The sequence below is a fragment of the Stieleria mannarensis genome, assembly GCF_014154935.1.
GTDB classification, from domain to species: domain Bacteria; phylum Planctomycetota; class Planctomycetia; order Pirellulales; family Pirellulaceae; genus Stieleria; species Stieleria mannarensis.
This window is the reverse complement of record NZ_JACEHH010000009.1, coordinates 57,672-115,342: the sequence shown is the minus strand read 5'-3', so window position 1 is coordinate 115,342 and position 57,671 is coordinate 57,672. Positions and strand designations below refer to the sequence as shown.

General features: G+C 60.8%; 41 protein-coding genes (2 of these 41 cut by a window edge). 22 read left to right on the top strand and 19 right to left on the bottom strand.

The window, feature by feature from the left end:
- On the top strand, window positions 1-1,230 hold the 3' portion of the coding sequence (locus H1B37_RS08405) for an Nramp family divalent metal transporter (RefSeq protein WP_182866191.1). The gene continues 18 nt to the left of window position 1, outside the view; only the last 1,230 of its 1,248 coding nucleotides appear in the window; the start codon falls outside the window, past its left edge; its stop codon occupies window positions 1,228-1,230.
- 80 nt (window positions 1,231-1,310) lie between these two features.
- Here the strand turns inward: H1B37_RS08405 and H1B37_RS08400 are convergent, their stop codons facing one another.
- Window positions 1,311-2,285, bottom strand: coding sequence for a PDZ domain-containing protein (locus H1B37_RS08400; RefSeq protein ID WP_182866190.1), 975 nt, complete (start codon window positions 2,283-2,285; stop codon window positions 1,311-1,313).
- A gap of 200 nt (window positions 2,286-2,485) precedes the next feature.
- Window positions 2,486-3,907, bottom strand: coding sequence for a sulfatase-like hydrolase/transferase (locus H1B37_RS08395; protein ID WP_182866189.1), 1,422 nt, complete (start codon window positions 3,905-3,907; stop codon window positions 2,486-2,488).
- A 537-nt stretch (window positions 3,908-4,444) separates the two neighbouring features.
- Between H1B37_RS08395 and H1B37_RS08390 the strand changes: the two genes are divergently transcribed.
- The 3 genes from H1B37_RS08390 (at window position 4,445) to H1B37_RS08380 (ending at window position 9,728) form a co-directional block, all read left to right on the top strand.
- Window positions 4,445-7,189, top strand: coding sequence for an FtsK/SpoIIIE family DNA translocase (locus tag H1B37_RS08390; protein WP_182866188.1), 2,745 nt, complete (start codon window positions 4,445-4,447; stop codon window positions 7,187-7,189).
- A gap of 293 nt (window positions 7,190-7,482) precedes the next feature.
- Window positions 7,483-9,030 carry a YifB family Mg chelatase-like AAA ATPase gene (locus tag H1B37_RS08385; RefSeq protein WP_182866187.1) on the top strand — a complete coding sequence of 516 codons (1,548 nt, stop codon included), beginning with the start codon at window positions 7,483-7,485 and terminating at the stop codon, window positions 9,028-9,030.
- Between the two features lie 242 nt (window positions 9,031-9,272).
- On the top strand, window positions 9,273-9,728 hold the full coding sequence (locus tag H1B37_RS08380) for a nucleotidyltransferase (RefSeq protein ID WP_182866186.1): 456 nt from the start codon (window positions 9,273-9,275) through the stop codon (window positions 9,726-9,728).
- A gap of 128 nt (window positions 9,729-9,856) precedes the next feature.
- Here the strand turns inward: H1B37_RS08380 and H1B37_RS08375 are convergent, their stop codons facing one another.
- From H1B37_RS08375 to H1B37_RS08360, 4 genes are all read right to left on the bottom strand, one after another.
- Window positions 9,857-10,531 (bottom strand): hypothetical protein, encoded by a 675-nt coding sequence (locus H1B37_RS08375; protein WP_182866185.1) that lies wholly within the window; start codon window positions 10,529-10,531, stop codon window positions 9,857-9,859.
- Window positions 10,532-10,629: 98 nt separating this feature from the next.
- Window positions 10,630-11,985, bottom strand: a complete 1,356-nt coding sequence (locus H1B37_RS08370) for a hypothetical protein (protein ID WP_220498104.1) — start codon at window positions 11,983-11,985, stop codon at window positions 10,630-10,632.
- 79 nt (window positions 11,986-12,064) lie between these two features.
- On the bottom strand, window positions 12,065-13,321 hold the full coding sequence (locus H1B37_RS08365; protein ID WP_182866184.1) for an MFS transporter: 1,257 nt from the start codon (window positions 13,319-13,321) through the stop codon (window positions 12,065-12,067).
- A 10-nt stretch (window positions 13,322-13,331) separates the two neighbouring features.
- Window positions 13,332-14,087, bottom strand: coding sequence for a creatininase family protein (locus H1B37_RS08360; RefSeq protein WP_182866183.1), 756 nt, complete (start codon window positions 14,085-14,087; stop codon window positions 13,332-13,334).
- 196 nt (window positions 14,088-14,283) lie between these two features.
- Here H1B37_RS08360 and H1B37_RS08355 point away from each other — a divergent pair, with 196 nt between their 5' ends.
- Together H1B37_RS08355 and H1B37_RS08350 are read left to right on the top strand one after the other, a co-directional pair.
- Window positions 14,284-17,025 carry a hypothetical protein gene (locus H1B37_RS08355; protein WP_182866182.1) on the top strand — a complete coding sequence of 914 codons (2,742 nt, stop codon included), beginning with the start codon at window positions 14,284-14,286 and terminating at the stop codon, window positions 17,023-17,025.
- A gap of 405 nt (window positions 17,026-17,430) precedes the next feature.
- Window positions 17,431-18,954 (top strand): sensor domain-containing diguanylate cyclase, encoded by a 1,524-nt coding sequence (locus tag H1B37_RS08350; protein WP_182866181.1) that lies wholly within the window; start codon window positions 17,431-17,433, stop codon window positions 18,952-18,954.
- 171 nt (window positions 18,955-19,125) lie between these two features.
- Here H1B37_RS08350 and H1B37_RS08345 read toward each other — a convergent pair whose 3' ends face one another.
- From H1B37_RS08345 to H1B37_RS08330, 4 genes are all read right to left on the bottom strand, one after another.
- Entirely contained in the window at window positions 19,126-23,121 is a 3,996-nt protein-coding gene (locus H1B37_RS08345) for a hydantoinase B/oxoprolinase family protein (protein WP_182866180.1), read from the bottom strand.
- A gap of 72 nt (window positions 23,122-23,193) precedes the next feature.
- A complete protein-coding gene (trkA, locus tag H1B37_RS08340; protein WP_182866179.1) occupies window positions 23,194-24,537 on the bottom strand; it encodes a Trk system potassium transporter TrkA in 1,344 nt (447 codons plus the stop codon).
- Complete coding sequence (locus H1B37_RS08335; protein ID WP_147870234.1) at window positions 24,537-24,728, bottom strand: hypothetical protein; 192 nt, start codon at window positions 24,726-24,728, stop codon at window positions 24,537-24,539. Before H1B37_RS08335 ends, trkA begins: the two co-directional genes overlap by 1 nt.
- Entirely contained in the window at window positions 24,725-25,360 is a 636-nt protein-coding gene (locus H1B37_RS08330; RefSeq protein ID WP_182866178.1) for a DUF6677 family protein, read from the bottom strand. The genes H1B37_RS08335 and H1B37_RS08330 overlap by 4 nt, the downstream gene beginning before the upstream one ends.
- Window positions 25,361-25,622: 262 nt before the next feature.
- On the opposite strand from H1B37_RS08330, the gene H1B37_RS08325 reads away from it, so the two are divergent.
- Both H1B37_RS08325 and H1B37_RS08320 read left to right on the top strand, forming a co-directional pair.
- Window positions 25,623-26,321 (top strand): hypothetical protein, encoded by a 699-nt coding sequence (locus H1B37_RS08325; RefSeq protein WP_182866177.1) that lies wholly within the window; start codon window positions 25,623-25,625, stop codon window positions 26,319-26,321.
- A gap of 846 nt (window positions 26,322-27,167) precedes the next feature.
- Window positions 27,168-27,368 (top strand): hypothetical protein, encoded by a 201-nt coding sequence (locus tag H1B37_RS08320; protein WP_182866176.1) that lies wholly within the window; start codon window positions 27,168-27,170, stop codon window positions 27,366-27,368.
- A gap of 360 nt (window positions 27,369-27,728) precedes the next feature.
- Here the strand turns inward: H1B37_RS08320 and H1B37_RS08315 are convergent, their stop codons facing one another.
- Genes H1B37_RS08315 through H1B37_RS08305 form a run of 3 tightly spaced genes read right to left on the bottom strand, consistent with a single transcriptional unit; the run spans window position 27,729 to window position 33,527 of the window.
- Entirely contained in the window at window positions 27,729-29,168 is a 1,440-nt protein-coding gene (locus H1B37_RS08315) for a DUF1501 domain-containing protein (RefSeq protein ID WP_182866175.1), read from the bottom strand.
- Window positions 29,165-32,212, bottom strand: a complete 3,048-nt coding sequence (locus H1B37_RS08310; protein WP_182866174.1) for a PSD1 and planctomycete cytochrome C domain-containing protein — start codon at window positions 32,210-32,212, stop codon at window positions 29,165-29,167. The genes H1B37_RS08315 and H1B37_RS08310 overlap by 4 nt, the downstream gene beginning before the upstream one ends.
- A 55-nt stretch (window positions 32,213-32,267) precedes the next feature.
- Window positions 32,268-33,527, bottom strand: a complete 1,260-nt coding sequence (locus H1B37_RS08305; protein ID WP_286177529.1) for a putative bifunctional lysylphosphatidylglycerol flippase/synthetase — start codon at window positions 33,525-33,527, stop codon at window positions 32,268-32,270.
- Between the two features lie 35 nt (window positions 33,528-33,562).
- On the opposite strand from H1B37_RS08305, the gene lpdA reads away from it, so the two are divergent.
- Window positions 33,563-34,954 carry a dihydrolipoyl dehydrogenase gene (lpdA, locus tag H1B37_RS08300; RefSeq protein ID WP_182866173.1) on the top strand — a complete coding sequence of 464 codons (1,392 nt, stop codon included), beginning with the start codon at window positions 33,563-33,565 and terminating at the stop codon, window positions 34,952-34,954.
- A 121-nt stretch (window positions 34,955-35,075) separates the two neighbouring features.
- Here the strand turns inward: lpdA and H1B37_RS08295 are convergent, their stop codons facing one another.
- Complete coding sequence (locus H1B37_RS08295) at window positions 35,076-35,816, bottom strand: PIG-L family deacetylase (protein WP_182866172.1); 741 nt, start codon at window positions 35,814-35,816, stop codon at window positions 35,076-35,078.
- 3 nt (window positions 35,817-35,819) lie between these two features.
- Window positions 35,820-36,998, bottom strand: a complete 1,179-nt coding sequence (locus H1B37_RS08290; protein ID WP_182866171.1) for an ATP-grasp domain-containing protein — start codon at window positions 36,996-36,998, stop codon at window positions 35,820-35,822.
- A gap of 145 nt (window positions 36,999-37,143) precedes the next feature.
- On the opposite strand from H1B37_RS08290, the gene fae reads away from it, so the two are divergent.
- The 3 genes from fae to rdgB all read left to right on the top strand — a co-directional run bounded on the left by fae (window position 37,144) and on the right by rdgB (window position 39,542).
- On the top strand, window positions 37,144-37,644 hold the full coding sequence (gene fae, locus H1B37_RS08285; protein ID WP_147870241.1) for a formaldehyde-activating enzyme: 501 nt from the start codon (window positions 37,144-37,146) through the stop codon (window positions 37,642-37,644).
- 396 nt (window positions 37,645-38,040) lie between these two features.
- Complete coding sequence (locus H1B37_RS08280; protein ID WP_182866170.1) at window positions 38,041-38,928, top strand: NADP-dependent methylenetetrahydromethanopterin/methylenetetrahydrofolate dehydrogenase; 888 nt, start codon at window positions 38,041-38,043, stop codon at window positions 38,926-38,928.
- 8 nt (window positions 38,929-38,936) lie between these two features.
- Window positions 38,937-39,542, top strand: coding sequence for an RdgB/HAM1 family non-canonical purine NTP pyrophosphatase (rdgB, locus tag H1B37_RS08275; protein ID WP_182866169.1), 606 nt, complete (start codon window positions 38,937-38,939; stop codon window positions 39,540-39,542).
- Between the two features lie 149 nt (window positions 39,543-39,691).
- Here rdgB and H1B37_RS08270 read toward each other — a convergent pair whose 3' ends face one another.
- The gene (locus H1B37_RS08270; protein WP_286177528.1) at window positions 39,692-41,791 is read right to left on the bottom strand and encodes a sigma-54-dependent Fis family transcriptional regulator; all 2,100 of its coding nucleotides are present in this window, start codon (window positions 41,789-41,791) and stop codon (window positions 39,692-39,694) included.
- A 134-nt stretch (window positions 41,792-41,925) separates the two neighbouring features.
- On the opposite strand from H1B37_RS08270, the gene H1B37_RS08265 reads away from it, so the two are divergent.
- The 10 genes from H1B37_RS08265 (at window position 41,926) to H1B37_RS08220 (ending at window position 52,204) form a co-directional block, all read left to right on the top strand.
- The gene (locus H1B37_RS08265; protein WP_182866168.1) at window positions 41,926-42,741 is read left to right on the top strand and encodes an enoyl-ACP reductase FabI; all 816 of its coding nucleotides are present in this window, start codon (window positions 41,926-41,928) and stop codon (window positions 42,739-42,741) included.
- 50 nt (window positions 42,742-42,791) lie between these two features.
- On the top strand, window positions 42,792-43,385 hold the full coding sequence (locus H1B37_RS08260; protein WP_182866167.1) for a thioredoxin family protein: 594 nt from the start codon (window positions 42,792-42,794) through the stop codon (window positions 43,383-43,385).
- Window positions 43,386-44,306 carry a prenyltransferase/squalene oxidase repeat-containing protein gene (locus tag H1B37_RS08255; RefSeq protein WP_182866166.1) on the top strand — a complete coding sequence of 307 codons (921 nt, stop codon included), beginning with the start codon at window positions 43,386-43,388 and terminating at the stop codon, window positions 44,304-44,306.
- A 121-nt stretch (window positions 44,307-44,427) separates the two neighbouring features.
- On the top strand, window positions 44,428-45,102 hold the full coding sequence (locus H1B37_RS08250) for an ABC transporter ATP-binding protein (protein ID WP_182866165.1): 675 nt from the start codon (window positions 44,428-44,430) through the stop codon (window positions 45,100-45,102).
- Window positions 45,103-45,130: 28 nt separating this feature from the next.
- Window positions 45,131-46,459, top strand: coding sequence for a pyridoxal phosphate-dependent aminotransferase (locus tag H1B37_RS08245; RefSeq protein WP_220498103.1), 1,329 nt, complete (start codon window positions 45,131-45,133; stop codon window positions 46,457-46,459).
- Window positions 46,456-47,277 (top strand): nitrilase-related carbon-nitrogen hydrolase, encoded by an 822-nt coding sequence (locus tag H1B37_RS08240; protein WP_220498102.1) that lies wholly within the window; start codon window positions 46,456-46,458, stop codon window positions 47,275-47,277. Before H1B37_RS08245 ends, H1B37_RS08240 begins: the two co-directional genes overlap by 4 nt.
- Before the next feature lie 140 nt (window positions 47,278-47,417).
- Window positions 47,418-48,161, top strand: a complete 744-nt coding sequence (locus H1B37_RS08235) for a protein-L-isoaspartate(D-aspartate) O-methyltransferase (RefSeq protein ID WP_286177527.1) — start codon at window positions 47,418-47,420, stop codon at window positions 48,159-48,161.
- 48 nt (window positions 48,162-48,209) lie between these two features.
- Complete coding sequence (locus tag H1B37_RS08230) at window positions 48,210-49,322, top strand: cytochrome-c peroxidase (RefSeq protein WP_182866164.1); 1,113 nt, start codon at window positions 48,210-48,212, stop codon at window positions 49,320-49,322.
- Between the two features lie 166 nt (window positions 49,323-49,488).
- Window positions 49,489-51,837 (top strand): PAS domain-containing protein, encoded by a 2,349-nt coding sequence (locus H1B37_RS08225; RefSeq protein WP_182866163.1) that lies wholly within the window; start codon window positions 49,489-49,491, stop codon window positions 51,835-51,837.
- Between the two features lies 1 nt (window position 51,838).
- The gene (locus tag H1B37_RS08220) at window positions 51,839-52,204 is read left to right on the top strand and encodes a response regulator transcription factor (protein ID WP_182866162.1); all 366 of its coding nucleotides are present in this window, start codon (window positions 51,839-51,841) and stop codon (window positions 52,202-52,204) included.
- A 240-nt stretch (window positions 52,205-52,444) separates the two neighbouring features.
- On the opposite strand, the gene H1B37_RS08215 is transcribed toward H1B37_RS08220, so the two are convergent.
- From H1B37_RS08215 to H1B37_RS08205, 3 genes are all read right to left on the bottom strand, one after another.
- Window positions 52,445-54,745, bottom strand: a complete 2,301-nt coding sequence (locus H1B37_RS08215) for a peptidase (protein WP_182866161.1) — start codon at window positions 54,743-54,745, stop codon at window positions 52,445-52,447.
- A 91-nt stretch (window positions 54,746-54,836) separates the two neighbouring features.
- Window positions 54,837-56,249 (bottom strand): DUF1501 domain-containing protein, encoded by a 1,413-nt coding sequence (locus H1B37_RS08210; protein WP_182866160.1) that lies wholly within the window; start codon window positions 56,247-56,249, stop codon window positions 54,837-54,839.
- A 38-nt stretch (window positions 56,250-56,287) separates the two neighbouring features.
- Window positions 56,288-57,671: the 3' portion of a DUF1553 domain-containing protein gene (locus tag H1B37_RS08205; RefSeq protein WP_182866159.1), read on the bottom strand. 536 nt of this gene lie beyond the right edge of the window; the window shows 1,384 of its 1,920 coding nt (coding positions 537-1,920); its start codon lies off the right edge, out of view; the stop codon is at window positions 56,288-56,290.

Sequence of the window (57,671 nt, the reverse complement as noted above, 5' to 3'; positions counted from 1 at the left end):
GCGCAGCCGGGTTGTCGATCGCGTTTTCGGTTCGGTCCGGGGTTGCTGGTCACGGCCGCGTTCATCGGGCCGGGAACGGTGGTTACGGCTAGCAAGGCGGGCGCCCAATTCGGGTGTGACTTGCTGTGGACGATCCTGTTCGCGAGTTTCGGGACGATCGTTTTGCAATCGCTTGCCGCGCGGCTGGGAATCCTCAGCGGTTCGGGGTTGGGGGAGTCGATTCGTGAGTCGTTGTCCGGTTCGTGGTTGTTGCGTGGGGCGATTGCCCTGGTGGTCGCTGCGATCGGGATCGGCAATGCGGCCTATCAAACGGGTAATCTGACGGGGGCAGCCGCGGGGGCGACGTCGGTGTTACAGGGCGGGGCTGTGTCCTGGTTGGTCGTCTTGATCGTGTTGACCTCGGCCGTGATCTGGCTGGGCCGCTACAAACTCTTGCATCGAATCCTCGTCGCCTGGGTGGTGTTGCTGAGCCTGTCGTTTTTGATCGCCGGGCTGTTTTCGATGCCGACGTGGAACGAGCTGGTTGACGGTTTGTTGGTTCCACGAGTCGACGGTGAGAATCTGACGCTGGTGATCGCGTTGATCGGAACGACCATTGTGCCTTACAACTTGTTTCTGCACGCCAGCGGTGCGGCGGTGACGTGGCAGGGTGACGACAAGCGACATGCGATCGCCCAGTCTGACTTGGACACTCTTTTTTCCGTCGCGCTGGGTGGATTGGTGACTGCTGCGATCCTGATCACGGCGAGCACGGCGTTTCATTCGGCCGGGAAACCTTGGACATCGATCGATCAAATCGCCGAGCAACTTCGACCGGCGTTGGGGCCCGCCGGCGGCATCGCATTTGCATTGGGCTTGTTTGCCGCCGGTTTGACCAGCGCGGTGACGGCGCCGCTCGCAACCGCCTATGCGATCAGCGGTGCGCTCGGTTGGCAGGCGGATCCGACCCGTCGGCGATTCCGGGCGATCGCTTTGGGGGTGGTTTTGGTTGGTGGAATTCTCGCGATCGGGTTTGGCAAGAGTCCGGCGCTGACGATTCAGTTTGCCCAGGTGGCCAACGGATTGTTGTTACCGATCGTCGCTTGTTTTTTGCTGATCGCCGTCGTGTCGCGTGGTCGAGCGATGGGCGAAGGGCTCGGACGGACGCGTCTGGTGTTGGCGGTGATCGTGGTGATGGGGGTTGCGGGGCTGGGGGTCTGGCGAATGACAATCGCGTTCGTTGGTGTTTAGCCTTGAGGCGACTTCCGGTCGCTGCTTGGCAGCGACCGGCGGGGCGGCCAAAACCTGGACACCGGCGTTTCTGCACTTCATCAGGGATAGACGACCGTGTCGCTCTGGCCGTCGGGGCGGATGATCTTGATCACCAAGCGGCGAACCTTGCCGTCTTCGATCTGGCGATCCAATTCTCTCAAGTCGCCGCCGTTGCGGATCGCGCGTCCGTTGACCTCCAGGATTCGGACGCCGCGTTGTTTCAATCCCAGCTTGGCGCCCAGTCCGTCGTCTTCTCCCCCGCCCACGGTGACTTGGCCGCGGAAGTCCAAAAACACCTTCAGTTTGAGCGGCTGGAGGATCGTGCCTCGCGGCGCCGACGCTTTCCGCAACGTTTCTTGATTGATCGTGATCGTTCCACTGCGGCCTCGGCGCAGCACGGACACGACGATGTCGCGGCGTTCGGAAACGATATACGCGCTGCTGAATTCTACCAGCGTGTTGACGGTGGTGCCGTTGACGGCGGTGATCACGTCGCCGAGTTGGAATCGCAGACCGGCGCCCAGCCCTCTGGGAAGCAGTTTCTGGACGGTCAACCCGTCGAAGGCCTCCGACGGCTGCAGCTGTATCTGTAAGTTCGGACCGCGCTGGCCGGGCACCAATTCGATCGGTTTGTTGGGGCGGTCGGGATCGAAGGGGCCGTCGGGGCGACCTGGGCGCCCGGGCAAGCCCGGGCGATGGGAGACGACGGGGCCATCCGGGAGAATTCCATCGGGTGGAAGTTGCAGCGAAATCGGCCGGCCGTTTCGGAGCACGACGATCGTCGACGAGCCACCAGCCAGTTCCAACGCCTTTTGATTGGCAGCGGCATCCGCCGGGGCGACGCCATTGATGCTGGTCACCACATCACCGGATTGGATCCCGAGACGGTTGGCCAAACCTCCGCGGTTGACTGTGTGCACCGCAAATGCGGTGGATCCGTCGGATTGACGAATCAGATTTCCCTGGATGCCCAGGCCCTGGCCTTGGACGGACGCCAGCGGTCCAACGGAAAGGGACGCAAGAATGATCGTCATCAGGATCAAAACCCGAGAACGCGACGGCGTCGAGGGAAACGATCGCATTGGGGGTACCCGCCGGGAGATAGGGGACGGATGTTGGTTCAACGTCTATTCTAGCGCCGCGCCGCGAGAGTAAAGAGGATGTGACCGGCAAACTCTGGCCAAGTCCCACCGGGTCGCAGAAGCCGCGGAGGCTTTCGGGGGCCGTCGACCGATCAAAGATCCACGTCAGCCATCTGCGCATCAAACGCCTGCCAACGGTTGATCAGCTCACGCAGTTTTTCCGTTTGTGAGCTTGCCAGGTCGCGTTCTTCCGATGGATCGATCTTCAGGTGATACAGCTCGATCGGCCGGCCTTTTTTCGGACGAACGATCTTCCAGTCGCCGCTCCGCAGGGCCTGCTTTCCGCCGGGCATCCGCCAGAACACGTGTTGATGGCTGGTCGCGATCGGGTTGTCGATCCAGCGAAATAGACTGATGCCGTCGGCTTGATCGTCGGCGGGCAAACCGGCCAGGTCCAGCGCCGTCGCCGCGATATCCAGACTGATCACCGGCCGCGGTTCGGAGACGCCTGCCGGCAATCGCCCCGGAAAACTCCAGACCATCGGGACGCGGATGCCGCCTTCGTACAGCGATCCCTTTCCGCCTCGCAGCGGCGCGTTACTGCTGGTCAACTCGGCCGTCGGGCCACCGTTGTCGCTCAGGAAAACGACCAGGGTTTTTCGCCGCAGTCGATGCTGGTCGATCGCTTCGGTGATCGCGCCAACGCCACGATCGAGTGCGATCAACATGCCGGCAAAGATGCGCCGTTGGACGTCGGTGATGCGCCGCAGTGTTTGACAATCCTCCAACTTTGCCTGCATCGGACTGTGGACCGCGTTGTAGCACACCATCAAGCAAAACGGATCCGCGTGGTGCTGGTCGATGAACGTCACCGCTTCCTCGGTGATCGCGTCGGTCAGGTAACGCGTCTCTTCGATGATTTCTGTGCCGCGGAGGATCGGATTGTCCTGGTCATAGAGCGGCTCGCTCATCCGGGCGTAGTTGCCACGAATCAGGTTTCCGCTGCGGACGCGTTTGCCTGCCTCCAGCGTCGTGTCTCGCACCATCGTCAGCACGTTTTTGTGCGGGACGCCCTCGGCGAGTGATCCGGGGACGTAGAAATGCCCCTCGTGTAAAAAGCCGTAGAAGGAATCGAACCCGCGCCGCAACGGATGCAACGGCTCGGTCGCCCCCAGGTGCCACTTCCCGACCAATCCGGTCCGGTATCCGGCGGCACCCAACTTCTTGACGAAGGTGGTTTCCGACAGCGGCAGTCCCATGCCCGGGATCAGATTCCGTTTTCCGGTCGGGTTGACGTCGTATCCGAACCGCGATTGATAGCGGCCGGTCATGATTCCGGCGCGCGAGGGGCTGCAGTAAGACGACGTCACGTAACCACTGGTGCAACGGATGCCGTCATCGGCCAAGGCGTCGATGTGGGGCGTGGGGATTTGCCGATTGCCCATCATGCCGGTCTCGCCGTAGCCCAAGTCGTCGGCAACGATCACGACCAGATTCGGCCGATCATCTGCCAGGCACAGAGACGACCGGCACAAGGCGGCAACGCAATACAGTGCCAGCAGGACAATTCGCATGATCTACCTCGTTGGCCGATTGGCCGTTTACCGCCCGGCGACCAAAATTTGACCGACAAATAGCCACACGAATGTAAATAGAATACCGAAGGAGGTGTGCAGAAGTTCGATGGACACTTGACGTACTCGGATAGGAATCGGCTCTCGAAATGGGGCCTGCCTGACTCCTTGGCTGCTTCTGATTCGGCGTTTCAAGACGCGTGGAAGGCTTCCATTGGTCAAGCCTCCACCGATCATCCCGGCCATCGTGGCCAGTCGCTAGACCATTGTTACTTCTGACACCGTCGCGTCAGCAAAAATCTCCCACGGTTGGCTGCAAAGCAGGGCTTTTCGTGGATCGCATGCCAACTGGCGAAAGGTTGAGGGTTGGCCAGACCTGAAGGTTTTGGCAAACCTTGCGGCGGGGGTTGGCTTTTTCGCTCGATCGGGTCTTTGCAGTTCCAGCCGTGGCATTCATGTCGGTTGAGTTTGAGGGACGATTTTAGACGACAAGCCTTGTTGGATGACTGAATCTGGCCCACCCCCATCGGACACTGCATGTCGGCCGAACTGACCAACGAATCTTCCGCCACACCGGACTTTGCTCGCGATGTCGGTGCGATCTTGTTGATTGCGCTGACCATCCTGCTGACGATTTCGTTGGTGACACGCAATCCGGCCGACCCGTTGGAAGAACCGTTTTGGCCGATCAGTACGTTGCACCTGCCCGATGTCTTGGTGTATCCGCCGGCCGAACAGATCACCAACGCCTGCGGCTACTGGGGGGCGCTGGTGGCGTCGGCGATGATGACGTCGATGGGATTGGCGTCGGGAATCGTCGTCGCGGCGCTGGGCGGGACGGCGATCGCGTTGCTGCGTCGCGGCCGACTCAATGCGCCGGTGCTTCGATCGCTGGGCGGGACGATCATCCTGATCGGCGTTGCCACGGCGGCGGCGATGCTGCCGATTGAGAACGAAGGCATCACCGTCTTTGGTGCCGGCGGGGTGCTCGGGGCGATGTCATCGACCTGGCTGTTGGAGCATTTTAACGCCAGTGGTGCGTGGATTCTGACGTTAACAACGCTCGCGATCGGTGTGCTTTTGACGACCGACTACGCGATCTTGTATGCCAGTCGACGGATCTTTGCCGGCAGCGCACAGGTCTCGCGTCGCGGGGTGCAACAGGCAGCCAAAGTGTTGCCGCCTGCTTTGCGGCGGCGTCGAGAACCGTTCGAGGAGCACGCGGCTCCATTTGCGGAAGCATCAGACGGTGAGGCGATCGCGACGTCGGAGGAAATCGAACCGGGCGAAGGGGCCACCGACGAGAATGCTCTGAACGAACAAGCCGACGAATCGGAAGCTCCCCGCACCGAACCACGGATCAAAGTCCGCGCCGGCAAACGCCGCAACAGTTCTACCGCGGATGACGCCGCGGACTCTGACACGACCGTCGCGGTTGCGAATCCGAATGAAGCAGAAGACGACGACGAAGAAGAGTACGAGGACGAGGAAACCGCCGACGACAGCGGCTCAATTCGCGAACTTGAGATCGATGACGAAACCGTCTCGCTCCGCGGTGATGAGGCACACGATGTGCCGGGCCCCAAGATTCGACTGCCGAAGAAGAACAAAAACGAAGACGAATTGGACCAGCTTTACGAAGACATGGTCGAAGCCGCTCCGGCCGGGAGTGAAGACTATCAATTGCCCCGTGTCGATTTGCTCGAAGCCAGCGACGACATCGACTATGACGAGCAACTGAGCGAAGTGCGTCGCAAGGCGAAGATCCTTGAGGCCACGTTCGCCGACTTCGGTTTTAACATTCGTGTCGTGGAGATCGAAACCGGTCCCGTCATCGCGCAGTACGAAATCGAGCTCGAAGCCGGGTTGAGACTCAGCAAGATCACCAGCTTGGCGGAAGACCTGGCCATCGGATTGCGCGTGCCCAGCGTCCGGATCGTTGCGCCGATTCCCGGCAAGAACACCGTGGGGATCGAAGTGCCCAACGAAAAGCGTCAAGCCGTTCGGTTGCGCGACGTGATGGAAGAGTCCGACATGCGTTCGTTGAAGATGAACATCCCCGTCTTCTTGGGCAAAGACGTTTCGGGGAATCCGATGGTCGTCGATTTGGCCAAGATGCCCCACCTGTTGATCGCCGGGCGAACCGGGACCGGGAAAAGTGTTTGTCTCAACGCGATCATCACATCGATTCTGATGACTTGTCGGCCGGACGAAGTGCGGATGCTGATGATCGACCCCAAGATGGTCGAACTGAGCGGGTATGGAAAGCTGCCGCACTTGATGCACCCCGTGATCACCGACATGCGCAAAGCCGAGGCAATTCTGGCGTGGGCGGTCGAGAAGATGGAAGAGCGGTACTCGTTGTTGGCCAATGCCGGAGTCCGCCATATCAACAGCTTCAACGATCTGGGGCGTGACGAGGTGTTGCGTCGGTTGGAAATCGACCCCGAGGACGATGATGGCTCGGTCCCAGACAAGCTTCCGTTCATCGTCATCGTCGCCGATGAGATGGCGGACTTGATGATGACCGCTGGAAAGGATGTCGAACAACACATCATTCGCTTGGCGCAAAAGAGTCGGGCCGTCGGAATCCACTTGATCCTGGCGACACAAAAACCGACCGTCGACGTGATCACGGGTTTGATCAAGAGCAACCTGCCGGCTCGATTGAGTTTCCAAGTTGCCAGCAAAACTGACAGTCGTGTCGTGTTGGATGAGAACGGAGCCGACAAATTGCTCGGCAATGGCGACATGTTGTTCTTGTGGCCGGGGACCAGCACGCTGATTCGCGGCCAAGGGACATACTTGAGCGACGAAGAGATCGACATGATTTGCGAGCACTGCAGCATGGGCGAGCAAAACTTTGTCGGTGAACTGATGAACTTGAAAGTCGCCAGCGACGACGACGGCGACGGGCCCTCGCTCAACGAAGACCGGCCCGACATTTACGACAGTGCGGTTGAAGTGATCATTCGCGAAGGCCGTGGATCCTGTTCATTGCTCCAACGCCATCTCGGAATCGGCTACGGCCGTGCGGCCAAGCTGATCGACTTCATGGCCGAGGATGGCATCGTCGGACAGTACAACGGCAGCAAAGCCCGCGACGTTTTGCTGACGCTGGAACAATGGCATGAAATGCAGGGGCTCGATCCTCCCGAGCCGGACGATGATCCAGAAGAAGCGTCACCGAAGCAAAGCGGCCCAGCGAACGAAGAAGAATACGAGGAAGACGCCGACGAGGAAGAGTACGAAGAATACGAAGAATACGACGACGAGTCATGACCGCCGCTGCTCCTCCCCGATTTCGTGCCACCCATCGACCATCGACCGAGCCGATCGCTGGGCAAGACGCTCGCTAGCAAATCAGCCGACGGCTCCGGGAATTGGTGGGTGGCACCAAATCGGGAATTGGTGGGTGGCACCAAATGGGCGGGGAATTGGTGGGTGGCACCAAATGGGCGGGGAATTGGTGGGTGGCACCAAATGGGCGCGGGGGCCTCCCACCCGTTGCGTGGCCCCCCGCTGATCGTCGATACTTCGGGCAACTGGATGGGTTACTCGGGGGGCGGGATGCAATGCTGGCACGACTGAAGACGTTTACGTTGTTGGGCATCGAGGCGATGCCGGTGGATGTGGAGGTCGACATCTCGCCGGCGGCGATGCCCAAAACGATTCTGGTCGGGCTGCCCGATGCGGCGGTGAAGGAATCCACGCATCGCGTCGAACGCGCGATCGTCAACAGCGGCTTCACGCGACCACACGACCGCGTCGTGATCAATCTTGCCCCTGGAGATCTGCCCAAACAGGCCGCCTCGTTCGACTTGCCCGTCGCCCTCGGAGTCCTGGCCGGCAGCGGGCAATTGATTCCGGATCGTCTGGAGGAGTACGCGATCATCGGCGAGTTGGCACTCGAAGGGCACACCCGTCCGGTCAAGGGAGGTCTGTCGATCGCGATCGAGGCGGCCAAGAACGACGGATTACGGGGGATCGTGTTGCCGGCGGAAAACGCCAGTGAAGCGGCAGTGGTGGAGGGCTTGGAGGTGATCCCGGTGGAAAGCCTGGGCCAAGCGGTCGCCTTCTTCGCCGGCGAAGTCGACATCGATCCGGCACCAAGTCGTCTGGAGCAACTGTTCGAAGCCTTCAGCCAGTACGACGTCGATTTCGGCGATGTCCGAGGCCAAGAGGCGGCCAAACGCGCGATCACCCTGGCCGCGGCAGGCCGGCACAACCTGATCATGATCGGGCCGCCGGGTTCGGGAAAGACGATGCTGGCCAAGCGGGTGCCGACGGTCTTGCCGCAGTTGAGTGCCCCCGAATCGATCGAGACGACGCGGATCTACAGCGCGCTTGGCCAATTGCCCGCCGGGCAGCCTTTGCTGGCCCGGCGTCCCTTCCGTTCGCCGCACCACACGATCAGCGATGCCGGGCTGGTCGGCGGCGGCAGCCCTCCATCGCCCGGCGAAATCAGCAAGGCCCACAACGGCATCTTATTTCTGGACGAATTGCCCGAGTTCAACCGCAAGACGCTGGAGGTGATGCGCCAACCGCTCGAGGACGGCATCGTGACGATCTCCCGCGCCCTGCGGTCGACCACGTTCCCGTCGGATTTCATGTTGATCGCCGCCGCCAACCCGTGCCCCTGTGGCTACCGCAGCGACCCGCGTCGCGCTTGCAATTGCACCCCGCCGCAAGTCGAGAAGTACATGAGTCGCATCTCTGGGCCACTGATGGACCGCATTGACATCCACATCGAAGTCCCCGCGGTGCCGTTTGAAGAATTGTCGTCGTCCTCGGCCGCCGGCACATCGAGCCAGGCAATGCGCGACGATGTTGAGCGTGCCCGCGGTGTCCAGGCCGAACGCTTTCGCGAAGGGCCGTCCGGCGTGCGTTACAACGCCCAAATGACCAGCCGCCAAGTCCGCGAGCATTGCAAGCTGGACACCGCCTGCCAAAAGATGCTGCGTCATAGCGTCGAGGAGAACGGGCTGTCGGCCCGCGCCCACGACAAGATCCTGCGTGTCTGCCGCACGATCGCTGACATCGCCGGTGACGCGTCGATCAACGAACTCCATCTCGCCGAGGCGATCAACTATCGCAACCTGGATCGCGATCTGTGGACTTAAATCGCGTTGGGGGGAAAGGTTGGCAGAATGAATCGGGGCAGAATAATGGAGCCACGTGGGGAATCGACGTGGCAATGCATTGTTCAACTCTTTCTTAACGCCTGAGGTCCATTGAATGATTGACCGTACACTTCGAGTCTACGACAGTCATGACGCATTGGAAAAGGCCGTCAGGAAAGACGACAACGAGATGACTGTCCAGCAGCGATTTGAGACGTTCATGACGCTAATGGAACCGTACTATGCAGCTGCCGGAAGACTTCAAAGAGTTTATCGAGTTGATGAATTTCCACGGCGTACGGTACGTGATGATTGGGGGCTACGCCTACAACCTGTACCGCAACCCGAGGGCAACAGGTGATATCGATTTCTTTGTCGCCTGTGATGATGAAAATGAACGCCGCGTCCGCGCCGTTTTGGATCAATTCGGTTTCGGAGAGACACTCGGTGAGGGAAAACTCTTGCAATTAGGTAAGGTCATCATGCTCGGCCGATCGCCGTTTCGAATCGATTTGTTGACCGAGATCAGTGGCGTTTCATTTGAAGAGGTCGAAGCGACCGCGATTGCGACACAAGTTTCCGGCGTGACGATTCCAGTGATCGCGGCGGAACTCTTGCTGAAAAACAAAGCCGCCTCAGACCGTATCAAAGACCAAGCGGATGCCGAAGAGCTGAGGGCCTGGCTGAATCGCGATTGAGCGACCGGCGAGGAGCGGCGAGTAGGTTGGCAGAATGATTCGGGGCAGAATGATGGAGTGCAACGGACTGCAACCAACACGCCACCATCATTCTGCCATCCCATCATCCTGCCCATTCGATTCCGATCTCATTGCGAATCGACCCAACCTCGCATCGTGAACTTGGAAACCAACAATGCATTTTGCGCGTTGCCGGCTGAAGATTTTGTCGGTGCTTGCAAGAGCTTTGGTAGCGCGACGGTTTCAAAGAACGAGAGATCGGGACGTTTGCCGAGTTCGTCCAGCACAAACATCTGCTTTCGATCGGTCGTCAGTGTGACTGCAAAGTTGCGTGACAGGCGAGCGTGCCAAACCGGGGCGAGGCGCGGCAAGTCGAAACAGGCAAGGTGGCCGTTGTCGCCGAGCAGAAGGAGCAGGTCGCCGTCGATCGGGATAGCCTTGATCGGATGGGCGTTGCTGGTTTTGCCGAACGCCTTCTTGTCGTCCTTGAAGGGCACCCAGATGCCCGAACGCGTGACCTTGCTGCCCGTCAAATTCCAGAGTTGAAGCTGGTCACCGGTTTCAAACCCGTCGCGGTCACCGCCGGTCCCTTGCATCAACACCGTCTTGCCGTCATTCAGGACCGCCAGCGGGCACATGTTGCACTCAACCGGCTCGGAGTTGATCGCTTTGCCCGACGGCAGATCCACCAATGAGATTCGGCTAAGCGGCTTCGGTGTGCTGAATGTCCACGTGTAACCGGCCACGCAGCGCGCCGCCAACGGGTTGATCTCAAAAAATGGGAGCCGACTGTGGTGAATCATCCACCGTCAGCATGTTTTGACCAGCCCATTTTTTGACCACCTTCTGGCGAAGGAAGCGACGTTCGACCATGGCTCCTGCGCGAGGCAATCCGGACGCGCTACTCGCTCCAAAACGTCGACGCTTTGGGGGCGGTGTAGGCAATGTCCAGGTGCGGGGTGTCAATCGGTTTTTCGCCCGCGTGCAGGCTGTCGACGCCTGCGATGACCATTCCCGAGGTGAGTAAAGTCCGCTCGACCGGATAGGGCGCTTTGCCGTCCAGGATCATCGTCTCAATATGCCGGACCAAGGGGTTGAAGAAGTCGGCGGTGGTCGATCCGTGACCGGGCATGGGCAAGTACATCTGGCAGGACACCAAGCGACCATCGGCAAGCATGCCGGCGTAGTTGAAGTCGCGAATCCCCGTCAGCAGCATGGTCGTCTTCAGCCCATCGAGGTGTTCGATCAAGTAGCCGGTCGTCTGTGGCATGGTTTGACGCATCCACTGGATCGACGGCACATCGGTCGGAAACCCGGTTTCCACAGGCAGATTGTGGCTGCGTGAGAGTGCGGCGGCGATCAGTTTTCGGGTCACTCGGCAATCATCCGATTCCAACCGTTTCCACAGGTTATCGTCTCGCAGGGCGTGAATCCGTTTGACGCCGCGTTCACCACCGGCGCGTCGTTCGGACATGCACTGGGCGGTTTCCAACGCGTGAATGTCGTAGCTGTCGATCCCGCCATAGGCCACGCACACGCTTTCTTGCAGCGGGGCGTCATAGGGCATGTCGATCGCGGGCATCCGGCGTGTCACCGGCAGCGACGATCCGGCCAAGAAGGGGAACCCCAACCGCCGGGCATCGTCGACCATCTCCACACACTCGTTCCAGTCGGTCGACAGGTGTTTGTCGTTGAACACCGGCACGCTACGTCCGCTGCGTTCAAAGACGTTGACGATTCGCTTGAACCAATCGTAGCGTGGATAGAGATGCTGTCCTTTTTCGTTGCGGGGGTAATCGCCGTGTTCTCCGATGACCACGACGCCTTCAACAGCGAGCGTTTCCCCGCCCAGCGTCAGCGCTTCTTCGATCGTCGAAAAGAGCTTCAATCCGTGACGTTTGACACGCCCGCGGGCAAGGTCATCGTCGGGAAACTGGTCGATGAAGACCGAAGCGACATCGACGCGTGGTCGTTGCCAGCGGCCGTTCCAGCTGTAACCGAGCGTGTGGCGATCGAGGAAGTGTTGGGCATGGGAATGACGTCGAACGACGGTGCCCAGAAAGGCGATCTTGGGACGCTTGCCGGGGGCGGCGACCGATTCATCCGCAGCTTCATCCGCAGCGGCCCGGTGCGGTCGTGCCAATCCGCCGGCGCAGTGGAACGCGCCCCATCCAAACAACGCCTGTCGACCCGATCGGGTCAAGAAACGACGACGATCAAGTTGCACTGGTTTGGACTGCACTGGTTTGGACTGCATTGGTTTGGACTGCACTGGTTTGGACTGCACTGGTTTGGACTGCACTGGTTTGGACTGCACTGGTTTGGACTGCACTGGCTTAGGCTTCACTGGGTGAGGTCTCATCGGGTTGGTCTCTCCAAAAAATCCAAAGAATGATGGCCGCCAGGGCGGGCAAGCAGGCCGCGGCGGCGAGCCCGAGGTCGTAGGCCCCAGTCACGTCGACGAGTCGGCCGAACAGTTTCTGCGTCGGTGGGACCAAGAACCACGCCGTCACCCCGGCGATCCCGGTGATCTTGCCTTGGTGTTTGCCGGAGATATCTTGTGTGAACGCGTGGTACAGCGGGAACATTCCCAGAGCGCCCGCGCCGCCAAACAGCAGCACGGCCAGCAGGATCCAGCCTTTGGGCAACCAGGGCAACGACAACATCGTCAGGCAGAGCGCGGCACAGACGGTGAACATGGTTTGTCGTGCACGGGTCGCCGATAGTCCTTTGGAGCACAACCACAGGACGACAGCACCGACACCGAGACAGCCGACATCGGTGGCGGCGAACCAGGTGGAATTGAACAACAGCGTTTGCGTTTCGCTGTAGCCGCGGCCTTCTTCGAGAAACAAGTGCAGCCAGGCGCGAAACAGTTGCCACGTCGTGTTGATCAGACAGACGATGATCAGCACCACGATCATTCGGCGTTGCAGCAGCACGCGCCAGGGCGTTGCCTGCTTGCGTTGCAACGTGTCGCCCGCCAGATCGGCCGACCGTGCGATCGAAAACCAGGCGATCACCCAAAAGACTCCGATTCCGCCGACGATCGCAAATGCCGGTCGCCAGCTGCCGATGTCATCGGTCAACAACGCCAACATGATCAACGGCGCCAGCACGGCTCCGATCGACGTCCCGCTTTGCAGCAAGCCGTTGCCCATCGTCCGGCCGCGGGCCCGCGTCAGGCTGCGGACGACGCGGACGCCACAGGGCCAATGCCCCGCTTCGAACATTCCCAACAACAACCGCAGCCATAGCAGGTCTTGATAACCGGTGGCCAGCGCCGTCGCGGCGGTCACCGTCGACCATGAAATCACGACCACGGGGTACAGCCAGCGGACGGGCACGATGTCGGCCAGGATGCCGAAGACGATCGACCCGAGCACAAAGCCGTAGCCAAAGACGGCTTCGATATCCCCGTATTGTTCATTGACCAGATCAAACTCGCCTTTGATGCGGGCCGATGCACTGGCCAGTGTTTGGCGATCGAGGTAATTGAGTGCGGAGGCGAGTAACAGGAGACCACAGATCAGCCCGATTCGGGTTCGGCTGACCGTTGGTGTTGTTTCGTCGTTGGGGGCAGCGTCTTGCATGCGATTGATTTCATCCCTCCCAGGATTGCCCGTCCCATTTCGTGACACGTTCAAGTAGAGCGACGACACCGTCGGCAAAGACTTGCAGTAGTTGTTCGCCTTTTTCAGCCGACGCGGCCGCGGCGTCACCGACATGTCCGGGGCGGGAGCGGTCGCTCATCGTCCAACCCCGCGACGCCGGCAAGAACGGATTGCCAAATTCGACTGCGTCAACTGCGGTGTGTTCGTGGACCAGTTCCGGCGTCAACGCCAAGATCATCGACGTTTCCCACTCACAGGCGTGCCCCATTTCATGTTGCCGCAACCCAGACAACCGGTCCGTCGGGTCGGCCAGGTGCCAATAGGTTGCCGCCAACAGCAACAGGTCCTTGCGGTCGCGATAACGCTGCCGCAATTCGAACACGACCTGTCGCGCCGGGACATCGTTGCCGCCGTGTCCGTTCAAGATCAGGATCCGGCGGAACCCGTGACGGATGAAGTTGTCCATCAGCCCGGTCAGCAGGTCCAGATAGACGCGGGGGTCGGCCGAGAGTGTGCCGGGAAAATCCATGTGGTGATGCGAATTGCCCAACCACATCAACGGGGCCAGCAGCGTGTCGCCGCCGAAGGATGCGTGGGCGCGGCGGACGATTTCGCCCAGCAGCATGCTGTCGGTAAAGACGGGCATGTGGCGGCCGTGTTGTTCCAGGGCGGCGACGGGAATGATGACCGGCGTGTCGCGGTCGAGCGCATCGACCTGGGGCCAAGAGAGGTTGGCGAGTTCCATGGGAGGGATTCAAAAGGAGGGGGGCGTTGTCGGTGTTTCGCGTGCGAAGCTCCGGCGGCGGCACCAGATTCTAACCGGCATCGCTGAGCGCCGGGTTCGCGATGGTGGAAAAGGCGGCTTGCAGATAGAATCTCCCTCCGACGGCGGACCGACGCCCCGAGTGCGAACCAGGCGATGCTCCCGTGAAGGTGACCCATTGAATACGCCCCCTAACGAAAACGACGGCTTTCAAGGCTTGGGGTGGGTCAGGGCGTTGCGTGAGGGACTGCAACAAAGTGATCAGCGGATCCGGCTGGCCGGATTGGCCGACGGCTGGGCCTTGGTCAATCATCGCGGCCGCGTGATTCGCGAAGCGATGAAGTGTTTTTATGAACGCATGATCGCCGAGGCACCGCCGCGGGGATCGATCGTGGTTTATGGTCTGGGAGGCACCGGTCGACGGGAAATCTGTCCGGGATCCGATGTCGACATCGGGATCATTGTCGAAAACATCGAAGAGAATCAGCACTTCCTGCGGCACCTTTCCAGTCGGCTGCGATCGTTCGCCCGCCGTGTTCCGGGACTGCGAAGCGTGGTCAAAGCGAACGCCTTTCCCGATCTGAAAGACCGCGAGCATTTTGACCTGAAGTCGTTGGTCGCGCTGCTGGATAGCGATTTGTTGGTCGGCGATTCGGAATTGGATCACCGGATTCGGCGGGTGTGTCGCGGGCGGGCGGCCGAATTGGGGCTGGATTTCATTTTCGCCATCAACCAGGACTTCCGCCGGTTCGATCAGTTGTATCCCCAGTCGCCCGGCGACATCGGCGGGTTTCACGTCAAGAACGGAAAGGGGGGATTGCGCGGCTTTCAAATGGCGATGTGGTTGTATGCCTTTGAACGCTGGATTCCTTCGCTGCAGGTGTACCAGCAAGTTCGCAGCACGCGTCGCTTTGATCGCGAAGGTGCGCCGTCGGCCAATGTGTTGGAAGCCGTCGGCGTGCTGTTTTCGACGCGTTGTTGGATCGAACAGCGGCGCGCCGCTCAGGCGGCCGACTACGGCGGCGGCGAAAAACTTCCCCCATCGCTGTTCATGGACGTTGCCGACATGGAGGCGTTTTTGCATCGCTTCGGCGCCGGCGGTTTGACGCAACTCCGCAACGCCCGCGACGTGATCGATTCGTATCGTCATGAAACGATGGACCGACTGCTCGAACGCGGCGTCGTCGTTCCCGACACCGACGGCTTGGTCGTCTGGGGATCGGACGGGTTGCGGGTTTCTGCCGACGCGTTGTTCAAAGACGCCACCGAGATGTTCTTCAGTCTGTATCACGCCCAACAGCGGTTCCTGTTGCCCATCGATCGCGCCGTCAAACGGGCCGCCCGCAAGAACATTTCCGAATCGTTGCGCCCCGATCCCGCCTTGATCAAGCTGATGGTGTCGCCGGGGCCGGTGTACCCGGCGATCAAAGATTGGTTCGAATTCGGAGTCCTGGAAAAACTGGTGCCGGGCTTCGGCGAACTCTTTCACCAGCTCTATCAACCGGGGCACCGTGCGGCGACGCTGACGCGTGCGGCGCGAGCGGTCCAGCGGATCCAGGGCTTGGAGTACCTGGATACGTTGAAACGGTCCGAAATCACATCCAGTGACGAAGCGTATTTTTTGCGGCAATACCAAGACATCGGGGATTCCGGCCGCGGGGCACTGCGGTTGGCGCTACTGACCGATGAGATTCCGCAAACGCTGTACCCGACCAGCCCTCCTTCCTCTCCCTCCGGCTACGACGCCCAGGCCTACGGCGACAGTGTTCGGCGTTACGTCAGCGAGCACTTGAGCGATGTCCCCGGACTTTCCGGACCCACGCTGCGGACCATTGAGTTTCTGTTGCTTAAAAAACGCGAACTGCTCAAGTGGGCGGAAGCGGGAAGCCGGCCTCAGGTGCTAGAGAGTTGGCGACGCGAAATCGATCAACTGCATTCTCGCGATTCGGCCGACACGATCCGAGCACTCGCGCTGTTTGCTTATGCGGCGTTCGATTATCACAATCCCGAGGGCGTCCCGCGGATTCGGCTGGAGCCTGAGCAATGGCAAAAGATTCAGAATCTGACGCAGAATCTGCTGCACGGCGAATTGGGCGTCGGCGGTCGACCATTTGAAAACCACTACTTTGATCCGACGGGCCAGCGGATCGGGGCGTTGTTGCCGCACCGGTTGTTGGCCAGCCCACACGTCGACAACACGCTTCGCCAGACGTACGAAGGCACCGAAACACTCGATCCCCAACGCGCCCACCGCATCATCTTTGCCTTGACCGCGGTCGTTCAAACCGGACGCCCGAAAGTCGAGATGAAACGTGACGGCGACTTCTATCGATTGACGCTTTATTCATGGGATTTCCCGGGCCTGTTTTGGCGGGTCGCCGGAGCGCTCTACGAAATGGGATGCGCCATCCGTTCGACCGATCTGTATGAAGTCCCCGACCCTAGTGGCCGGGCGACTGACGGAGAGTCCTTGATCGCCGGCGAGCGGCATCTGATTGTCGACGTGTTGACCTTTGATGCCACCGATGCGTCCAACGAGGCTTGGGAAGACGAGGTCCGACGGCGGATTCAGAGGCGGCTGGAGAATCCGGGTGAACCGTTGGTCGACCAAACCGCAGAGATTTTGAAACCGGTCCTGGAAACGCTCTGTCCGTCGTTGACCGATCTGGGGGACGGACGCATCAAGTTTTCTTGCAATTCACCGCAATCCAACCAGGGCACCCGCTACGCGATTAGCCGATTGCTTTCCGAACGCGCCGGAGCCAGCATCGAATCGATCGTCCGTGATGGAACGCGCGATTGGCCTGTCCCCCGAATGAATTTCTACGTGCGCGTCGGCTGCGGTGTCGAAGCGATCGCCGAGGCGCTGCGCGAGGATCTGGGCGATGTCGCGATCGAAACCGAGGAGATCGTCTCTTAGTCCGTCGCACCTTGGTATTCGGGGCGCGGAACTCGCCAAGAGTTTCGCACTCGCGCGGCGAGGCCGCAGGGGGGCGAAAGCCTTGGCGGCTTCCGCAACGACACCAACCGGCAGATTGGGCTGCGGGAAAGGACCAGAGGGTCGCGGGGTGGGGGTCGGCCGACCGGAGCGTCCCCTCTTCAGGGGTGCGGTCGGACAGGATGAGTGGCCAGCCGAGACCGCGGGGTTGCCGGATTTCCCTCATTCGCCTCGACCCGGCGACTCCCCCCTCTCGATTGCGCCCCACAGTTTCTCGACACCCTCGGTGGTGCGGTCAACCGCAAAACCCAAGGCGGCCGGTGGAATCGAATGCATTGCGACGAGCCAGATCCTCGACCGTTTGCGATCCAAAGAATTAGAAGCACGATGAATCCAGACATAGCGAAGATCGTAAACGGCGAGAACATGCCGTCGCCGCCCACCATCGCTGCGAAACTTCTTGATCTGGTCAACCAGCCCGATGCGAGGATTGCCGACATCACGAAAGTGATCAGCGCCGATCCGAAACTGTCGGCCAAGTTGATCGATTATTGCAATTCGCCGATCGTCGCCTCGGCGCGAACCGTCGGCAGCCTCCAACAAGCCATCCCGCTGCTCGGGATGAGAACACTTCGATTGTTGTCGTTGTCCTTCTCGGTGATGGATACCCAAGGGCACGTGGGGTTTCCCTATCAAGAATTCTGGCGCCGCTCGCTGGCGACCGCCATTGCCGCCAAACTGATCGCCAAGTGTGCCCATCAGAACGCGGATGAATCGTTCTTGCTGGGATTGGTCTTCAACATCGGCGCCATGGGCATCGGCAGCGCCTATCCCGATGAATTGGCCGACCGCTTCGAGCCCGAAGAATTGCTGGACAAACTGAGCACCGACGTCGAGCGTGAGATTTGCGGTGCCGGCCGATATGAAGTGGGCGCATGTTTGCTGGAAAAATGGAACTTTCCGCCAGCGATGATCCAGGTGCTGGAAAACTACGATCCCGATTCCGCCGACATGCCGTCCAAACTGTTCTCTGTCAGCCAACGGGTCGGCAAGTTGCTGCTATCGGCCGAACCGGCCGAGCGAGAGATCTTTGGCGTTCGAAAGTCCGCCAACGAGTTGTTGGGCGTCGACGATGATCAGTTTGACACGTTGTTCGATGCGATGATCAATGAATGGAAGGGCTACGAGTCACTGTTCAAATTCGAATCGATCGCTTTCGATTCGATCAAGGATCTGGAAGCGCGGGCCAAAGAATCGATGGTCCGAATTTCGCTGAGCATGGAACGCACGATTCGCGAGATGTCCGAGCAGCAGCACGAACTGCGTCAAATGGCGTTATTGGACTCTCTGACGCAACTGAAAAACCGTTCCGCGTTTGACGCCGAAGTCTTTCAGCTGTCCAACCAATTTCGTCGCGAATGCCAGTCGTTCGGGCTGATCATCGCCGACATCGATCACTTCAAGATTTTTAATGACACCTACGGGCACGCGGCCGGGGACAGCGTCCTGCGCGAAGTCGCCGCCTGTTTGAAACGGAACTGCCGACAGTACGATCGCGTGTATCGGTTCGGTGGCGAAGAATTCGTCGTGCTGGTCGGTAACTGTGACTACGATGCGACGCTGAAAGTCGCCGAACGATTGAGGAACGCGGTCGAGACGTTGCAGGTCGATTTCGGCGGCAACAGCTTGTGTGTGACGACCAGCTTGGGCGTTTGCTGGGTCGACCGCGGACGCCACGACAGCTTCAACGCACTGTTCGAAAAAGCAGACGAAAGTCTGTACGAAGCGAAACGCAAAGGACGCAACAACTGCGTCGCGATCACCGCATCCTCGGCGCTCGGGCCGGTGATCAACGCGGCGGGAAGCCACCCCACCGGTCAGGCCGCCGCCGCTGCGGGTTCGCCCCAGTAGCTGGTTTCATACTGGGCCCTCGCTTGGCACTTGTTGACAACGGCGTTTCATCATTCTGCCTCGAATCATTCTGCCATCCCTCTCCTGCGCTCCTTCGGCGTGTCAGGTGGAGAGGTAGGAAGATTTTGGAGGTAGGAAAACTGGTGAGACGGAAAGGAACACACGGTGTCGTCATCGCGCATCAATGCGGTGTGACGGTTTCGGCTCACCCCAACCGCCTCCGCCCGGGGTTTCGATCCGCAGACGATCGCCGGGGCCGACTTCGATCGTCGTTGCCGCGGGCAGATCGACCGCAGGCTGGCCGGCCGGGATCAAGCGATTGCGACCGGGCAACCCGGCCCCGCCACCAAACACACCGTAGGGCGCGGTCGTCCGGCGACTGGTGATCAACGAAACCGTCAAGGGACGCAGGAATTCAAACTCGCGAACCAGCCCATCGCCGCCGCGGTGCTTGCCGACGCCTCCGCTGCCGCGACGGATCGAAAACTCCACCAATCGGATCGGCAGTCGCGATTCCAAGACCTCCGGATCGGTGATCCGGGTGTTGGTCATGTGCGTGTGCACGCCATCGGCACCGGGGCCGAAGACCGTCGCGCCGCTGCCACCGCCGATCGTTTCGTAATAACCAAACGACGCATCGCCGATCAGGACGTTGTTCATCGTCCCCTGACTGGCCGCAACGGATCGAAACACCGGCCTGTCCTGGTCGGTCGAACCGATCGCGCCGAGCAGCACGTCGACGATCCGTTGGCTGGTTTCCACGTTTCCTGCGACCACGGCGGGGCACTCGGCCGGGTCGGCCGAGTGCGGCGGCGACAACAATCCCGACGGCAATTGTAAATCGATCGGGCGCAAGGCACCGTCACACAGCGGAAGATTCGAATCGCAAAAGCAACGCATCACATACAGCACGGCCGAAGTGACGATCGACGGTGTCGCGTTGTAGCCGTTGGGATGCACAGCGCTGGTGCCGTCGAAATCGATGACCAACCGATCGCCTTGGCGAACCAGCCGGACCGCGATCACGGTCCCGTCATCCAACCTGTCTTTGAAGTGCATGTCCGATGTTGGCAAGCTGCCGATCCAGCGGACGACCGAGTCCGCGGCGACGTCCAACAAACGATCCATCATTTTTTGGACATGCGGCAGCGACAGTTCCGCGGTCATCTGTTTCAGTGCCCGCGCCCCCTCCTGCCCCGCCGCGATCTGGGCGTGAAGGTCCGCCAGGTTCTCAGCGACATTGCGCGAGGGAAACGGTCCGGTCGAAAGCAGTTGGCCGAGTTCGTCTTCATGGGAGACACCGTTTCGAACGAGTGCGAATCCGCGAATCAAAACCCCTTCTTCGGCCAGCGAGTGTGCCAGCGGTGGCATCGACCCGGGAGTCTTGCCGCCGATTTCGGCGTGGTGGGCGCGGCTGGCGACAAAGAACGACGGCGGGGAATCATGCTCCGTTTCACAAAAGACCGGCGTCACGACGGTGACGTCGGGCAAATGCGACCCGCCGGCATAGGGATCGTTGGAAACGTAGCAATCACCGGGCGACATCTCGGGAAAGGCCTTGGCGATCGCGCGAACGGTGTGTCCCATCGCACCCAAATGCACGGGCACGTGGGGCGCGTTGGCGATCAGGGTTCCGTCGCCGCAGAATACGGCACAACTGAAATCGAGTCGCTCTTTGACGTTCACGCTGACCGCCGTGCGGCGCAACACCTCGCCCATCGCGTCGGCAATGCTCTGCAACCGGCGGGCGACGATTTCCATCTGCACCGCTTCGTCGCCCTTTTCACCCGCGGCGGAGGGAATGATTTCACAGTCGGCGGCCGTCTCGGCAGGCGAGAGCGTGATCGTTCCGTCGTCGCACACGACACCCTGCCAGTTCGGTTCGACGATCAAGGTCGACTGGTCACTGACGACAATGCTGCCCGGTTCGATTGCATCACCGGCGGACAGTTGATCGCGATCGAGCAGTTTGAACGGGCGCCAGCGACCGCGATGAAACACCTCGGTCGTCTCCGGGTCATCGGACCGGTCGACCAGCCGAGCCCCCTCCAGCCGAGCCCCCTCCAGCCGAGCCCCCTCCAGCCAAGCCCCCTCCAGCCAAGCCCCCTCCAGCCAAGGCCCGTCCGCCGGGGAGACATCGCCGGTCGCTTCACAGCGCAACGAGACCAGTTCGATGCCATGGCCGTCCCGGCGGTAGCCGAAGCGGTTTTGGTGTTCGTGATGAAACCGCTCGGCCAAGGCTTTCAAGAATGTCTCGGGCGAATCATCAACGACCAGCGGGATCGATGAATCGGTGCCGACGTAGCGGCAGTCACATTCCAGGTGCGTTGTCACCGCCCCGTGTTGATCATGACGGAGCAAGTCGATCGTCTGGCGGGTCAACTGGTCGGCCGACGCTTGGAACTCATCTGCGGGGACATCGTCAAGCCGGCGATAGATGCCAACCGTTTCGATGCGTCCGCTCGACGCGACGCCCATGCCCACGGCGCTCAGCACGCTGGCTCGGGGATGATCCACGATCTGTCGGATTCCCAACGCATCGGCGACGCGACAGATCAGTTGGGCTGCCGCACCGCCGAAGCCGACCAGGGCGTGATCGCGGACGTCGACTCCGCGAGCGGTGGTGATCGCGCGGACCGCTTCGGCCATGTGGGTCACCGCGATATCCAAGAAGCCTTCGGCCAGCGATTCGATGCTCTCCGGCGGTGACGGCATCCGCTTTGCGACGTGGTCGATTCGTTGGCGAGAGGCCGCCGGAACCAGCGGGAAGGGAAACCGGTCGACCCGCAGTCGACCCAACAGCAGGTTGGCGTCGGTCACCGTCAGCGGCCCGCCGCGGCCGTAGCATGCCGGTCCGGGAGCGGCACCGGCGCTGGTCGGTCCGACGACCAAGCGTCCGCCGACGAAATCACAGATCGATCCGCCGCCGGCGGCCACCGTGTGAATGTCCATCATCGGCGTCATCACCCGCAGCTCGGCGATGCGAGTCTCGTAGCGCCGCCCCACCTGTCCGTCGAAACGGCTGACGTCGGTGCTGGTCCCGCCCATGTCCAAACCGATCGCCAACCCGCAGCGATGCTGCCGGGCGACGTGACGCAGCCCGACCACGCCGCCGGCCGGCCCCGAAAGCACACTGTCTCGGCCGCGGAACTCGTCGTGGCCGACCAGGTTGCCGCCGCTGGTCATCAACTGCAATTGGCACGATGGGCCACCGAACTGGCGTCGCACCCGGCCCACATAGGCCGACAGGATCGGATTCAAATAGGCGTCCAGCGTGGTGGTTTCGGCCCGCGAGACCAGCTTGATCAGCGGCGCCACTTCGCTGCTGCGGCTGATTTCGGCAAACCCGACGCGTCTGGCGATCTGCTCCACCGCGATCTCGTGGGCGGGATTCAGGTGCGCGTGCATCAGACAGATCGACAAGGTTTCGATGCCGGCATCGAGCAGGGTTTGCAGGCCGAATTCGATTTCGGCTTCATCGATCGCGACCTGTTCTTGGCCCTCGGCATCCATCCGGGCTCGGATCTCGAGCGTGCTTTCGGCCAGCGGAGGTGATTTGGCCAGCGCCAGGTCGAACAGTTCCGGACGGTCTTGTTCGCCGATCCGCAGCACATCGCCGAAGCCGTGGGTGACCACCAATCCGGCCGTCGCCCCGGACCGAGTCAACAAGGCGTTGGTGCCGCGTGTGGTTCCGATCCGCGCGGTCATCGGCGGCATCGGTGCGTCGATCGGAATGCCGGTCAACAGATGCGTCGCCAGCACCGGGGCTTCACGCCGGCAATCGATCTCCACGATGGCACCGGCGGTGAGTTGCCCGGCGACGTCGGCATCGATGTCAACCAGTGAGATCGTGGACCTGTCTGTGTCGTAGCCGGCGATTTGGCCGACGTAGTGATTGATGCCTTCGACCAGCCATTCAAGTTTGGCCGAGCGAAAGAAATGGTCGGGCAATCGACGGCCGGACAGTCCGCCCAGAAGTTCGTCGGGGATCTGGATCCGGAGCGTCGCGCGATCCGGCGCGTCGACAACGCGGCATCGGATCAGCCCGGTCGAAAGCACTTTGATGCAACCGGAATGAGAGGTTCCCGAGGGGTCGGTCCACACGGCCAAACAATCCGTAAACGTTCCACCGACATCGGCGCAAACCGAAAGCGTGTCGAGCGACATAAAAACGGAGTCCACTAGAAGGTAGCTACGATTGACCGCCGATCAGCAGTTGAACGATCAGCAGTTGCAAGATCAGCGGTTGAAAAGCGCCAGGCAGTCGGTGATGTGTTGCTGGTCGACCAGTGCGACGACGATGTCACCGGGTTGCAATTGATCGCTGGCGGTCGGCATGCGGATATAGCTGTCGCGTTGGATCGCGGTGATCAGACAGCGCCCGGCCAGCGGCAGATCCGCCAGGGTGCCTTCGGTCACACGAGCCCCCTCGACGATTTCCAGTTCGTAAACCGCAATCTTGCCGTTGGGCAGTCGGCTCTGGCTGATCACGGCGCCTTGGTTGAGGAACCCGAGGATTTGACGGGCGCCGACATCGCGTTCGCTGACGACGTGATCGATCCCCAGCTTGCCGACCACGTTGGCGTAATCGGGACGTCCGACCACCGCCATCACGCGGCGCGATCCCAGTTCGCGGGCCTCGACACAGGCCATGATGTTGCTTTCGTCACTGCCGGTGCAGGCGACGAAGTAATCCGCCGACCCACCGCCTTCGTCTTCCAGCACACTGCGTCGATTGGCGTTGGCATGCACGACGGTGCAGTTGGGAAGCAATTTTGCCAGTTGTTCGCAGCGGTCCTCGTCGAATTCCAGCAACGTGATGCGGTAATCGCTGCTGGGCAGCGCCCGGGCGATGTGGAATCCGATTTCACCGCCGCCGGCGATCAACACGCTGCGGCGTTTGCTGCGTTTGGTCGAGGTCGCGAACAACGCCCGGCTCTTATTCACGTCTGACGGCATCCCGATCAAACTGACCCGGTCTCCGACATGCAATTCATCTTCGCCGCTGGCCAACCACAGGTCGCCTTCGCGTTCGATCGATCCGATTCGAACCGAGCCGGGCATTTTCAAGTCGCGCAGTCGCTGGTCGGTCGCTTGCGATTTCGCTTCGACTTCGGTTTCATAGACTTCCAAATGCCCGCGGGCGAAGTGTTCCAACGGGATCGCATCGGGATTGCGGATCGCCCGGGCCAATTCAAAGGCGCTCAGCTGTTCCAGGCTCAGCAGCGCGTCGATTCCGAAATGGCTTTGGTAATCGAACGTGCTCGCGTCGCGGAACGCCGGGGCGTAGACGCGGGCCAGCGAGCGACGGGCGCCCAGGGCCTTGGCCATGCTGGCGGCAACCACGTTGGCTTCGTCGTCCCCGGTCACGGCCAGGCAGATGTCCGCGCTGCAAACGTCGGCTTGAAACAGAATCGTACTTTGCGACGCACTGCCCTGGATCGCGCGGACGTCCAGCTCGCTGTTGATCTGACGGACACGTTCTGGATCGATGTCAATGACGGTCACGTCATGCCGGCGACGACACAGCATGTCGGCGATCCAGTGTCCGACCGTTCCCGCACCCAACGTCAATACGCGCACTAAACCATCCAGTTAATCAGCAAGAGGATGACGAAAATGATCGCCATGAAACCGGTGATCCAACGTGCGGTGTAAAAGGCATGCTTGAGGATCGTTTGCGTGTCTTCGTGGCGTGTCGCCCCGAAGACCAAGGAGATCGAGATGATCAACGGGATATAGTACATCAGGTAGGTCGGGGAAATCGAAATCATTGGTTGACCTCCGGGTTCGTTTCGCCCGTGGCCGCCGACTCGGACGCATTGTTGTCGTCGTCGTTGTCGTCCGAATCGTCGTCTTTCTTTTTCCGTCCGCTGATCGGCACCGCCAGCGGACCGGCGTAGGCGTCGTAAATCACCAGGATGTTCAGCAGCCCCGCGATCATGGTGTACCAGGTGCCCATTTCATACCCCGCGCCGTAGGTCGCATACCAGGCGGATACCTCGTCCGTGTTGTCTTCGATGACGGGCCGGTGGGGCGGCGCCATGAAACCGCCCCAACGCGGTTCGTATGACTTTGAAGTGATCCCCTTGTTCGTATGCTTCCGCATGTGGTTGCCTTGGATCAGCGCCGGCAACGCGGCCGCCCCCACACCGGCTTGCAAAATGTAGTGCCAGCGACGGTCGCCGGGTTGCCAGGACGCATAGACCACGTGCCCACCGCCGAGCGCGAATCCCAACATCCAGGTCGTCAGGATGCACACCAAGTACAAACTGCCCTTGGTGTGCCGGCCCTGGTAAAAGTGCCCCGCACCGGGAAGCAGCCAAGCGAGCAGAGCCGCGAGTGATCGGTTCTTCAAGTCGATGCGTTGGGAGTCGACTTGGATCACAGTTTCGCTATTGGCCATGGATTGTTTGCGTTTGCGTGGGAAGGGAGGTTCGCCGGGTGCTGCATTTTGCGTGAAAGTCTTTCCCAGCGATAGCCGAGCCGATCATGACTCAATTCGAGCTTGACGCGTTGGAACGACGGGTGGTAACGGAGGTTTCTCTCGGTGCTCCGCAGGACGGTCCGCAAAACAGTGTTTCGGGACGCCGCCCCGATCCCCGACCACCTCGACACGTCGAACCTGGCAAGAACCCCTGATTTTTATTGGATTGTAGAACCACGCTATGGAAGCCTCAAACCCGACCGAATTGAAAATACGCGTTTCGACCCCCTCGGCCTTCTGCGAAAGCCTCCAAACCTGGCGCCGAAGTGACTCGAGCTGCGATCACGGTCTGTTCGTCCAATCGTTGCGGTTCTTGGCGGTGCTGGCCGTCGCCTGTTCGCTGACCGGCTGCGGAAGCCAAAGCGACAGTGACAGCGTGGCCCAGACGTCGGTTGCCCAAACACCGGGGGCCCAGCCCCCAGGTTCCTCCACGGGCGATCCCAACGATTCGGGGCGATTGCAGCCGACCGAGGTCGTCAGCCTGTTTCTTGATCGCGTCCGTCGCGGTGGCCAGGAAACGAGTTCCAACGAGTTGCTGACCAAACTTGCCCAGCAAGAACTGACTCGGATCGGTCGTCCGTTCGAGTTTCCCGGCTCGCCGGACACGGTGTTCGAGGTGCGTCAGTCGTTCCCGGTGCCAGACCAGGACGATGCCGTTTGGGTACACACCTACCTGGTCGAACCGAGCGAAACGGGGCAAAACTTCCAATACGAAGTCGTTTGGACGCTTCGCAAAGAATCCGAGGGCTGGCGCGTCAGCGGGTTTGCCATCGATCAAGGCGAAGGGCTGGAGCCGATGGAGTTCGACTTCGAAAATGGTGACGAAATGGCCGCACGGCTGGCCGCACTGGAAGGCCCCGAAGGCTCGGTCCAACGCTAATCAGACCGGTCCGACGCGCAAAACCGGATCCAGATCCGCTCGTTTTTGGAAAAATAGGCAATCTTTTCTTGCAATTATTTGCCCACTTTCTCCAAAACCAGCCCGTGACAAACTGCCCTACCGGCCACCCTTAAGGGTGGCCCGTGTGGGCTCCGTAGGTCGCGATTAAGCGAAAGATATATTGGTTTTTGCTTGGTTTTCCGCGATTGACACGCCGCCGGGCCGAAAATCGGAACGATCTTGTTGCACGAACTCAGCCCAAGAATTTCTGTCTCGTTTCAGGCGTTGGTGCGATTGACACGCCTCTGGCCAAAGTTACTTTATCGTCGAAATCACGTGGTCCGCAAACATTCCGTAAAGCACCTATTTTGCGTGTTCGGAAGTTTCGGTGATGGTCACCGATGCTGGAACCAACGGGGGAGCCTGGAGATGGCTTCTGATTTGACAAAGTGTGCGTAGAGGATCGCACCAGAAACTCCGAAACACTTGGGAGAAAACAATGAATCGGAATGTGGTCAGCGGGATCGCCGCGTTTGCACTTTTGGTGGGTGCGGCTCTCGCCATGAATGAATCGTCGGCTTACGCTGGCAACTGTGGTGGTGGATTGTTCTCGAAGCTGCATGCAAAGAAAGCATGTGGCGGCGGACTGTTCGCCAAGCTGCACGCAAGCAACGACTGCTGTGCTCCGGAGCCCGTCTACTGCGCACCGGAACCTGTCTGCTGCGAACCCGCACCGTCTTGCTGTGCACCCGAGCCGACTTGCGGTGGCCGAAGCCGTCCGAAGTTGTTCGCACGTCTGTGTGCAAAGTTGAAGGCCCGTAAGAGCTGCTGTGCTCCCGAGCCAGTTTGCTGCGAACCGGCACCGGCACCTTGCTGCGAACCGGCACCGGCTCCTTGCTGCGAACCCGCACCGGCACCTTGCTGCGAACCCGCACCGGCACCTTGCTGCGAACCGGCACCGGCGCCTTGCTGTGGTGCTCCCACACCGGCTCCGTGCGGCGGATGCGGCGGGGCAGTCGTTTCGGCTGCACCTTGTGCAGCCTGTGATGGCGGCGTCGTTGTCGAAGCTGCTCCCGCAGCCGAAGCTGCTCCGGCAGCACCCGAAGCAAGTGCAAGCGACGCACCGCCGGCTCCGACTCCGGATGCCGACACCAACATCTAAGCTCGGCAATCACGAGTTAGAAGGTTCAAGCCCGGTGCTGCATCACTGCAGCATCGGGTTTTTTTGTGGTGTGATGCGGGACCAAGACTCACCCTTGGGCAAAGATCGTCGAGCGCAGCGAGGGGCACGAGCACCAAATCAAGAATTCACCCTCCCTGGAAGGGAGGGTGAATTCGTAAACGCCTGTAAAGTCCGCGGTTAAAAAGCCGCAGGCCCTGCAAAGGAGGGGCCTGTCATTGGTTTGCTCAGCCCACCAGTTTTTCGATCACGTGGCCGTGAACGTCGGTCAATCGGAACGGTCGGCCGGCAAAGGTGAACGTCAACCGTTCGTGGTCGATGCCCAGTTGATGCAGGATCGTCGCTTGGATGTCGTGGACGTGAACCGCATCCTCGACGGGGTGGAATCCCAGGTCGTCGGTCTTGCCGATCGTTTGCCCGGCGCGCACGCCGCCACCGGCCATCCACATCGTGAAGGCTTGGGGGTGATGATCGCGGCCGAGTGAACGCCCGAGTGCCGCGCTGGCTTCGACCATCGGTGTGCGGCCGAACTCGCCACCCCAGACCACCAGTGTCTCGTCCAGCATGCCGCGTTGCTTGAGATCCTTCACCAGTGCCGCGCAGCCTTGGTCGGTGGCTCTGCACTGAGCTTTCAGCCCGCCTTCGACGTTGCTGTGGTGGTCCCAACCGCTGTGGTACAGCTGGATAAAACGAACGCCCCGCTCGGCCAGTCGCCGGGCGAGCAAGCAGTTCTTGGCAAACGATCCGGCGTCGTCGCGTTGGGTGCCGTACATCGAAAGCGTCTCGTCCGATTCGCCGGAGAAATCCATCAGCTCCGGCGCCCGCGTCTGCATCCGGTACGCCATCTCGTAGGACTCGATCCGCGAATTGATTCCATCGACGGCCAGTGATGCTTCGCGGCGGCGGTTCAGGTCGGTCAGCAGGTCCAACGTCGCCCGTTGGGTTTGTCGGCTGATTCCCGGCGGGTTGGCGACGTGCAAGATCGGGTCGCCGCTGGTGCGAAATGGGACGCCCTGGTGTTGGCCGGGCAGGAATCCGTTGCTCCACATCGCCGCGCCGCCGGACAGGTTGCCGCCGCTTTTCAGCACCACAAAACCGGGCAGGTCATCCGCCTCGCTGCCCAGGCCGTACGTCAGCCACGATCCCATCGCGGGGCGTCCGGGGATCGGGCTGCCGGTGTTGACGAAGATCTGTGCCGGCGCGTGGTTGAACTGGTCGGTGTGAACGCTGCGAATCAGCGCGACATCGTCGGCGATCTCGGCCAGATGCGGCAGCGGCTCGGCGATCTCCGCCCCCGACTGGCCGTAACGGTTGAACTTGAAACGCGGCGACAAGACGGCTGCGCCTGGTTGGATGAACGCGTAACGCTGGCCGGCGATCACCGACGGCGGGATCGGTTTGCCTTCCAGTTCGACCAGCTTGGGCTTGTGATCGAACAAGTCCAATTGGCTGGGGGCGCCGGCCATGAACAGGTAAATCACCCGTTTGATCTTCGCTCGATGGTGCAAGCCGCCGTTCAGCGACGTTGCACTGCCGGATGCACTGCCGGACGCGATGGGGGATGCGGCAGCGGTGTCGTCGGCCAGCAGCGATGCCAGCGAGATCTTGCCCAGCCCGATTCCACAGGCGGCAAACAATTGTCGACGCGTGACTTCTTTCAAATTCATGGTGTGGTGATTGCTTCGTCGGTATTCATCAACGCCCGGGCGACCAGCATCCAAGGTTGATCGTGTTCGGTTTGGCTGCGGTAGAACGCCAAGATCGCGTCCAGTTCTCCGTCGCTGGGCGAACGGACCAGGACGCGGCGGAACAGTTGCGTGGCGATCGCCCGCGGCGTGGGATTGGCATCATGCTCGGTGGCATCGCGGACGGCTTGTTCGGCCAGCCCGGCGGCAATTTCCAAGTACATTTCGTCGTTCAGCAGCGTCAACGCTTGCAGCGGCGTCGTGCTGGAATCACGTCTGGCGATGCAAAGTTCGCCCGAGGGCGCGTCAAAGGTCGTCATCGCGGCGAACGGCGCGGTGCGTTTGCTGTACGTGTACAGTGAGCGGCGGAATCGGTCGGCGCCGGTCGACGTCGGCCAGGCCGTGTTTCCATAGGCCAGTTGAACGACGGCCAACGGCTGGGGCGGGTACACGCTGGGGCCGCCGATCTGTCGACATAACAAGCCCGAAGCGGACAGGAACGCGTCGCGGATCCGTTCGGCGTCATAGCGGCGATAGGGAAACACGGACAGCAGCCGATTGCCGGGGTCTGTTTCCGGCGGTGTCCCGATCGCTTGGCGATAGGTCGACGAAAGCACGATTTCGCGGTGCAATCGTTTGATCGACCAACGATCACCAATTGCCGAAGTGTCTCGCAGGCGGGCGTCCAGATAGTCGATCAGGTCGGGGTGTGAGGGCGATTCGCTTTGTGTGCCAAAATCGCCCGCGGTCCGCACGATGCCGGTGCCGAAAAATTCACGCCACGCGCGGTTCGCCGTCACCCGTCCGACCAGCGGGTTCGCATCGCTGACCAACCACCGCGCCAATTCCAGCCGATCGGACGGGGCGTCGTCCGCACCGGTCGCGAGAAACTCCGGCACGGCCCCTTCGACCACTTCCTTCGGCTGCAGGTATTCGCCGCGGTGGTGACGCCGGGTGACGCGTGGATTGGTGGCCGGGCGTTCCTGCATCACCAACGTCCGAATGTCGTCGGGGATCTGCTTGCGCAAGGCTTCGATGGGCTTGCGGTGCTTGGCCATTTCCGGCGCGTCGCGCAAAAATTCCAGGGCCAGGGCACGCTTCAGCCGCGGCGATTTCGCGCCGGAGGATTTGGATTGAACCAACTCGCGTTGCAAGTCGCTGGAAATCTGCATCGCCTGGGGATTGGCATCGGTCGTCACATCGATGCGGAAGTGTCCCAAGCCGGCGACGTAATGTCGCTCGAACAACATCTCCAACGTCCACGCCTGGTTCAGTCGTGTCGGCGGATCGAGTGGGATGACCAGACGCTGGGTTTGACCGGCATCGCCGGGGATCGACCAGCCGGTAGATCCATCGCCGTCAAAGATGTTGCCGGGATAGGTTTTTCCGTTACCCGGTTTGGCGTTCGGTACCGAGGTGGTGCCGGCGGCGATCGTGACCGGGGTTTCACCGACCGACACGTCCAGTTCGCTCAAAAAGAAATCACCGCGCCGGCCTTCGTAAAACGCCAGCCCCGGACCTTTGGCGGGCAACGTCGGATGCGCGAGCGCCTCGATTCGGATCGCCGTGACGGGTTGGTCCGCGTCGATCGCCGGCATCGTCAACGTGTACACATCGCGTTTGGTCGCATCGCCCGAAGCCAGCACGGACCCATCATCGAGCACGGCCAACGTGGGCATGGTTGATTCCAACTGATCGGGAGCAACCGTCGTCCAATTGGAAACTTGGTTTCCGCGTTCGGTCTGCCACGTTTCCAACGCTCCCCGCAAGTCCGGGTCGGCGTCGTCGGAAAGCAGCACGCCGTCAACAATCTCTTGCTCCCGTTTCTCGATCCGTCGTCGCAGCGATTCACGCTGCTCGATCACCGCTTGGGGATCCGCGTTGAGTTCTGGTTCATCGGCATTGTCCATCAACGCCATCATCGCGTAGTAATCCGTGTGCGTCAGCGGATCGTACTTGTGTGTGTGGCATTGGGCACAGCCCGTCGTCAATCCCATCCAAACGGTGCCGGTCGTCGCGACGCGATCGACCATGGCATAGAAACGGTATTCCAGCGGGTCGATGCCGCCTTCTTCGTTAAGCATCGTGTTGCGATGAAATCCCGTGGCGATGCGTTGAGCGCGGGTGGCGTCGGGAAGCATGTCGCCGGCCAGTTGTTCGATCGAGAACTGGTCGAACGGTTTGTCGGCGTTGATCGCATCGATCACCCAATCTCGATACGGCCAAATCGTGCGGGGGCGGTCTTTTTCATAGCCGTTGGTGTCGCTGTATCGGGCCAAGTCCAACCACGGGCGGGCAAATCGTTCGCCGTATTCCGGGGCGGCCAGCAACCGGTCGACCAAGGCCTCATAAGCGTCGGGGCGTGTGTCGGACACAAACCGCCGGACCTCGTCGGGCGTGGGCGTGGTGCCCAGCAAGTCCATGTAGACGCGGCGGATCAACGCGACGGGTTCGGCGTCGCCGCCGGGGGATAGCCCGTGCTGTTCCATTCGGTGCAGCACAAATCGGTCGATCACGCCACGACACCAATCCGGGTTCTCGACGGTCGGCAGCGGCGGTTCGGTCGCGGCTCGGAACGCCCAGTGGGCTTTGTATTGGCCGCCCGAATCGATCCAGCGGCGCAGGGTTGCGATGTCACTGTTGCTCAGCGGCGGATGTCCGTCGGCCGGCGGCATCCGCAGATCCTCGTCGTCACTGGTCACCCGGAGGAACAATTCGCTCTCGTCGGCATCGCCGGGTATCACCGCTTGGTAGCCCCCCAAATCCTGGCGTGAACCCGATTGGGTGTCCAAGCGTAAACCCGCTTCGCGTGCGTCTTCGTCCGGCCCGTGGCAGGTGAAGCAGTGCTTGGCCAGGATCGGGCGAACGTCCCGATTGAAATCCGGGCCAGCGGAATCGGGCGTTGGGGCCGTTTGGGAGTCGGCGGCGGTGAGTGTGCCGACAGCCGAAATGGCGGCGACCGGTGACAACGCAAGGACGAGCCGCATCAACGACACGGTGGAAAGGCGTTTGATCGTAACAGGCATGATCGACGGCAGGGGGTGGGATGGAGGGCGTCCCTCTACTATAGCCGATCGGGTCTCAATCTTCGCTCGGCACTTGGTCGTCTTGGAACTCCGGCAGCAAGATCTCCTCCCCGGCGGGGGCGGCTCGATCCACCGAGGCTTGTCCCTCGGTCGTCGCTGTAATGCCGACGGGTTGCGCAGGGTCGATCGGGCTCGCCGAAGCGACCGCGATGCCGGATGCCTGTTTGGCCGCTGCTGCACCGCTGGCGATTTCGTAACCGACCAGAGCGATCATGCCGGCCAACAACGGCAGCCAATAGTACAGCACGCGGAAGATCAAGACCGACGCCAGGACGGTGTCGCCGACGGTTCCTTTCAGCAGCGTCAGCAGGATGACTTCCAGCACGCCCAGGCCGCCGGGGACCTGGGTCATCATCGCAACACCGATCGCGACCAGATAGGCGGCCAAGACTTGTGCGAACGGGACCACCGAATCGCCGGGAAGAACCAGGTACAACGCCGTCGCGGAAATCAGCAGGTCCACCGCCGCTACCGACGCCTGGACGAACATCAATCCCGGCCGCGGGGGACGCAGGTGCAGTTCGCCGATCGGCCAGGGTTTACGCCACAAAAAGCAGACCAGCGAATAGAGGATGGCCAGCGAGATCAGCACGATGCCGAAGGTTTGCGTGCCGACGGGCAGCGAAACGTCGGGGGGCAACTGGATCGGCACCCAAATCAGCACCATCCCGCCGAGAAACCACCAGCCGCTCCAAAACGTCAGCCCCACGACGGAAATCAACGCGACGATTTGCCCCGGCGAAAGTCCCCATTGGGAATAAAACCGAAACCGAATCGGTGCCGCCGCCAACAGGGTGCCCAAGTTGTTGCCCAGCGAGAAACCGGCGATCGAGACCAATGCGACACGCCGCAACGGCAAGGAGCGTGCGACATAACGCAGCGCCAGGATGTCATAGGCGATCAGCAAGCCATAGTTCAATGCGATCAAGAACGCCGCGATGGCGATCTGGCTGGCGGGCACGCCGGTCAGTCCGCGAACAAATTCGTCCCATGTGATCTGGTGTGCTTCGCGGATCAGCAACCGCACCGCCAAAGCGAACAACGCAATCGCGAGCACCGGTCCGGCATATTTTCGGATGCGTTTTTTCGGCAAGGCAGCGGCGCCAGGGGGGAGTGCGATGGACCACGCCACATTGGGTTTGCGGCGGGGTCCGGGCAATGAGATCGAAACCAGATTGTCCCCGTCGGCGGCGAGAGGGCAACCCCGTGATTTACCAAGAATCACCGGCAGCCTATGGTAGTGGCCGACAAGCATCCTGTTCGCTCACCCCCCCTTTCCAACGCAAACTCATGAAGACGGTCCGACACGAATTAGTTGTCCTCGGCGGTGGCCCCGCCGGATACGTGGCTGCCATTCGCGCCGCACAACTGGGATTCGACACCGCGTGCATCGACGAAAACGCCCAATACGGCGGTACCTGCGTGCGGGTCGGGTGCATTCCCAGCAAAGCGTTGCTCGAATCGAGCCACTTGTACGAGGAGGCCAAGCAGCGATTCGGCGATCACGGGCTGAAAATCGGATCGCTCGATTTGGACCTCGAGGCGATGATGAATCGCAAGACCAAGATCGTCGACACGTTGACCGGCGGGATCGACATGCTGTTCAAGAAACAAAAGGTCACGCCGTACTGCGGTCGCGGCAAGCTGCGCGATGTCAATTCGATCGTCGTCGAGGGAGACGAACCGGTCGTGATCGAAGCCGACCGAATCCTGTTGTGCACCGGCAGCGTGCCGGCGACGTTGCGGGGCGTCGAAGAGGACGGGGATCGGATCGGCAACAGCACCACTGCACTGAGCTTCCCCAGCGTTCCCGAGCGTTTGGTCGTCATCGGCGGCGGCTACATCGGCATGGAACTCGGCAGCGTCTGGAATCGACTCGGCAGCGAAGTCACCGTCTTGGAAGCCTTTGACCGGATTTTCCCCGGCATCGACGCGGAACTGGCAAACATCGCGCTGCGCACCTTCAAAAAGCAAGGCTTCAAATTTCATCTGAAGACCTTCGTCGAATCGGCACGCGTCAAAGGCGATCAGTGCGTCGTCGAGGTTAAAGACGGCGACCCAATCACCTGCGACCGGGTGTTGCTTGCGACCGGCCGACGCCCGGCCACCGATTCGATCGGGTTGGAAGCGATCGGATTGGAAACCGACCGTCACGGATTCATCCCCGTCGACGACAACTATGAAACCTCCGTCGAGAATGTGTTCGCCACCGGCGATTGCATCGGCGGCGCGATGCTGGCCCACAAAGCGATGGAAGAAGCCGTCGTGTGTGTCGAGCGGATGGCCGGCATGCACACCCACATCAACTATGACGTCATCCCGGCGATCGTCTACACACACCCGGAAATCGCCAGCGTCGGAAAGATGGAAGACGAATTGAAGGAAGCTGGGATCGCCTATAACAAAGGCGTCTGCCCGTTCGGCGCCAACGGACGCGCCCGAACGCTGGGCGAACCCGACGGCCGCGTGAAGATTTTGGCCGATGCCAAAACCGATCGCGTGCTGGGTGTCCACATCATCGGCGCCCGCGCCGGCGACATGATCGCCGAAGCCGCCGCGGCGATGGAGTTCGGTGCCAGCAGCGAAGACATCGCACGGACCTGTCACGCCCACCCGACCCTGGCCGAAGCGATGCACGAAGCCGCCTTGGCCGTCGACAAACGGGCCATCCACACGGCTTGATCGATGGGTCCGGCTCCAGACGTCTGTCCCAGACGCGACGCGTGAGCGCGGGGCCACGCATCAAGTGAAGCAATCGCAAAATCGGCGGCGAGTTCCGCGATTGGGAATGCCGCGTGAAGCCTTACAGCCCCACGGCGCTAACCAGGTCTCCGGCCGCGAACGGCCGCGCCGCTGCAAAAACTTCCGCCGCCGCGATGCCGGCGATGGAACCGGTCATCACCGCCGCGGCACGAATCCGCTCGTCCATCGCGTGCTTGTGCGCGAACTGGCTTTCGTAGCACTGCATCGAGGCGATCTTCTTGTCCAACGTCGCGCCGATGTCGATCAAAAAGTGATACGGATTACCCGCCAAGGTCATCGGCTCAATCGCCAGCCGGAAGTACAACTGACGCTCGATCTTGTGAACCGGCAATCCGTCAAAGTACGCATCCCACTTGGAGAGTCGGCTGTAAAAGACGGCGGCATCGGTGATCAGCATCGTTTGAAAATGATCGGGCGATGCCATCGGCGTCTTGTCGCCGAATCCGATCACGATTCGAGGCCGGTAGCGGCGGAACACCTTGGCAAGTTCGATGCGGTGTTCGAAACAATCGAACAACCGGCGATTGGGAAGATCCAGTTGAACCCGCACGGCCACGCCGAGCACTTCCGCGGCCGCTTGGGCTTCTTTCATCCGCGCTTCCGGGCCGTCGCTAAACGGCGTCGGTTCTCCGTCGGTCAGGTCGACGATCCCCACGCGATACCCCGACGCGGCCAGTTTCGCCAGCGTTCCCCCGCAGGCGACTTCGACGTCATCGGGATGGGAGCCCACGGCAATCACGTCGAGCGGTTCATCAGTTAGGTTGGTCGTCGAGGAGGTCATGGCTCAAACCATAACGCGAAACGCCGAACGAAGCGACATGCGGTCGAGCCGTGTGATCAACGTCGCCAGCGGTTCGTGGCGATGGACTCGGATCGGCTGGCGGGGGACATCCTTCCATTCCCAGCAGCCCTGTCGCGTGCGACGATCAAAGTCGACTGGCCAAATCGTGCGGTCGTCCCGAGCGAACAGAACACGTTTGACAAACACCGTCTTGCCCACGCGCGACGGTGCGTCCCGGCCTTGTGAGGCCGCCCCGATGCGGCGCTCCCAATCCGCCGGCCGGTCGAACATCGAACACGGCTCACCCGACGTTTCGCTCCACGCCCGCTCGACCAATTCCATCGACGCACTCCAACGCGGATTGACTTCCAGCAACGTCACCGAGTCGTGATCGATCGCGACGTCGATGTTGAACGGGCCGGTGATCGGTGCGGTCTGGCAGAAGGCCGTTCCGAGTCGCCGCAGCGATTGGCACACCGCACCGCTGATCGGGATCGGGCCGACCGCCCCGGCGAACACGAACGGGAAAGGGGCGATGCGTTTTTTCAGCAGGCGGCAGAGCCCCAACAGCAACGCTCGATCTCCCAGGCCCAGAAAGCTCGCACCGCAGATCGCTCCCCGAACCGGTCGCTGCAGAATCGCGTTGTCGGGAATCGGCTGGTCGTCCTTGCAGTAAGACACGCCCAACCCGCCGGAGCTGGCACGGTGTTTGATCAGCCAGCCCGGCTCGGTCACTGCACCTTGGCGGGATTCCGGGAATCGGGCTGTCGCGTTGGCAGCCAATCCTCGCAAAAAATCGACCTCGTCACAGCTGGCAAACCGTTCCGGGGACGCTCCCCAAAACCGACGTCCAGGACCGCCGTTCGCCGGTCGGACCAGCCACTGATACCCGCCTTGCAATCCGCCGACGATGGCGATCGGGGTGTCGCCGACGATTCGGTCGAGCACCGCGGTTGTGTCTGAAACGCGGATTTCGTCCAGCGAATGCCACTGGTGTGCCGCGGCGACGGTTTCACGATCACCGAACTGATCGATCACGATCGGCGAAAAACCCGCGATTTGTGCCGATTCTGCCGCCGCCCGGGCCGACGCCCCCACCAGCACGATCGGGCCGCGTCCACAGCCTCCTGATTTGGGGGGCGGGGCGGTCGCGGATTTTTGAAATCGACCGGGTGTTTGCATCGGCGCCATGGTTTGTTAGCTTTTCCCCGACTCCAGACCCACCCCAGGCGCTCACCGTCCCGATGGAAGGGCGTCATGCGGGGCAACGGACATGTGTTTCCCCACCGGTCTTCTAACCAAACTTTCTTTTGAACAGGTCACTGAAATGAAGTTTTACATTGGTGAGGCCCTGGTGGGCGATGGCAACGAGGTCGCACACATCGACTTGATGATCGGCAGCAAAGACGGTCCGGTCGGCACGGCGTTCGCAAACGCGTTGTCAACGCAAAGCGAAGGCCACACGAACTTGTTGGCCGTTTTGGCGCCCAACGTCGCAGTCAAACCGTCGACGGTGATGATCACCAAGGTCACGCTGAAAGGCATGAAACAAGTCGTGCAAATGTTCGGCCCGGCCCAAGCGGCCGTCGCCAAAGCCGTCGCCGATTCGGTCGCCGAAGGCGTGATCCCCGCCGATCAAGCTGAAGACTTGGTGTGCGTTTGCGGTGTGTTCATCCACCCCGAAGCCGACGACGACGAAAAGATTTACAACTACAACTACGAAGCCGTCAAGCAATCGTTGGTCAACGCGATGGGTGGCAAACCGACCGCGCAAGAAATGATCGCGCAAAAGGATTCCGCGGCGCACCCCTTCAAGGGCAACTTCTAGAACGACGCGCCTTCGTTTCGAAGAAGGAGCGCCTGACAACACCCTCCCTGGCAGAGGTCGTGCGGTTTTGAACCTCCTGTAGATCAGGCGTTTACGCCTTCACCCTCCCTCTGGGAGGGTCGCGGAGGAGTGAGCGACGACGCGGGGAGGGTTGACTCGCGTCTCGATGTGACCCGAGGACGAAAGTTTGTCGGATGATTCACCGTTCGACCTCCCCTCGCTGCGCTCGACCCTCCTGCCAGGAGGGTGATATCCAAAATCCGCACGAACTTCGAAGGCAGCGTGACTTCGTGTATGATGCGACGGGTGAGGGGATCGATGCTCCGATGGCGGTTCGCCTTCGGTGCTTCGACACCGATTTCTACCCGCACCGACAACATCAACTCCGGCGTTCCCATGCCCAAACGCATACTGTTTCAGTTCGATTGCGACTCGCACGCCAGTTCGTTTGACGCGGTCGTCGCGGTCGATTCGGGAGTCGACCATCTGGTCCCCTATGCCGGTGTTCAGACGACCTCGATCGAGCCTCTGGTTCATGGAGCAATGTTCACCCGCGGCGGTGACGACCTGAAGCACACCGCGATCTTTTTGGGCGGCAGCGATGTCGCCGCCGCGGAAAAATTGCTCGAGTGCGTCACGGATGCATTTTTCGGTCCCGTTCGCGTCTCGGTGATGATGGACGCCAACGGCTGCAACACGACCGCCGCGGCGGCGGTGGTGGCTGCCGCCCGGCACGTCGACCTGGCCGGGGCTCGCGCGGTGGTGCTCGGCGGGACCGGACCGGTCGGCCAGCGGGTTGCACGGTTGTTGGCCGGTGACGGTGCGTCGGTCACGCTGACCAGTCGATCGTTCAACCGAGCCCAAGAGGCGTGCGATCAGGTGGCCGGACAAGCCGACGATGGAATCGCCGACCGATTGTCGGCCGCCGAATTGGATTCGCCCGCAAAGGTTCGCAGCGTGTTGTCCGAAGCCAACATCGTGATCGCCTGCGGCGCTGCGGGAATCCAACTGGCCGAGAAGTCGGATTTGGTTGCAGCCAAGAATCTGGCGGTGGCAATCGACTTGAATGCCGTCCCGCCGGCCGGCTTGGATGGAATCGCCGTGATGGACAAAGCCAAACCGATCGGTGAGGGTTCGGACGCCGTGGGTTATGGTGCGATCGGTGTCGGCGGATTGAAGATGAAAACTCATCGTGCGGCGATTCAATCCTTGTTTGAATCGAATGATCAAGTGCTTAACGCGGATGAAATCTACGCGCTCGCCAAAACCGTCGAAAAGTCATAGCCTTGCTGATGTTCGATCTCGTCCTCGGTACCAACAACGCAAAAAAGCTGGTCGAATTGCGACTGATGCTTCCGGCGGAACATTACACATTGCACTCGCTGGCCGAGATTCCCGAGTCGATCGACGTCGAAGAAACCGGGGAAACGTTTCGTGAAAACGCGGCGCTCAAGGCAACCGAGCAAGCCAAACATCTCGGCCGCTGGGTGCTCGCTGAGGACAGCGGGCTTTCGGTCGATGCGCTCGGTGGTGCCCCCGGTGTTTATTCGGCTCGGTATGCCGGACGACACGGCGACGACGAAGCCAACAACGCAAAACTGCTTGCCGAACTGGCCGATGTCCCGCCGGAAAAACGCACCGCACGCTACCACTGCGAAGCCTGCCTATCGGACCCCCACGGCAATGTGCGAATCACTGCCGGCGGCGTTTGCGGCGGGGTGATTCGTACCGAGCCGTCCGGCGACGGCGGCTTCGGCTATGACCCGTTGTTCGAAATCCGCGAGTATCACAAAACGTTCGCGGAGCTGGACTTGACCGTCAAACGAGCCCTCAGCCACCGCTCCCGCGCATTGCGGCATTTCCTGCCACGGCTCCGACGGTTGGTCGCGACGTTGTAGGTGAGCGGCATAGGTAATCTGCTTTCATGCATTCAATCGTAGCTACCTTCGCCAGAAGGTGGACGCAGTGCGTGACCGTGCGTTTTCCACGCTCTGGCGAGCGTAGCTACCCGTTAAGAGCACCGGGACGGTCAACCTGCGGCACTCCACTACGCCGATTCCTCTTCTTCGCCGGTCCGCATCCCCAGCTGCTTCATCTTTCGATACAGATTCGATCGATGCAGATCCAGCTTCGAGGCCGCTTCGGTCATGTTGCCGCCGCATTGGTGGATCGCATGCCGGATGTGGTCGATTTGGAACAGCCGCGTCGACTCGGCCAGCGATGTCGGCAGATCGATGCGGAGGGTGCGTTGGGCGGAGTCGCGATCGTTTGCGGGCGACGTCGGCGGCTGCCGCAGCTCCAAGTCGGGGGCATGGATCATGTCGCCGGTGGACAGATAACAAACGCGTTCGATGGTGTTGCGAAGCTCGCGCACGTTGCCGGGCCAGTGATGGGACAACAACGCGGTTTGCGCGGAATCGGACAGGGCGGGGACTTTGCGACCGATCTGGTAACAGAAATGATTCAAGAAGTGGTTGGCCAACAGCAGCACGTCGCGGCCACGGCCCGCCAGATCGGGCAGGGTCAATGAGACGACGTTGAGTCGAAAAAACAGGTCTTCGCGAAACCGTTTTTGGGCGATCAATTGTTCCAGCGGTTGATTGGTCGCCGCGATCACGCGAACGTCGACGGGGATCGGTACACTGCCACCGACCCGCACGACCTCGCGCTGTTCTAAAACGCGTAACAGTTTGGCTTGGCCTCCTGGGCTCATGTCGCCGACTTCGTCCAGGAACAACGTGCCGCCGCTGGCGAGTTCAAACTTTCCGACCCGCGTGGCATTGGCGTCGGTAAAGGAGCCGCGTTCGTGACCGAACAATTCGCTTTCCAGCAACGATTCGACCAATGCGGCGCAATTGACGGCGATGAAGGGGCCGTTCTTGCGGTCGCTTTCGTAATGGATGTGGCGGGCGACGACTTCTTTCCCGGTGCCGTTGCTGCCCAGGATCATGACCGTCAAATCGGTCTTGGCGACCTTGCTGCCGCTTTCCCGCACCGCGACCACGGCGGGATGTTCACCGACCAGCGGAGTGCTCCGCGCGGCGTCGCGGACCAGTCGGTCGCGCGACTCGGTCAACGATTGTTGCGCCCGCCGGGCTTGGATCGCGACCGCGGCGTGGGTCGCCAGGTCGGACAGCAGCAGCACGTCGGAATTGTCGAAGTGGTTTTCCAGATGATTGATCGCTTCGAACACGCCGATCGTTTCACCGCGTGGGCCGATCAGCGGGACGGCGACAAGAGACCGGGTGCGGAATTCCAGTGACCGATCGACGGCGCGATTGACACGTGCTTCGTCGTCGCTGTTGGCGTTCCAGATCTGAGGCTCTTTGGTGGCCAGCACCTCGCCGACGATCCCCGCATTGTCCGGGACGATCAAGGGACGGTCGTCGATGCCCAGGGCCGGCCGGCCGATCAGTTTTTTGCGCCGCTTGTCCCACAGGAAAATGCTGGCGCGTTCGCACCCGATCAGGTCGGTGGCCGTGTCGGCGATCTGTCGCAGCAGCGTGTTCTCATTGCTCGATTCTTGCAGCTGCGCTTGTTGCCACTTGGCGGCGGCCTCCAGCACGCTGGTCAGTTGGGCGATGCGATGGCGATGACGCCCCTCAAGCTCGGTGCGTGTGATCGCCGTGACCAACAGTTGCGAAATCCGCTGCAGACGATCGCGGTCCTGGGACTGGGCTTCCGACTCCAGCACCAGGCAACCGACCATGGGGCAGGAGACGATCGTGCCGTTTTCATCGATGTCGACCTGGCAGGGGACCGCCCACCAGCGTCCGGCGTTGCGACTGTCGCCGTGATCGATCGCGTCGCTGATCAGGTCCAGCGGCAGGGCGGAGGGAGGGGGGCGATGGGAGGTGTCGCCGGTTGCATCGGACCAGCCGTCGACGTGCCAACGGCCCTTTTGTTGGGTCACCAGGGTGGCCGTCTCCAGGCCCAGCAGGGCGGTGAAACTCGGCAGCAGTTGTTTGACCAGTGCGGGGCGGCTGATCGGAGCCCTCAATGCCCGAGCGATTTCGCCAGCGAAAGCGATTTCGTCGCGCAGCTCGGACGGTCCGTGAGTAGGAAAGGAAGAGGAGTGTTGTGTCATGGTGTCCATGTTTCGCCATTGGGGCGGACGGTCGACGGGCAGACCAAAAAAGCGTTTCATCAGGACAAGTGCCGCCGGATCGCCGTTGGCAAATAGACGAAGTCGCCTACTTCACGCTATCCTGTTCGCCCCGCAACAAATGCGTGCGACCGTGACGCGTGACTTTTCCCTTTTCATTAGGAATACAAATCGAGATGCAATTTCAGGGTAAGAAGGGGCTGATATTAGGGGTCGCCAACGAAAACTCGATTGCTTGGGCGATTGCTCAGGAAATCATGAACGCCGGCGGTGTGTGCGGTTTCACCCACCTGCCGGATCGGCCGGACGACGATCGAAAGCGAAATCGACGCCGTGTGTCCCAGTTGACCGACAAGTATGAAAACGCAGCTTTTCTGCTACCCATGGACGCGCAGAAAGATGACGACATCCGCAGCGTATTCGAACAGACGACAGAAAAATTTGGAAAAATCGACTTTGTCCTCCATTCGATCGCTTTTGCCGACCGCGACGACTTGGGCCGCGACACGATTGAGACCAGCCGAGCCGGATTCGCCTTGGCGATGGATGTCAGCGTGTACACGTTGCTGGCCTGTGCCAACGCGGCCAAACCGATCATGAACCCGGGGGGAGCGATCGCGGCGATGACGTATTTCGGCGGTGAGAAGTGCGTGCCGGGGTACAACGTGATGGGGATTTGCAAAGCGGCCTTGGAGGCTGCGGTCCGCTACGCGGCGTATGACCTCGGGCCGTCGGACATCCGTGTCAACGCGCTTTCGGCCGGTCCGGTGCGGACCTTGGCCGGGCGTGCGGCGGGCGTCGAAGACATGCTGAAGCTGTACGATAAAATGGCGCCGCTGGGGCGAAACATCACCCACGAGGAGGTCGGGCGGACGGGGGCGTTCCTGTTGAGCGACCTGAGCCAGGGGATCACCGGCGAGATTTTGCATGTCGATGGTGGCTACAACGCGATGGGCAGCCCTGGCCGCCTGCTGGATGATCTGAAATCGTAGCGCCGTTTCCTGTTGAACCTGTTTCCTATTTCACCAACGCAAGAGATTCCATGGTCCGAACCGCAAGCACGATGTTGCCGCTGGGCACGAAGGCACCCGATTTTTCGCTCCCCGAATGTGACGGCGGGACCGTCAGTCTTTCGGATTTGGCGGGCAAGAAGGCGTTGCTGGTGATGTTCATGTGCAATCACTGCCCGTACGTCAAGCATGTCGCCGATCAGCTGAAAGCTCTCTCCGACGACTACATGGCCAAGGGGGTCGCGGTGGTCGCGATCAGCAGCAATGACGCGGACGAGTATCCCGATGATTCTCCGGAGGCGATGTCGCGAGAGAAGGTCCAGCGCGGGTATGGGTTTGACTACCTGCACGACGCCGATCAGTCGATTGCCCGAGCCTACGCGGCAGCCTGCACGCCAGATTTTTTCCTGTTCGACGCCGACCAGAAACTGGTTTATCGGGGGCAACTGGATTCGTCGCGACCGGGCAGTGAGATTCCGGTCACGGGGGAGGACTTGCGAGCGGCGTTGGACGCGGTGCTTGCCGGCCAGGCCCCGAGCAGCGAGCAGCGTCCGTCGCTGGGGTGCAACATCAAGTGGAAGTCCGGCAACGAGCCCGACTATTTCAATGCGGCGGGTACCAGCTGAGTGCTGACTTATCTGCAAGATCTGACGTTGCGGTTGGCCGCCGGAGCGATGCGTCTGGACGATTCGGTTCGGCAGACGCATGGTGCTTGGTTGGCCGGCCAGCAGCGTGGCGACGGAGGGTTTGCCGGGCGCGAAGGCGGCAGCGATCCTTATTACACCGCGTTTGCCTTGCGCGGGTTGTGGATTCTTGATGCATTGACGCCGGAGATCGGTCAGGCGGCGGCTGGTTTCTTGCGTGGCCGGTTGGATCGGCGCGAAGGTATTGTGGATCTGATCTCGTTGATTTTCGGCGCGGCGATTTGTGAGATGGCGGTCGGTGCGGAGGTGATCGAAGAGGAGGATGGCGGCTGGGTGGACAACGTGGCCGAGCTGCTCGAATCGCTGCGGACCGATGACGGCGGTTTTGCCAAGAGTCCCGAGGGGCGTGCCGGGAGCACATACCAGACGTTCTTGTCGGTGCTGTGTTTGGAATTGATGGGGCGGCAACCGCAGCGGGTTGAGCGGGTGCTCGAGTTTTTGCGCTCGCAGGCGCATCCTGAAGGCGGTTACTTGGAGATCCGAGCGGCCAAGCGGGCGGGAGTCAATCCGACGGCGGCGGCGATCGGGACACTGAAGACGCTCGGGGCGATGGACCGGGTGGACCGCGGGACGACGATCGACTTTTTGTCCGAGATGCAGTCAGATGAAGGCGGTTTGACGGCCAACACGCGGATTCCGTTTGCGGATTTGCTCAGCAGTTGCACCGGGATGATCACGCTGGTGGATTTGGACGCCGGTGATGCCGTCGACATTGCGGCGGTGCGTCGTTACGCCGAATCGATGCAAGCCGATGGCGGTGGGTTTACCGGGTTTGCACTCGATCACGTTGCCGACGTCGAATACACGTTTTATGGTTTGGCGACGTTAGCGCTGACGGTCTGAGGGCCGCGCCAACGTTTGCGGCGTCCGGATGGTGGATTTGGCAGGTTGCGAACCGAGACGGCCGCAGCGGTTAGACTGCGATGACGATTGCAATTTATTCAAGACAGTTGACCTGAGTACCATGACGAGACTTTCTGTCCAAGACATCTCCAAATCGTTCGCGACTGCGGGGGAACCGCTGCAGGTTTTGCGTGGGGTGACGCTGGAGTTGGCTGGTGGTCAATCGTTGGCGATCGTGGGTCCCAGCGGCAGCGGCAAGAGCACGCTCCTTCAGATCCTGGGGACACTGGATCGCCCGGACGGCGGCAGTGTCAGGCTGGACGGGGAGGATCCGTTTGCGCTGGATGACACGCGATTGGCACATTGGCGAAATCGGCGGGTGGGGTTCATTTTTCAAGACCATCACCTGTTGCCTCAGTTGTCCGTGATCGAGAACGTGTTGGTCCCCTCGTTGGCGGTGGGGCGAGCGTCAGCGGAGCACGTCGAGCGAGCGAACGAGTTGCTCGATGCGGTGGGGCTGAGCGGGCGGACGACGCATTTGCCTGGCGAGTTATCTGGTGGCGAGCGTGAGCGGGTGGCGATCGCGCGGGCGTTGTTGATGCGTCCGGGGCTGGTGTTGGCCGACGAGCCGACCGGGAATCTCGACCGCCGGACCGCCGAGTCCGTCACGGCGGTGCTGCAGGCACTGCAGAAGGAAAACGACGCGATTCTGATTTGCGTCACCCACAGTGACGCCTTAGCCGCGGCAATGGACCAGCGCAAAGAGCTCGTCGACGGACACCTCCTCGCCGGATAAAGCAATCCGATCGCCTCGATCTTAAACGATGCCATCGAGGAACCATCACCTGTGTCCGATGATGCGGTTTGACACCCTGCCCCCGGTCCACAAGAATGTCGATCCGCTCGGCCCTCGGACGCCCCCATCGCTGGGCGTGTCACGGAGGATTGAATCGTCAACAGGACCACTCGCTCCAGTGATCGCCAACCGAATCCAACACGTTCAATCGCCAGTGATTCCGATCGTGGGGCGGTGGACGAGCGAGCATCCGGGGACCATTTCGCTCGGCCAGGGAGTGGTGCATCACGCGCCGCCGGCGGAGGTATTTCAAGCGGTCTGTGAGGCGACCGGCCAAGCGGGCAATCGGGCAAGCAGCTTGGATCGCTATGGGCCCGTCGTCGGGAACGATCGGCTGATCGAGTTGATCCAGAATAAGCTGATTGCCGAAAACAGGATCGATCCGGTGGCCGAGCAGGCATCGGTTGTCTGCTCGGCGGGCTCGAACATGGGCTTTCTGAACGCCATCCTGGCGATCGCGGACATCGGCGATGAGATCATCTTGTTGAGCCCGTATTACTTCAATCACCACATGGCGATCGAGATCGCCGGCTGCCGCGCGGTGGTGGTGGCGACCGACGACCAGAATCAACCCGACCTGGATGCCATCAACGACGCGATCACCCCGCGGACCAAAGCCATCGTCACCGTCTCGCCCAACAATCCAACCGGCGCGGTCTACCGCGAGAGCGATCTGGCGGAGATCAATTTGATGTGCGCCGCCCGTGGACTGTACCATCTGTCCGACGAAGCCTATGAGTACTTCCTGCACGACGGCGTCCGACACTATTCGCCCGGTTGCGCTGTCGGGGCGAGCGAACACACGATTTCTTTGTATTCACTGTCCAAGTCCTACGGGATGTCGGGCTGGCGGATCGGATACTCGGTCGTGCCGAATCATCTGGTCGAAGGCATTCGCAAGATCCAAGACACGAATTTGATTTGCCCGCCGATCGTTTGCCAGGTGGCCGCCGCCGCGGCGCTTGAGGTCGGATCGGACTGGTGTCGCGAGCAGATCGCCGGCCTGACCGCGGTCCGCGACGCCACGCTGGGATCGCTGGCTCAGTTGGGTGATCGGTGCCGGTACGCCGTCCCGAAAGGCGCCTTTTATGTATTGTTCCAATTGCAAACCGACCGGAGTGACATGACGTTGGTGGAAACACTGATCCGTCAGTTCTCCGTCGCCGTATTACCGGGCAGCGCATTCGGCGTCTCCAAGGGCTGCTCACTGCGTCTTTCCTACGGGGCATTGGATCCGCAATCGGTCCGCGAAGGCGTCGGTCGCCTCCGTGACGGTCTTGCAACCCTTCTTTCATGAATCGGTCCAAAGCGATGCGAATCGTTGCAGTTCAATTGAACATGGCGTGGGAAGACAAACCGGCCAATCATCGGCATCTGCGAGAATTGCTCTCTACCGCAGCGATCCGGCCCGGGTCGTTGGTGATGGTGCCGGAGATGTTTGAAACCGGCTTCAGCATGAACATCAACGCGACGGCCCAAAGCGAAGCCCGCGAAGGGGAAGCGTTGCTGCGTGACTTGGCACGCCAGTACGATTCGGCGTTCATGGGCGGCGTCGCCGGCCCGATCCGGGACGGGCGTTCGCGGAATGAATGTGTGGTGTTCGCCCCCGACGGGACCGAGCTGGCACGCTACCAAAAGATGCATCCCTTTTCGCTGTCCGGTGAAGAAAAACACTACACCGCCGGTACGACCCAAGTCGTGTTTGAATGGCAGGGCGTCAAGATCACGCCCTTCCTGTGCTATGACCTTCGTTTCCCCGAAACCATTCGGCCGGCGATCATGCGTGGGGCGGAATTGATCACCGTGATCGCCTGCTGGCCGGCCAAACGCAGCGAGCACTGGGTGCGTCTGTTGCAAGCCCGAGCGATCGAAAACCTGGCGCCGGTCGTCGGCGTCAATCGCAGCGGCGAAGAACCCGGCCTGCAATTCGACGGCCGCAGTACGGCACTGGATCACATGGGCACTCCGATCTTCGAGGCATCGGAGGAAGAGCAGGTCATCACGGCCGAAATCGACATCGAAGCGGCGCGGCGGTGGCGGTCCAAGTTCCCCGCCCTGCGCGACATCACCACCGGTGAGATCGCCGGCAGCGCCGGGGCGTCGATTTCTGGTTAGCTTGGTCGACTCGAATTCTGCTCGCCTCGAATCCTGTTAGACTCAGGGGGATGAATCAGCAGTCCAAACGCGAGCTGAAGAGTCCGATGACGAGGTATGCTCTCAGACGAATACATCGCTGGTTCGCCCCGATCGTCTTGTTGACCATCACGGCCTCCTGCGGCGGCCCACCGGAGAATACTTTGCCGAGCGACCCGACCAGCGTTAACCGCCCCGCCCAAAGCGACGATGACTCGGCCGGTCAGGAACGGGTGTATGCGACGCGGCGTGCCAAGATGGTCGATTCGCAACTGGCTGGTCGCGACATCCGCAACCAGCGCGTTCTCGATGCGCTCCGGCGGGTGCCGCGACATCGGTTTGTCCCGCCCAGGATCCGAGACGATGCCTACGCGGACTCTCCGCTGCCGATCGGCAACGGGCAAACCATTTCCCAGCCCTACATCGTCGCCCTGATGACACAGTTGGTTGATCCGCAACCGCAGGACCGGGTGCTGGATGTCGGCACCGGTTCGGGGTACCAAGCCGCCGTCTTGGCAGAACTGGTCAAGAACGTCTACAGCATTGAGATCGTCGCCCCCTTGGCTCGCGACGCCGAGGCGCGTTTGAAGTCGCTCGGCTATCAAAACATCCATGTCCGCCACGGCGACGGCTACGCCGGATGGCCGAGCGAAGCTCCGTTTGACGCGATCGTTGTCGCGGCGGCACCGGATCACGTTCCACCGGCGTTGATCGAGCAACTCGCCCCGGGCGGCAAGCTCGTGATCCCGATCGGCGATCGATTCCAATCGCTGATCCTGATCGAAAAGCAAGACAACGGATCGGTGACTCGGCGGAACGTGGCACCGGTCATGTTTGTGCCCATGACCGGCGAAGCGGAAAAGTAGTTTCGTATATACTGTCGGGCATTGACCACTTGCGCAAGGAGCATTGCGATGAAACCGCTGGGATTGAAACGCGTCGGGTTTGCCACCGCCTTGTTGATCGGAGGGCTATCAGCATGCCATCCGACGTCGGCCGCCGATTCGGTCGACTTGGAAGCCGCCAACCCGGTGTTGCCGATTCCCGATCCGCCGCTGGGGATTGGCGGCGAAAAGAATCCTCCGGCCACCCTGTTGGACTTGGAGGACCCACCGACACCCGAAACGGTTCGTCTGGGGCGGTGGCTGTTTTTTGACAAGCGACTTTCGGCCGACAACACGGTTTCCTGTGCGACCTGCCATCGGCCGGAAAATGCGTTCTCCGAACCGACCCCGGTTTCGCAGGGCATCCAAGGACAGAAAGGGGGCCGCAAGGCACCGTCATTTACCAATCAAGCCTGGGCGACGCTTCCCCACTTCTTCTGGGACGGTCGGGCCGCGTCGCTGGACGAACAAGCCGGCGGTCCGATGATCAACCCGATCGAAATGGGGCAAAAGGACCACGACGGGGTCGTCGCAAAGATCTCTGAAATCAAGGGCTATGCAAAGTACTTTGAAGAATCCTTCGGATCACCGGAGGTAACGATCGAGCGGATCACCAAGGCGATTGCAGATTACGAGCGGACGCGGATGAGCGGCAATTCCGCTTGGGATCGCTACATGGCCGGTGACAAATCGGCGCTGTCCGAAGACGCCCAAAAAGGACGCACCCTGTTTTTCGGCAACGGTTTTTGCAACAACTGCCACAAGGGGCCGAATCTGACCGACAGCGACTTTCACAATCTGGGCGTGGGCTGGGACGCGGAAACCGAGACCTTTGCCGATGAAGGTCGCTATGCCGTGACCAAGGACGAGAAAGATAAGGGCGCGTTCAAGACCCCGTCGATCCGCGACGTCAGCAAACGCGCCCCCTACATGCATGACGGCTCGATGAAAACGCTCGAAGAAGTCGTGCGATTTTATAGCAAGGGCGGCACCCCCAATCCCTACCTGGATCGCAAAATCGACCGCCGTTTCGCCGAGCAACTGGATTTCACCGACGCGCAAGTCCATCAATTGGTCGAGTTCATGAAGTCGCTTGACGGAGAGGGCTACCAGGACACGGCGCCGGCGGCATTTCCGCAGTAGTGGTCGCGCCGGCAACGGGAAGGGGCAACGCCTGACCGATTCGATTCGTGAGGGTACAAATGAGATCAACGATGCGTTCAAGCAATGATCCGGCGGCGGCGGTTGTGAGGGGACGGCAGCACCGCTGGCCCCCCGTTTCCCAAAGTGTGATGGAGTGTTCGGTACGATGAACGAAGCATCGTCCAATCGACCTGCTCCCTCATCGCGTTGGGGCGCAAAGATTCATCTGCCCTTGCGGATTTTGTTGCCGTTGTGCCTGATCGTCATGGTGCTGGCCCACACCGCCTGGTCACTGTTTTCCCTTCGCTCGCAGATCGTCAACAGCACCAGCCACGAGGCGGTGATCGTTCTCGAGCGAACGACGAAGCATCTGGTGGGATCGTTGGAGCGGGCGGCCCGTCGTGGCGATCTGGCAATGATGCAAGATTCGTTGATGTCGTTGGGGACGGACCCCGAAATCAAAATGGCGGTGCTGGTTGATGCCGATGGCGACGTGACCGTTTCGATGCGTCCCGGCGATCTGGGACATCGTTTTTCTGAATCGATCCCGCATCACTATCAAGCTGTTTCGATCTTGGATCGGGAGTCCCTGGCCGGCGTGCGATCGACACGGACCGGCCGCACCGTACGGCTTGACGACGGGCAGACGATCGTCGCGGTTCATCCCGTCGACCTTTCGCCCGATCCGGTTCCAACCGATTCGGATCGAATCCGCTCGGGGCCCGTCGGGCTGTTCGTGGTGCTTCGTGACATCCATCCGACGATCCTGCGGGCGACCGATGCGGTGTCGCGTCAAGCATTCGGCACGCTGGCGGTCAGCTGCCTGATTGCGATCGCCCTGGGGCTGTTCTTGCATTTTCGGATCGCCAAACGACTGGAGCGATTGGAAGAGATCACGCGGATCGTCGGGGCAGGCAACCTGGACGTTCGGTCCGGCATGACGGGCGACGACGAAGTGGCGGCGCTTGCACATTCGCTCGATCACATGGTCAGTGAGCGTGGGATCGCCGAGCAACTCCTTGGCGTCCAGGCGATGATCCTTGCTCACGTCCACGACGCGGTGATCTCGACCGATTTGAACGGCAAGGTGGAAACTTGGAATGAAGCCGCGACACGACTGTTCGGGTACTCGGCCGAACAGGCCATCGGCCGCAGCATTGAATTCCTGTTCTTTCCCGAAACCAAGGTCGATTGGAAACAGCACGCCGTGCAGCCGAAAAGCGAACACTCCGGCGACGACCTGCAACTCGGTTTGCGACGTGACGATGGCAGCGAAGTTCTCGTTTCTCTGCGTCTGTCGCTGATGTGCAGCGACGATGGACAGCCGATCGCCATCATCGGCTGTTGCAACGACATCACCGCGCAAAAACATTTTGAATCCAAGCTCAGCGACAGCGAAACGCAGCTGCGGGAAAAGCTCGCCGAACTGGAGCATCTGTATCGAAACACGCCGATCGGGTTGTGCATGATGGATACGGATCTGCGATATCGCCGCATCAATGATGAACTGGCGGCCATCAACGGACGTCCCGCCGAAGACCATCTGGGACGTCTGTTGCGTGACGTTTTGCCGGACATCGCCGACAGCATCGAACCGATCTATCGCGAAGTGATCCGCACCGGACGGGCCAAACGCAACTTCGAGGTCGAACGTCCGCCGGCCGACGGACAAGCCCGGTCGTCGTTCTTTCTGGTCAGCTATCACCCGCTCAAGGATGATGCCGGCCAGGTCCGGGGTGTCAGCACGGTCGTCAAAGATGTCAGCGAGCGGCGCCGTGCCGAGGAGCGGCTGCGTAGCAACGAAGCCCAATTGGCACACGTTTCGCGGCTTTCCACGATGGGCGAGATGGTTGCCGGGATCGCCCACGAAATCAATCAACCGCTGTACGCGATCGCCAACTACGCGACCGCCTGCGGACTGCTGACCCGCAATCGCAACGCTGGCTGGGAGGACAAAGTCCAGTCCGTGATGGGAAGAATCGCCGATCAAGCCGTACGTGCCGGAGAAATCATCAAACGCTTGCGAGGATTTGTCGCCAACACCGAATCCAAATCGTGCCCGATCGACCTGAATGAGTTGATCCACGATACCGTCGAACTGTTGTCGTTCGAATCCCGGCGTCTGGGGGCCGACGTGACGCTGCAACTCGATCCCGACCTTCCCGCGGTGGCAGGAGACCGGATTCAGATTCAGCAGGTGCTGGTCAACCTGATCCGCAACGCGCTGGAGGCGATGAGCGAACATCAGCAAGACCACCGTGAACTTCGGATCTGCACGTCCACCCGAGAGGGCGAAGTCGCCGTGTCAATCAAAGACTCCGGCCCGGGAGTCGCACTCGACGTCGTCGATCATTTGAAAGAACCTTTTTACACGACCAAAGCGCAGGGGTTGGGGATGGGACTGGCCATCAGCCAAACCATTCTCGACGCCCACGATGGGCATTTACGAATCGCATCGGACGACAGCGGCGCAGAATTCTGTATCGCCTTCCCCACCCTTCAGATGAGTAGCTGAGATGACGAATCGATTGACCGTTTTCGTCATCGACGACAATCCCGCGGCGCTCCACTCGGTCTGCGCACTGTTGACCGCCTTCGACATCCCGGCCGAACCTTTTGATTCGGCCGAAGCGTTCCTGGAAGTGTACGACGCCTCGCAACACGGTTGCCTGCTGCTGGACGTCCAGCTGCAAGGTATCGGCGGATTGGAACTGTTGCGACAACTCCGCGCGACCGACTGCGATTTGCCCGTCATCGTGATCAGCGGAAACGCTGACAAACAAGTCGTCAAAGTCGCGACCGAACTGGGCGCATCGAAAATCCTCCACAAACCCGTTCCGCCAAACGAATTGGTCGAGGCGGTGAACCAAACGCTGCATTGATATCGCACACCTCCCCCAAAACTTGTCGAGCGCGGACGATCAAGGGTCGGCAATACGATGGGGGCAAAACAATCAACTGTGGAAGCGGGATGGCAGAATGATTCGGGGCAGAATGATCAGTGAATCAAGACCACTGCCCCCCATCGTTTTGCCCACAATCGTTTTGCCTACATCGTTTTGCCCCTAACCGTCTTGCCTGTTCATTATTCTGCCCCGACTCATTCTGCCACCCTCTCCCCCCTACCGAACTCCCCTTTGACCGGTCACTTCGAAGGGCAGCGCCGGCAAATACCCGTATTCGGTTCGCCGTGGTCGCGGTGCGGGATCCGATTCCGTTGGCTCGGGCGTGAACTCTTTGTAGACGCTGAGCAACAGATTCCCGCGATGGCCGGAGGCGATTTTCTCCGCCGAGACGTCGAATTTGATCGCGGCTCCCATCACGGGGTCGGCAACAATCGACGCCTCGATTCCATCCGGAGCGTCATGTAGATCGACATGCAACTGATCGACGGGTGCACGTTTGGCGTCCAGCATCACGTTCAACAACCACGCGCCCTCACGTGGCAATGAAATTCGATCCGACGGCATCGCGATCGACAGCGGCATTGATGTCCTCGGGCGTCCGCTGACGATGACGTTCCAATCTTCGACCGGAACCAGGTGATACCAGATAAACGCCTGCATCATGTTTTCCGCGGGGATGGCCGGACGAATGATTCGCGATCGACTGCGCAATCGTCTCGGAGCCGAACCCTGCATCTGCAATTGAATCGGTTTTCCGTTCGCCGTTCGAGGCGCGGTCAGTGTCATCCGCACCTGACCAGACTCTCCGGGAATCACGCCGCCATCAAGACGGAATCCCGGCGGCGGATCGACCAGCGACAATTCGATGTCTTGGTCAAAGCCATCTCTGCGTAAGGCGAAAACCGTGATCGGCACGACTTGTCCGGCTCGGGCCATGATCGTTGATGGTGTCACACGAAGCTCGTAATCGGCCTGCGGACTTCGAAGCTGAAGACGGTATCCGAAATCGGGACCGCCGTTGCCTTGCACATCGGTGACGGTCAAGAAGTAGTCTCCCTGTGCTCCGATGGAAGCTTCCAAGTGCGAATCGGCGTGGTGCGTTTCCATTGCTTGGGAAAGATCTTCGTGATCATCATTGAAGGCGATCTCGTTTCCATCGGCATCGGTCAACGTCAACATGGAATCCAACGGCGACCCCAGGCGACGCGCGTGAATTTCGGCGATGATCCGTCCGGACGCGTTGATCCGGTACACGTCTCGGTCGCCCGGTTGCTCGATCCGCCCGTTGATCGTCATCCGCGTGGACACCTCCTGTGCCGTCTGCCGGTCGTCGTTGCTCGCCTCCTCGATCACCTCGGGCCAATGATCGATCTGTAGCGGGAACCGAATCGTGTGGTCGCCTTGGATCGAGGAGTACCAGCGTCTGGGTCGGTAATCCTGGCGCGACATGGTTTGGATCGTCTGCTCGGTGTTGGTCAAATTCCAGCCTCGCAGCTGGACGGTCGATTCGGATTCCACGCGAGCCCCAAGCGGAAAGACGCTGGTGACCAGCGGAAGCTCGCCGACCGTGATTCGATACACAAAATCCTCACGACCGCGATAAAGCGCGTCGCGGATTTCCAGCGTGTACCGGCCGTCATGGGGAACTTCAAAATACAGCACGGGATCTTGGCGGAAATAAAACGAATCCGCCCACGCAATCTCCTCGCCAGACTCATCGACGATCACCGCGACCGCTTGAAACCATCCCGGGACGGCATCGGCCAGGTAGGGGATCACCTCGCGCGCCGCAACTTGAATCACCAACTTCATCCCCTGCTTTGCCTCCATTCGAAAACGGTCCACGTCGCCGGGCATGATTTGCCCGTTGATCACGATCGGGAACCGCCCGGTCACCTCGGTGGCCACGATGTCGTTCGGTTCCGATTCACGGACTTCGATCCACCGATCGATGTGAAACCAAATCGGGTTGGAGATCGAGTTTTCGCCCAAGAATCGCAGCTCGCGTTTTCCCGGCTCGGCCTCTAACGCAACGGTCAATCGCAACGTGACCTGTTCTTCAAGCTGGTCATTGGGTTGACGCTTGGGGTCTCGGTCGCGGCGACGATAGATCTCCATCTCGCGAAGTTGTTCCTCGGTGATACCGGCGGCCAGTGCGATTTCCTGGTCCGTCGGGTTTGTCGCGTTGCCCCGCAAGACGGCTTGCCCCACCAGTCGCTCGCGTGCCTCGCGAAACTTCATGTTCAAGTTGTTGTACTCGCCGGCGGTCAGCGGGCGGTACCAGCGGACGATTTCCACCTTGACGCCTTCGCCGGACACATAGACTTCACCGGCGTCCTTGAGGAATTGACCGCCGACCATCACTTCGCAAGTCATGCCACGCTCGCAACCGGCCGGATAAACGTATGCCAAGTGCGGAGCGGCGCCACGGTTTTGTGCCGGCACAGGGGAAGAAATCGCGGCGATCAGGAGCGTCGCCAACGAGGACGCGACGAAGAGGGTCGACTTGTGTTTCATGTTCACTTCGCGATCCGTTCGTTTCGGTGTGTGGCTTTCGGAGTGACAGGCTGGAAGCCGATCCCACGTTGCTTGGGCCAGGGCGGGAGCATCAAGTGATTTCATCGAGTCGCCCGCCGCTCTTCATCCCCTCGTCCGCTCCGGGGGTCGCGCGGACAAACTCGCCCATCGGATGCGGCAGACTCGCTTCGGGGTCGATGCCCAATAATTCATACATGGTTCCGATCAGATCACCGGGATAAACCGGTCGGTCTTGGACGGTTTCGCCGCGCGCATCGGAAGCGCCGACGACGTGACCGCCGCGAAATCCGCCGCCGGCGACCAGAGAGGAGAACACGGCACCGAAGTGATGTCGGCCGCCGTTCCAAGGCGACTCGGAGGCGACCTTGGGGGTGCGGCCGAATTCGCCGATGCACCACACGATGGTGCTGTCCAACATGCCCCGGTCGTCCAGATCCGCGATCAACGTGGCCAGCCCGCGATCGAGTTCGGGCAGCTTGCGCCGCATCGCTGGAAAGTGATCCTTGTGCGTGTCCCAACCGCCGTGGTTGATGGTCACGAACTTGCAACCGCTTTCGATCAATCGCCGCGCGGCCAAACAAGACTGGCCAAATTTGGTGCGACCATAACGGCTTCGTATGTCGTCGGATTCGGTGTTCAAATCAAAGACCTTTCCGGCATCCCCGACGATCAGGTCATAGGCGTGCTGGCGCGATTGGGCGGCCAGCGACAAATCCGGGCGGTCGGGGATCAGGTTTCCCAGCGAGTTCATTTCGCGGAGCAGCCGGCGTCGTTCAAGTTGTTGTTCTTTGGACAGGTGCGGCGAGATGATTCCTTCCACGGCAAACCTGGCCGCATTGGGGTCACCGCCGGTGGCGAACGGTTTGTACTTGATGCCCATGAATCCGGCTTCACTGAACCGACCTTGGGGGCTGGTCAACACGATGTACGGCGGGATCAGAGTCTCTTCCGCCCCCGACTCGGTTTCCGGGAATCCCTTGAACGCCGTCACCACCGCTCCGGCGGCGGGATAGACCAGACGGCCGGGCATCCGTCCGGTTTGAGTCAGGTAGGACGCCGTTTCGTGACCGTTGACGCCGTGGGTCACGCTGCGAATCAACGAATACTTGTCCGCGACCTGACTGAGTTCGGACAACAACTGTCCGACGTGAACGCCAGTCACATTGGTCGCACTGGTGGTTGTAAACGGGCCGGTGAAATCGCTGCCCGAGTCGGGTTTCGGATCAAACGTGTCGGTATGCGGCGGGCCGCCGGCCAACCAAATTTGAATCACAGCTTTGGCCTTGGCCGCATCCAGCGACCGTACCGGCGTGGCGTCGGGCGATGTCGCAGCGGACTTCGCAGCGACCGTGTCGGCGGCGGCGACGCGGTGAGCAGAGATCAAGTGTGACGCCATCATCAATCCGGCGGCATTGATCGCGCCGCCATGAACGATTTGGCGGCGGTGGAGCATTCCACGGTGGGCGGGTAGTCGCTGTGTCATGGTCGGGTTCTCCGGTTTCTAAGGTGCCGGCACCGCGTTCAATGTCGGAACAGGAATTCATCACTGTTGATCAGGATCCAGGCCAACTCTTGCGCCCCACGCGGATCGTCACAGAGCGCCCCCGCGGTGGTGAGTTCGTTTTCGGTCGGCCGGCGTGACAAGACGGCCAAATAAATCCGTTCGGCCGTGTCCCAGCAGTCGCGGCCCTGGGAAACCAAGCTTCGAATGCCCGGCCCACGTTCGATTTTGTTGCGGATGTGATTGGAATTGAGCAGGTGCAACGCTTGGGAAGCCGTCAGTCGGTTGTTGCGTTCAGAAACCAGACCGGTGTCGCGCGCCGGACGGCCGAACATTTCCAAGAAGCTGCTGGTGATGCTGCCGTCGGGCAATCGGATCGCGCGATGATGCTCTGGTAAGAACGTGTACGGTTCCGGAATGATGCTCATGTACGTTTCGGTCGTCTCGGTGATCTGGCAAATCGCGTCGATCAACACCTCGGCGTCCAGCCGCCGCGTCGGGTAGTATGCGAAGTACCGGGCCGCTGCATCGTCATCGGATGGCGGAATGCAAGACATCTGGTAGGCGCTGGAGTTCAGGATCAGCCGATAGACGTGTTTCATGTCATAGTCCGACTCGATCAACTCTCGCGCCAGGGTGTTCAGCAGCGGCAGGTTTGCCGGCGGGTTATCGTGCCGCACGTCGTCGGGCGGATCGACGATGCCGCGTCCGACCAGCCCGTACCAAATCCGGTTGGTCACGGCGCGGGCGAACCATGGATTGCGGCGATCGGTCAACCAATCGGCAAACACTTCGCGTGGATCTTGATCCGGCGGAATCGTGACCGAGACGCCGCTGGGATACATGGCGACGACGGCTTGATTCGGATCGGCTCCGCCACGTCGCCGATCAAAGAAAACGATCTCCTCCTTCCATTCGCCGGTCGGTTTGTAGCCGACCTTGCTGAAGAACTGGGCCACGCCGGCGCGTCTCGAGGGCGGCCAATGGTCGGTGCGTTCGCCGAGAAACGTCAACGCGACCACGTGCGAAATCGTCTCGGGTTCCTTGCTCTGGAGCGCCCGGTAAAAGTTGACTTGCGGTGTGCGAAAATTGCTGCCCGAGGAAGTCAGCAACGCGCGTGCAAACTGGTCGTAGGGCATGTTGTGCTTGAGCGACCGGCGGATCCAGCGGTGATAGGCCTGGGCGGCCGCCGGCCACAGGTTAATCGGGAATTCCGCTTTGACCCGCAGAACGTCGCACCATTTCATCGCCCAATAGTCGGCGAACTCGGGTCGTTCCAACACTTCATCGATCAACGCCTTGCGTTTGCCCTCTCGATGATCGTCCAAAAACGACCGGGCTTCCTCGACCGTCGGAAGCGTCCCCAGGACGTCGATGTAGACTCGGCGCAAGAACACTTCGTCG

Coding starts and splice junctions, on each gene's coding strand:
- H1B37_RS08400 (WP_182866190.1), bottom strand. CDS start 2,285: ATGACGATCATTCTTGCGTCCCTTTCCGTTGGACCGCTGGCGTCCGTC.
- H1B37_RS08395 (WP_182866189.1), bottom strand. CDS start 3,907: ATGCGAATTGTCCTGCTGGCACTGTATTGCGTTGCCGCCTTGTGCCGG.
- H1B37_RS08390 (WP_182866188.1), top strand. CDS start 4,445: ATGTCGGCCGAACTGACCAACGAATCTTCCGCCACACCGGACTTTGCT.
- H1B37_RS08385 (WP_182866187.1), top strand. CDS start 7,483: ATGCTGGCACGACTGAAGACGTTTACGTTGTTGGGCATCGAGGCGATG.
- H1B37_RS08380 (WP_182866186.1), top strand. CDS start 9,273: ATGCAGCTGCCGGAAGACTTCAAAGAGTTTATCGAGTTGATGAATTTC.
- H1B37_RS08375 (WP_182866185.1), bottom strand. CDS start 10,531: ATGATTCACCACAGTCGGCTCCCATTTTTTGAGATCAACCCGTTGGCG.
- H1B37_RS08370 (WP_220498104.1), bottom strand. CDS start 11,985: ATGCAGTCCAAACCAGTGCAGTCCAAACCAGTGCAACTTGATCGTCGT.
- H1B37_RS08365 (WP_182866184.1), bottom strand. CDS start 13,321: ATGCAAGACGCTGCCCCCAACGACGAAACAACACCAACGGTCAGCCGA.
- H1B37_RS08360 (WP_182866183.1), bottom strand. CDS start 14,087: ATGGAACTCGCCAACCTCTCTTGGCCCCAGGTCGATGCGCTCGACCGC.
- H1B37_RS08350 (WP_182866181.1), top strand. CDS start 17,431: ATGAATCCAGACATAGCGAAGATCGTAAACGGCGAGAACATGCCGTCG.
- H1B37_RS08345 (WP_182866180.1), bottom strand. CDS start 23,121: ATGTCGCTCGACACGCTTTCGGTTTGCGCCGATGTCGGTGGAACGTTT.
- H1B37_RS08335 (WP_147870234.1), bottom strand. CDS start 24,728: ATGATTTCGATTTCCCCGACCTACCTGATGTACTATATCCCGTTGATC.
- H1B37_RS08330 (WP_182866178.1), bottom strand. CDS start 25,360: ATGGCCAATAGCGAAACTGTGATCCAAGTCGACTCCCAACGCATCGAC.
- H1B37_RS08325 (WP_182866177.1), top strand. CDS start 25,623: ATGGAAGCCTCAAACCCGACCGAATTGAAAATACGCGTTTCGACCCCC.
- H1B37_RS08315 (WP_182866175.1), bottom strand. CDS start 29,168: ATGAATTTGAAAGAAGTCACGCGTCGACAATTGTTTGCCGCCTGTGGA.
- H1B37_RS08310 (WP_182866174.1), bottom strand. CDS start 32,212: ATGCCTGTTACGATCAAACGCCTTTCCACCGTGTCGTTGATGCGGCTC.
- H1B37_RS08305 (WP_286177529.1), bottom strand. CDS start 33,527: ATGCTTGTCGGCCACTACCATAGGCTGCCGGTGATTCTTGGTAAATCA.
- lpdA (WP_182866173.1), top strand. CDS start 33,563: ATGAAGACGGTCCGACACGAATTAGTTGTCCTCGGCGGTGGCCCCGCC.
- H1B37_RS08295 (WP_182866172.1), bottom strand. CDS start 35,816: ATGACCTCCTCGACGACCAACCTAACTGATGAACCGCTCGACGTGATT.
- H1B37_RS08290 (WP_182866171.1), bottom strand. CDS start 36,998: ATGCAAACACCCGGTCGATTTCAAAAATCCGCGACCGCCCCGCCCCCC.
- fae (WP_147870241.1), top strand. CDS start 37,144: ATGAAGTTTTACATTGGTGAGGCCCTGGTGGGCGATGGCAACGAGGTC.
- H1B37_RS08280 (WP_182866170.1), top strand. CDS start 38,041: ATGCCCAAACGCATACTGTTTCAGTTCGATTGCGACTCGCACGCCAGT.
- rdgB (WP_182866169.1), top strand. CDS start 38,937: ATGTTCGATCTCGTCCTCGGTACCAACAACGCAAAAAAGCTGGTCGAA.
- H1B37_RS08270 (WP_286177528.1), bottom strand. CDS start 41,791: ATGAAACGCTTTTTTGGTCTGCCCGTCGACCGTCCGCCCCAATGGCGA.
- H1B37_RS08265 (WP_182866168.1), top strand. CDS start 41,926: ATGCAATTTCAGGGTAAGAAGGGGCTGATATTAGGGGTCGCCAACGAA.
- H1B37_RS08260 (WP_182866167.1), top strand. CDS start 42,792: ATGGTCCGAACCGCAAGCACGATGTTGCCGCTGGGCACGAAGGCACCC.
- H1B37_RS08250 (WP_182866165.1), top strand. CDS start 44,428: ATGACGAGACTTTCTGTCCAAGACATCTCCAAATCGTTCGCGACTGCG.
- H1B37_RS08245 (WP_220498103.1), top strand. CDS start 45,131: ATGCCATCGAGGAACCATCACCTGTGTCCGATGATGCGGTTTGACACC.
- H1B37_RS08240 (WP_220498102.1), top strand. CDS start 46,456: ATGAATCGGTCCAAAGCGATGCGAATCGTTGCAGTTCAATTGAACATG.
- H1B37_RS08230 (WP_182866164.1), top strand. CDS start 48,210: ATGAAACCGCTGGGATTGAAACGCGTCGGGTTTGCCACCGCCTTGTTG.
- H1B37_RS08225 (WP_182866163.1), top strand. CDS start 49,489: ATGAACGAAGCATCGTCCAATCGACCTGCTCCCTCATCGCGTTGGGGC.
- H1B37_RS08220 (WP_182866162.1), top strand. CDS start 51,839: ATGACGAATCGATTGACCGTTTTCGTCATCGACGACAATCCCGCGGCG.
- H1B37_RS08215 (WP_182866161.1), bottom strand. CDS start 54,745: ATGAAACACAAGTCGACCCTCTTCGTCGCGTCCTCGTTGGCGACGCTC.
- H1B37_RS08210 (WP_182866160.1), bottom strand. CDS start 56,249: ATGACACAGCGACTACCCGCCCACCGTGGAATGCTCCACCGCCGCCAA.